The 55394-nt window shown below is 70.3% G+C and carries 55 protein-coding genes, 2 tRNA genes and 1 riboswitch (1 of these 58 running past the window's edge); of the genes, 35 read left to right on the top strand and 22 right to left on the bottom strand.

The genetic code is table 11. From position 1 onward, the window contains the following. The 4 genes from AB0K36_RS15030 to AB0K36_RS15015 all read left to right on the top strand — a co-directional run. Positions 1-226, top strand: the final stretch of a protein-coding gene (locus tag AB0K36_RS15030) for a beta-N-acetylhexosaminidase (protein WP_364593440.1). The gene continues 1400 nt to the left of window position 1, outside the view; 226 of the gene's 1626 nt are visible here — the last part of the coding sequence; its start codon lies beyond the left edge, outside the window; it ends in the stop codon at positions 224-226. Positions 227-520: 294 nt separating this feature from the next. Next, positions 521-1417 (top strand): FAD binding domain-containing protein, encoded by an 897-nt coding sequence (locus AB0K36_RS15025; RefSeq protein ID WP_189467389.1) that lies wholly within the window; start codon positions 521-523, stop codon positions 1415-1417. Then, positions 1414-3381, top strand: a complete 1968-nt coding sequence (locus AB0K36_RS15020) for a 2Fe-2S iron-sulfur cluster-binding protein (RefSeq protein ID WP_364593437.1) — start codon at positions 1414-1416, stop codon at positions 3379-3381. Before AB0K36_RS15025 ends, AB0K36_RS15020 begins: the two co-directional genes overlap by 4 nt. Beyond that, entirely contained in the window at positions 3378-5693 is a 2316-nt protein-coding gene (locus tag AB0K36_RS15015; RefSeq protein WP_435877864.1) for a xanthine dehydrogenase family protein molybdopterin-binding subunit, read from the top strand. The genes AB0K36_RS15020 and AB0K36_RS15015 overlap by 4 nt, the downstream gene beginning before the upstream one ends. 247 nt (positions 5694-5940) lie before the next feature. Here the strand turns inward: AB0K36_RS15015 and AB0K36_RS15010 are convergent. Then, positions 5941-6012: transfer RNA gene (locus tag AB0K36_RS15010), tRNA-Cys, on the bottom strand. A gap of 170 nt (positions 6013-6182) precedes the next feature. Here AB0K36_RS15010 and AB0K36_RS15005 point away from each other — a divergent pair. Continuing rightward, positions 6183-7862: an MFS transporter gene (locus AB0K36_RS15005; RefSeq protein WP_364593434.1), complete on the top strand. Its 1680-nt coding sequence runs from the start codon at positions 6183-6185 to the stop codon at positions 7860-7862. A 167-nt stretch (positions 7863-8029) separates the two neighbouring features. On the opposite strand, the gene AB0K36_RS15000 is transcribed toward AB0K36_RS15005, so the two are convergent. From AB0K36_RS15000 to AB0K36_RS14985, 4 genes are all read right to left on the bottom strand, one after another. Beyond that, positions 8030-8575: a hypothetical protein gene (locus tag AB0K36_RS15000; RefSeq protein ID WP_364593431.1), complete on the bottom strand. Its 546-nt coding sequence runs from the start codon at positions 8573-8575 to the stop codon at positions 8030-8032. A gap of 193 nt (positions 8576-8768) precedes the next feature. Continuing rightward, positions 8769-9317 (bottom strand): hypothetical protein, encoded by a 549-nt coding sequence (locus AB0K36_RS14995; protein WP_364593428.1) that lies wholly within the window; start codon positions 9315-9317, stop codon positions 8769-8771. Then, positions 9318-11621, bottom strand: coding sequence for a hypothetical protein (locus tag AB0K36_RS14990; RefSeq protein ID WP_364593425.1), 2304 nt, complete (start codon positions 11619-11621; stop codon positions 9318-9320). A 17-nt stretch (positions 11622-11638) separates the two neighbouring features. Continuing rightward, positions 11639-11998, bottom strand: coding sequence for a hypothetical protein (locus AB0K36_RS14985; RefSeq protein ID WP_364593422.1), 360 nt, complete (start codon positions 11996-11998; stop codon positions 11639-11641). Positions 11999-12299: 301 nt separating this feature from the next. Between AB0K36_RS14985 and AB0K36_RS14980 the strand changes: the two genes are divergently transcribed. From AB0K36_RS14980 to AB0K36_RS14960, 5 genes are all read left to right on the top strand, one after another. After that, positions 12300-12506: a hypothetical protein gene (locus AB0K36_RS14980; protein ID WP_364593419.1), complete on the top strand. Its 207-nt coding sequence runs from the start codon at positions 12300-12302 to the stop codon at positions 12504-12506. Further along, the gene (locus tag AB0K36_RS14975) at positions 12503-12877 is read left to right on the top strand and encodes a type II toxin-antitoxin system death-on-curing family toxin (protein ID WP_364593416.1); all 375 of its coding nucleotides are present in this window, start codon (positions 12503-12505) and stop codon (positions 12875-12877) included. The genes AB0K36_RS14980 and AB0K36_RS14975 overlap by 4 nt, the downstream gene beginning before the upstream one ends. A gap of 127 nt (positions 12878-13004) precedes the next feature. Beyond that, positions 13005-14789, top strand: coding sequence for a DEAD/DEAH box helicase (locus AB0K36_RS14970; RefSeq protein ID WP_364593413.1), 1785 nt, complete (start codon positions 13005-13007; stop codon positions 14787-14789). Between the two features lie 428 nt (positions 14790-15217). Beyond that, positions 15218-15859 (top strand): IclR family transcriptional regulator, encoded by a 642-nt coding sequence (locus AB0K36_RS14965; RefSeq protein WP_189467418.1) that lies wholly within the window; start codon positions 15218-15220, stop codon positions 15857-15859. Between the two features lie 85 nt (positions 15860-15944). Next, complete coding sequence (locus tag AB0K36_RS14960; RefSeq protein WP_364593410.1) at positions 15945-16733, top strand: YlbL family protein; 789 nt, start codon at positions 15945-15947, stop codon at positions 16731-16733. On the opposite strand, the gene AB0K36_RS14955 is transcribed toward AB0K36_RS14960, so the two are convergent. The 4 genes from AB0K36_RS14955 to AB0K36_RS14940 form a co-directional block, all read right to left on the bottom strand. Beyond that, positions 16672-18021, bottom strand: coding sequence for an MFS transporter (locus AB0K36_RS14955; RefSeq protein ID WP_364593407.1), 1350 nt, complete (start codon positions 18019-18021; stop codon positions 16672-16674). The genes AB0K36_RS14960 and AB0K36_RS14955 overlap by 62 nt on opposite strands. A gap of 26 nt (positions 18022-18047) precedes the next feature. Continuing rightward, the gene (locus tag AB0K36_RS14950) at positions 18048-18230 is read right to left on the bottom strand and encodes a hypothetical protein (protein ID WP_364593404.1); all 183 of its coding nucleotides are present in this window, start codon (positions 18228-18230) and stop codon (positions 18048-18050) included. A 105-nt stretch (positions 18231-18335) separates the two neighbouring features. Continuing rightward, positions 18336-18950: an ArsR/SmtB family transcription factor gene (locus AB0K36_RS14945; protein WP_364593401.1), complete on the bottom strand. Its 615-nt coding sequence runs from the start codon at positions 18948-18950 to the stop codon at positions 18336-18338. Between the two features lie 88 nt (positions 18951-19038). Further along, a complete protein-coding gene (locus AB0K36_RS14940) occupies positions 19039-19518 on the bottom strand; it encodes an Lrp/AsnC family transcriptional regulator (protein WP_159691619.1) in 480 nt (159 codons plus the stop codon). Between the two features lie 121 nt (positions 19519-19639). On the opposite strand from AB0K36_RS14940, the gene hppD reads away from it, so the two are divergent. Then, the gene (gene hppD, locus AB0K36_RS14935) at positions 19640-20785 is read left to right on the top strand and encodes a 4-hydroxyphenylpyruvate dioxygenase (RefSeq protein WP_364593398.1); all 1146 of its coding nucleotides are present in this window, start codon (positions 19640-19642) and stop codon (positions 20783-20785) included. Between the two features lie 105 nt (positions 20786-20890). Here the strand turns inward: hppD and AB0K36_RS14930 are convergent, their stop codons facing one another. Beyond that, positions 20891-22561 carry a tetratricopeptide repeat protein gene (locus AB0K36_RS14930; protein ID WP_364593395.1) on the bottom strand — a complete coding sequence of 557 codons (1671 nt, stop codon included), beginning with the start codon at positions 22559-22561 and terminating at the stop codon, positions 20891-20893. Between the two features lie 109 nt (positions 22562-22670). Here AB0K36_RS14930 and AB0K36_RS14925 point away from each other — a divergent pair, with 109 nt between their 5' ends. Continuing rightward, positions 22671-24038, top strand: a complete 1368-nt coding sequence (locus tag AB0K36_RS14925; RefSeq protein WP_364593392.1) for an FAD-binding oxidoreductase — start codon at positions 22671-22673, stop codon at positions 24036-24038. A gap of 10 nt (positions 24039-24048) precedes the next feature. Here AB0K36_RS14925 and AB0K36_RS14920 read toward each other — a convergent pair whose 3' ends face one another. Continuing rightward, positions 24049-24519, bottom strand: coding sequence for an SsgA family sporulation/cell division regulator (locus AB0K36_RS14920; RefSeq protein WP_364593390.1), 471 nt, complete (start codon positions 24517-24519; stop codon positions 24049-24051). A 224-nt stretch (positions 24520-24743) separates the two neighbouring features. Between AB0K36_RS14920 and AB0K36_RS14915 the strand changes: the two genes are divergently transcribed. Beyond that, on the top strand, positions 24744-26333 hold the full coding sequence (locus AB0K36_RS14915) for an RDD family protein (protein ID WP_364593388.1): 1590 nt from the start codon (positions 24744-24746) through the stop codon (positions 26331-26333). Between the two features lie 85 nt (positions 26334-26418). Continuing rightward, complete coding sequence (locus tag AB0K36_RS14910) at positions 26419-27156, top strand: RDD family protein (RefSeq protein ID WP_364593386.1); 738 nt, start codon at positions 26419-26421, stop codon at positions 27154-27156. Here the strand turns inward: AB0K36_RS14910 and AB0K36_RS14905 are convergent. Next, positions 27142-27447 (bottom strand): hypothetical protein, encoded by a 306-nt coding sequence (locus AB0K36_RS14905; protein WP_364593383.1) that lies wholly within the window; start codon positions 27445-27447, stop codon positions 27142-27144. The two genes, AB0K36_RS14910 and AB0K36_RS14905, sit on opposite strands and share 15 nt — an antisense overlap. Before the next feature lie 380 nt (positions 27448-27827). On the opposite strand from AB0K36_RS14905, the gene AB0K36_RS14900 reads away from it, so the two are divergent. Together AB0K36_RS14900 and AB0K36_RS14895 are read left to right on the top strand one after the other, a co-directional pair. Then, positions 27828-30245, top strand: a complete 2418-nt coding sequence (locus AB0K36_RS14900; protein ID WP_364593380.1) for an immune inhibitor A domain-containing protein — start codon at positions 27828-27830, stop codon at positions 30243-30245. A 122-nt stretch (positions 30246-30367) separates the two neighbouring features. Continuing rightward, positions 30368-30682, top strand: a complete 315-nt coding sequence (locus AB0K36_RS14895; RefSeq protein WP_364593377.1) for a hypothetical protein — start codon at positions 30368-30370, stop codon at positions 30680-30682. Positions 30683-30751: 69 nt separating this feature from the next. Here AB0K36_RS14895 and AB0K36_RS14890 read toward each other — a convergent pair whose 3' ends face one another. Continuing rightward, entirely contained in the window at positions 30752-31336 is a 585-nt protein-coding gene (locus AB0K36_RS14890; protein ID WP_364593374.1) for an isochorismatase family protein, read from the bottom strand. A gap of 206 nt (positions 31337-31542) precedes the next feature. Then, complete coding sequence (locus AB0K36_RS14885; RefSeq protein ID WP_364593371.1) at positions 31543-32871, bottom strand: nicotinate phosphoribosyltransferase; 1329 nt, start codon at positions 32869-32871, stop codon at positions 31543-31545. Between the two features lie 92 nt (positions 32872-32963). Between AB0K36_RS14885 and clpS the strand changes: the two genes are divergently transcribed. From clpS to AB0K36_RS14845, 8 genes are all read left to right on the top strand, one after another. Beyond that, positions 32964-33275, top strand: a complete 312-nt coding sequence (gene clpS, locus AB0K36_RS14880; RefSeq protein WP_364593368.1) for an ATP-dependent Clp protease adapter ClpS — start codon at positions 32964-32966, stop codon at positions 33273-33275. Then, entirely contained in the window at positions 33275-33868 is a 594-nt protein-coding gene (locus AB0K36_RS14875; protein ID WP_364593365.1) for a DUF2017 domain-containing protein, read from the top strand. The genes clpS and AB0K36_RS14875 overlap by 1 nt, the downstream gene beginning before the upstream one ends. A 308-nt stretch (positions 33869-34176) precedes the next feature. After that, complete coding sequence (locus AB0K36_RS14870) at positions 34177-35625, top strand: amino acid permease (protein WP_364593362.1); 1449 nt, start codon at positions 34177-34179, stop codon at positions 35623-35625. An 80-nt stretch (positions 35626-35705) separates the two neighbouring features. Continuing rightward, the gene (locus tag AB0K36_RS14865; RefSeq protein WP_005317009.1) at positions 35706-36128 is read left to right on the top strand and encodes a M67 family metallopeptidase; all 423 of its coding nucleotides are present in this window, start codon (positions 35706-35708) and stop codon (positions 36126-36128) included. 167 nt (positions 36129-36295) lie between these two features. Beyond that, positions 36296-36427 (top strand): putative leader peptide, encoded by a 132-nt coding sequence (locus tag AB0K36_RS14860; protein WP_268247309.1) that lies wholly within the window; start codon positions 36296-36298, stop codon positions 36425-36427. A gap of 87 nt (positions 36428-36514) precedes the next feature. Next, positions 36515-36793 carry a MoaD/ThiS family protein gene (locus tag AB0K36_RS14855; RefSeq protein WP_189467471.1) on the top strand — a complete coding sequence of 93 codons (279 nt, stop codon included), beginning with the start codon at positions 36515-36517 and terminating at the stop codon, positions 36791-36793. 6 nt (positions 36794-36799) lie between these two features. Next, complete coding sequence (locus tag AB0K36_RS14850; RefSeq protein WP_364593357.1) at positions 36800-37750, top strand: PLP-dependent cysteine synthase family protein; 951 nt, start codon at positions 36800-36802, stop codon at positions 37748-37750. 229 nt (positions 37751-37979) lie between these two features. Beyond that, a complete protein-coding gene (locus AB0K36_RS14845; protein WP_189467475.1) occupies positions 37980-38732 on the top strand; it encodes an MBL fold metallo-hydrolase in 753 nt (250 codons plus the stop codon). Positions 38733-38829: 97 nt separating this feature from the next. Here AB0K36_RS14845 and AB0K36_RS14840 read toward each other — a convergent pair whose 3' ends face one another. Both AB0K36_RS14840 and AB0K36_RS14835 read right to left on the bottom strand, forming a co-directional pair. Further along, positions 38830-40098 (bottom strand): PTS transporter subunit EIIC, encoded by a 1269-nt coding sequence (locus AB0K36_RS14840; protein WP_364593354.1) that lies wholly within the window; start codon positions 40096-40098, stop codon positions 38830-38832. Between the two features lie 253 nt (positions 40099-40351). Beyond that, positions 40352-41611, bottom strand: a complete 1260-nt coding sequence (locus tag AB0K36_RS14835) for a PTS transporter subunit EIIC (RefSeq protein WP_364593351.1) — start codon at positions 41609-41611, stop codon at positions 40352-40354. Positions 41612-41794: 183 nt separating this feature from the next. Between AB0K36_RS14835 and AB0K36_RS14830 the strand changes: the two genes are divergently transcribed. The 4 genes from AB0K36_RS14830 to rdgB all read left to right on the top strand — a co-directional run bounded on the left by AB0K36_RS14830 (position 41795) and on the right by rdgB (position 44065). After that, a complete protein-coding gene (locus AB0K36_RS14830) occupies positions 41795-42082 on the top strand; it encodes a PTS sugar transporter subunit IIB (RefSeq protein ID WP_268247311.1) in 288 nt (95 codons plus the stop codon). An 83-nt stretch (positions 42083-42165) separates the two neighbouring features. Continuing rightward, positions 42166-42900, top strand: a complete 735-nt coding sequence (rph, locus tag AB0K36_RS14825) for a ribonuclease PH (RefSeq protein ID WP_364593348.1) — start codon at positions 42166-42168, stop codon at positions 42898-42900. Positions 42901-43059: 159 nt separating this feature from the next. After that, positions 43060-43446 carry a DUF8711 family protein gene (locus tag AB0K36_RS14820; protein WP_364593345.1) on the top strand — a complete coding sequence of 129 codons (387 nt, stop codon included), beginning with the start codon at positions 43060-43062 and terminating at the stop codon, positions 43444-43446. A 16-nt stretch (positions 43447-43462) separates the two neighbouring features. Beyond that, entirely contained in the window at positions 43463-44065 is a 603-nt protein-coding gene (gene rdgB / locus AB0K36_RS14815) for an RdgB/HAM1 family non-canonical purine NTP pyrophosphatase (RefSeq protein WP_364593342.1), read from the top strand. A 52-nt stretch (positions 44066-44117) separates the two neighbouring features. Here the strand turns inward: rdgB and AB0K36_RS14810 are convergent. The 5 genes from AB0K36_RS14810 to bcp all read right to left on the bottom strand — a co-directional run bounded on the left by AB0K36_RS14810 (position 44118) and on the right by bcp (position 47817). Continuing rightward, a tRNA-Leu gene (locus tag AB0K36_RS14810) sits at positions 44118-44201 on the bottom strand. Between the two features lie 15 nt (positions 44202-44216). Beyond that, positions 44217-44909 carry an HNH endonuclease gene (locus tag AB0K36_RS14805; protein WP_364593339.1) on the bottom strand — a complete coding sequence of 231 codons (693 nt, stop codon included), beginning with the start codon at positions 44907-44909 and terminating at the stop codon, positions 44217-44219. Further along, complete coding sequence (locus AB0K36_RS14800; protein WP_364593336.1) at positions 44906-45577, bottom strand: HNH endonuclease signature motif containing protein; 672 nt, start codon at positions 45575-45577, stop codon at positions 44906-44908. Before AB0K36_RS14800 ends, AB0K36_RS14805 begins: the two co-directional genes overlap by 4 nt. 128 nt (positions 45578-45705) lie before the next feature. Continuing rightward, the gene (gene proP, locus AB0K36_RS14795; RefSeq protein ID WP_364593333.1) at positions 45706-47202 is read right to left on the bottom strand and encodes a glycine betaine/L-proline transporter ProP; all 1497 of its coding nucleotides are present in this window, start codon (positions 47200-47202) and stop codon (positions 45706-45708) included. Between the two features lie 147 nt (positions 47203-47349). Beyond that, positions 47350-47817 (bottom strand): thioredoxin-dependent thiol peroxidase, encoded by a 468-nt coding sequence (gene bcp, locus AB0K36_RS14790; RefSeq protein WP_364593330.1) that lies wholly within the window; start codon positions 47815-47817, stop codon positions 47350-47352. Positions 47818-47943: 126 nt separating this feature from the next. On the opposite strand from bcp, the gene AB0K36_RS14785 reads away from it, so the two are divergent. The 3 genes from AB0K36_RS14785 (at position 47944) to AB0K36_RS14775 (ending at position 49171) form a co-directional block, all read left to right on the top strand. Then, positions 47944-48264 carry a DUF3618 domain-containing protein gene (locus AB0K36_RS14785; RefSeq protein WP_189467490.1) on the top strand — a complete coding sequence of 107 codons (321 nt, stop codon included), beginning with the start codon at positions 47944-47946 and terminating at the stop codon, positions 48262-48264. 43 nt (positions 48265-48307) lie between these two features. After that, positions 48308-48664 carry a GroES family chaperonin gene (locus AB0K36_RS14780; RefSeq protein WP_005317038.1) on the top strand — a complete coding sequence of 119 codons (357 nt, stop codon included), beginning with the start codon at positions 48308-48310 and terminating at the stop codon, positions 48662-48664. Between the two features lie 81 nt (positions 48665-48745). Continuing rightward, positions 48746-48809, top strand: a riboswitch (guanidine-III (ykkC-III) riboswitch). A gap of 41 nt (positions 48810-48850) precedes the next feature. Beyond that, positions 48851-49171 carry a DMT family transporter gene (locus AB0K36_RS14775; protein ID WP_159691667.1) on the top strand — a complete coding sequence of 107 codons (321 nt, stop codon included), beginning with the start codon at positions 48851-48853 and terminating at the stop codon, positions 49169-49171. Between the two features lie 64 nt (positions 49172-49235). Here AB0K36_RS14775 and AB0K36_RS14770 read toward each other — a convergent pair whose 3' ends face one another. After that, the gene (locus AB0K36_RS14770; protein WP_364593325.1) at positions 49236-51857 is read right to left on the bottom strand and encodes a transglycosylase domain-containing protein; all 2622 of its coding nucleotides are present in this window, start codon (positions 51855-51857) and stop codon (positions 49236-49238) included. A gap of 143 nt (positions 51858-52000) precedes the next feature. Here AB0K36_RS14770 and AB0K36_RS14765 point away from each other — a divergent pair, with 143 nt between their 5' ends. From AB0K36_RS14765 to AB0K36_RS14750, 4 genes are read left to right on the top strand one after another with little or no spacing between them, the layout of a single operon-like run. Beyond that, positions 52001-52801, top strand: a complete 801-nt coding sequence (locus AB0K36_RS14765; RefSeq protein ID WP_364593322.1) for an ABC transporter permease — start codon at positions 52001-52003, stop codon at positions 52799-52801. Next, the gene (locus AB0K36_RS14760; protein WP_364593319.1) at positions 52794-53597 is read left to right on the top strand and encodes an ABC transporter permease; all 804 of its coding nucleotides are present in this window, start codon (positions 52794-52796) and stop codon (positions 53595-53597) included. Before AB0K36_RS14765 ends, AB0K36_RS14760 begins: the two co-directional genes overlap by 8 nt. A gap of 7 nt (positions 53598-53604) precedes the next feature. Further along, positions 53605-54573, top strand: coding sequence for an ABC transporter ATP-binding protein (locus tag AB0K36_RS14755; RefSeq protein WP_364593316.1), 969 nt, complete (start codon positions 53605-53607; stop codon positions 54571-54573). 13 nt (positions 54574-54586) lie between these two features. Beyond that, a complete protein-coding gene (locus tag AB0K36_RS14750) occupies positions 54587-55294 on the top strand; it encodes a DUF1707 SHOCT-like domain-containing protein (RefSeq protein WP_364593314.1) in 708 nt (235 codons plus the stop codon). Positions 55295-55394 lie beyond the last annotated feature (100 nt).

Below are 55394 nucleotides of genomic sequence, written 5' to 3'. Positions count from 1 at the left end.
CTACCAGGTCTTCCCGCGGCTCGCCGCGTTCGCCGAGGTCGCCTGGTCCACGCTGCCCCCGTCGACGGAGCGCGACTTCGCCGATTTCGAGCGCCGAATGACCGTCCACTACGCCCGCCTTGACGCGCTCGGCGTCCACTACCGGCCCCCCGGCGGCCCGTTGCCGTGGCAGCGGCGCCCCGGCGTCGCCGGACGTCCGATCGACGGTGTGCCCCCGAACGTGTGAGCCCGGCCGGAGGCCGCCTCCCGGCGGTCCCGGCCCTGAGACGGTAGGAGGGTGGCACGGCAAGGAGAAAGGCGTACAAGCGCCGCTGAAGAACGGCATTCCGCCCGTGGCGGTACGGGAGTACGAAACCGGACGATTGTCGCGGGCCCGCACTTGTGGGGGCGGATGCACCCTTCGCGGACCCTCCCGTCGGTCCGCCCGGAAGATGTGCCAGAGTTGCCACGTCCGGCCTGTGAGCACGTACGGTACGGCAACACAGGCGGGACAGCCGGGACACCGGGAAGGGGCAGCTTGGTGACCACGCACGCACCGCGAACGGCACAGTCGGTGACGCTGCCGGCCTCGCTCGACGAGGCCGTGGCGGCGCTCAGCGCCATGCCCGCCGCCGTCCCCGTCGCGGGCGGCACCGACCTCATGGCCGCGGTCAACAAGGGCCAGCTCCGCCCCGCGGGCCTCGTCGGCCTCGGCCGCATCAGCGAGATCCGCGGCTGGCGCTACCAGGACGGGCACGCCCTGCTCGGCGCCGGCCTCACCCACGCCCGGATGGGCCGGCCCGACTTCGCCGCCCTCATCCCCGCGCTCGCCGCGTCCGCGCGTGCGGCCGGGCCGCCCCAGATCCGCAACGCGGGCACGCTCGGCGGCAACATCGCCAGCTCCGCGCCCACCGGCGACAGCCTGCCGGTGCTGGCCGCGCTCGAGGCCGACCTCGTGATCGCGGGCCCGGGCGGTGCCCGCCGCGAGATCCCCGTGTCGCACCTGCTGGCCGGCCGGGAGATGCTCGGCCCGGCCGAGCTGATCGGCTTCGTACGCGTACCCCTCCTGCACGCCCCGCAGGTCTTCCTGAAGGCGACCGGCCGCACCGGCCCCGGCCGCGCCACGGCCTCCGTGGCCCTCGTCCTCGACCCGGCCCGGCGCGGTGTGCGCTGCGCGGTGGGCGCCATCGCGCCCATGCCGCTGCGGCCGCTCGAGGCCGAGCGGTGGATCGGTTCGCTCATCGACTGGGACGGCGAGCGGGGCCTCGAGGGTGAGGCGCTGACCGCGTTCGGTGAGTACGTCGCCGCGGCGTGCATCCCCGACCCGGCGCCGGCGCCCGAGGGCGAGGAGCAACCGGTGCTGTCGCCGGCCGTACTGCATCTGCGGCGCACCGTCGCCGCGCTGGCCCGACGGGCACTGGGGAGGGCGCTGTCGTGAGCAACGAGAACAACCCGCACGGCCTTCCGCCGGAGTTCCAGGAGCTCCCGGAGGGCTTCGAGCCGGATCGCCGCGGCGACCGGTACGAGGGTCAGGACCAGCAGGACCCCTACGGCCGGCAGCAGGGCCAGGGGGGACCGTACGGGCAGCACGGTGACGGCGAGCCGTACGGGCAGCACGGTGACGCGGAGCCGTACGAGCAGTACGAACAAGGCGAGTCGTACGGGCAGTACGAGCAGCAGCCCTACGGGCAGCACGAGCACGGGGAGGCGTACGGCCGGCACGAGCCGCCGCAGGGTTCCTACGGTGATTCGTACGGCTCGTACGAGGACCAGGGCGGCGGCTGGCGGCCCACGCCGCAGGGCGGCGAGTACGACGCCGAGGCCACGGCCTTCTTCCAGCTGCCCCAGGAGTTCACCACCTCCGACGCCGCCCCGCTCGAGGCGCCGGGGCACGGCTACGTACCGCCGATGATCAGGCCGCTGACGCCCCTCGCGGGGACGGACCCGACGGCGCCCGGCGGCTGGGCGACGCCGTGGCCGGAGCCTGCCGGGCAGGGGGCGGGCGGCGAGTCCGACGCGAACACGAACGTGAATGTGAACGAGACGGGGCAGTGGGCCTTCCGCGAGTCCCAGGACGTTCACGAGGCGCACAACGCCCATGACGCCCACGACGCCCACGGGTTCCGGGATGCGCACGATGCGCAGGATGCCCCGAATGTGCGTGATATGCGTGATGCGCGCGAGGCCTATGAGGTGCGTGAGTCCGCGGAGTTCGGGGAGTCCCGGGCGCTGCAGGGGTCCCCGTCGGCCCAAGGGCCCCAGGGGGCCCCGCACTTCCCGGAGTTCCCACAGTTCTCGGAGTTCGCGGAGGCGCACGAGGCGGAGCCCGCCGCGGCGTCCGACTCCGACTCCGACTCCGACTCCGGCGAGTTCCCGCTTCCGCCCGGTGCCGACGCTCCCTGGGCGGGTACGACCCCGTCCGCGACGCTCCCCGGAGGTGCGCCCGCGCCTTGGGCGACGCTGCCGGGCGGCGCCTCCGCGCCGTGGGCGGCGGACGAGTCGCAGCGTCCGGAGGAGCCTGCCGGGTCCGTGCCGGAGCCGGTAATCTCCGAGCCGGCCGCCGAAGGGGACGCGGCGGCGGCCGAGCGTGCCGAGCCCGCCGCCATGGTGCGGGAACCCGCCGAGAGGTCTGCCGGTCCTGAATCCCGGCCCGAGCCCGGATCCCGGTCCGAATCCGGGCCCGAGCCCGAGCCGGCGGCCGGACCCCAGGCCGAAGCGAAGCCCGAGGCCCACACCGACACCGAGGGCGAGGCCGTGCCGGCCGACCCCGCCCCTGCCGCCGCGGCCGTGCCGCCCGCCGGGACCGAGGAGCACCCGCCCACCTCGTACGTCCTGCGCGTCAACGGCACCGACCGCCCGGTCAGCGACGCCTGGATAGGCGAGTCCCTGCTCTACGTCCTGCGCGAGCGCCTCGGCCTCGCCGGCGCCAAGGACGGCTGCTCCCAGGGCGAGTGCGGCGCCTGCAACGTGCAGGTCGACGGCCGGCTCGTCGCCTCCTGCCTGGTCCCCGCGGCGACCGCCGCGGGCTCCGAGGTGCGTACGGTCGAAGGCCTCGCCGCCGACGGCGAACCCTCCGACGTCCAGCGGGCGCTGGCGGCGTGCGGCGCCGTCCAGTGCGGCTTCTGCATCCCCGGCATGGCGATGACCGTCCACGACCTCCTCGAGGGCAACCACGCCCCCACGGAACTGGAGACCCGCCAGGCCCTGTGCGGCAACCTCTGCCGCTGCTCCGGCTACCGCGGTGTCCTCGACGCCGTGCGCGAGGTGGTCGCCGAACGCGCGGCGAGCGCCACCGCCGCCGCCGAGGAGGCGGAGGCCGGTGACGAAGCCCGCATCCCCCACCAGGCGGCGCCCGGCGCAGGTAGTGTGCAGATTCACCCGCACGACGGAGGCATGGCGTGAGCAACGACGCGGCCACCACTGCGATGCCGCAGCCGGTCGACAGTCCCCGGCCGGAGGCTCCTGCCCACGGCCTCGGCGCGTCGCTCCCCGCCGCCGACACCCGTGCCAAGAGCGAGGGCACGTTCCCCTACGCCTCCGACCTGTGGGCGGAGGGCCTGCTGTGGGCCGCGCTGCTGCGCTCGCCGCACCCGCACGCCCGCATCGTGTCCGTGGACACGTCCGCGGCCGTCGAGATGCCGGGCGTACACGCGGTGATCACCCACCAGGACATCCCCGGGGACGGCGCGTACGGCAGGCGCATCGCCGACCGGCCCGTCTTCGCGTCGGAGATCGTCCGCCACCACGGCGAGGCGATCGCCGCGGTCGCCGCCGACCACCCCGACACGGCCCGTCTCGCCGCGGCGGCCATCGCGGTGGAGTACGAGGTCCTCGATCCGGTCACCGACCCCGAGAAGGCCTTCGCCGCCGAACCGCTGCACCCCGACGGCAACCTCATCCGCCACATCCCGCTCCGCTACGGAGACCCGGACGTGACGGGCGAGGTGATCGTCGAGGGCCTGTACCGCATCGGCCGCCAGGACCCGGCCCCCATCGGCGCCGAGGCCGGCCTCGCGGTGCCCCGCCCCGACGGCGGCGTCGAGCTCTACGTGGCCTCCACCGACCCGCACACGGACCGCGACCTCGCCGCGTCCTGCTTCGGCCTCGAACCGGAACGCGTCAAGGTCGTCGTCACCGGCGTACCGGGTGCGACGGGCGACCGCGAGGACCCGGGCTTCCAGCTCCCCCTCGGCCTGCTCGCACTTCGTACCGGCTGCCCGGTCAAACTCGCCGCCACCCGCGAGGAGTCCTTCCTCGGCCACGCCCACCGCCACCCGACGCTGCTGCGCTACCGGCACCACGCGGACGCGGAGGGCCACCTCGTCAAGGTCGAGGCGCAGCTGCTGCTCGACGCCGGCGCGTACGCCGACGCCTCCTCCGAGTCGCTGGCCGCCGCCGTCGCGTTCGCCTGCGGTCCGTACGTCGTCCCGCACGCCCACATCGAGGGCTGGGCGGTGCGCACGAACAACCCGCCCTCCGGACATGTACGGGGCGAGGGAGCGATGCAGGTCTGCGCCGCGTACGAGGCGCAGATGGACAAGCTCGCCGCGAAACTCGGCCTGGACCAGACCGAGATCCGCCTGCGCAACGTCCTCGCCACCGGTGACATCCTGCCCACCGGACAGACCGTCACCTGCCCGGCCCCGGTCGCCGAACTGCTCGAGGCCGTACGTGACTTCCCGCTGCCGCCCCTCCCCAAGGACTCCCCGGAGGACGACTGGCTCCTCCCGGGTGGGCCCGAAGGAGCCGGCGAACCGGGCGCGGTACGCCGCGGCGTCGGTTACGCCCTCGGCATGGTCCACATGCTCGGCGCGGAAGGCACCGACGAGGTCTCCACGGCCACGGTCAAGGTCCACGACGGAGTCGCCACGGTCATCTGCGCGGCGGTCGAGACCGGCTCCGGATTCACGACGCTCGCCCGCCAGATCGTCCAGGAGACCCTGGGCCTCGACGACGTCCGCGTCGCCTCCGTCGACACCGACCAGCCCCCGGCCGGGCCGGCCGCCCACGGCCGTCACACCTGGGTGTCGGGCGGCGCGGTCGAACGCGCCGCGAAGATGGTCCGCACGCAGCTCCTCCAGCCGCTGGCCCACAAGTTCGGCATGTCCACCGAACTGCTCCAGATCACCGACGGCAAGATCACGTCGTACGACGGTGTCCTGTCGACGACGGTCACCGAGGCGATGGACGGCAAGGAACTCTGGGCCACGGCCCAGTGCCGCCCCCACCCCACAGAGCCGCTCGACGAGTCGGGCCAGGGCGACGCCTTCGTCGGCCTGGCGTTCTGCGCGATCCGCGCGGTGGTGGACGTCGACATCGAACTGGGCTCGGTCCGCGTGGTCGAGATGGCGGTGGCCCAGGACGTCGGCCGCGTCCTCAACCCCGCGCAACTGGCCACCCGGATAGAGGCGGGCGTCACCCAGGGCGTCGGCGCGGCACTCACGGAGAACCTCCGTACGGCCCGCGGCGTGATCCGCCACCCCGACCTCACCGGCTACACCCTCCCGACAGCCCTGGACGCGCCGGACATCCGCATCGTGAAACTCGTCGAGGAACGCGACGTCGTGGCCCCCTTCGGCGCCAAGCCCGCGAGCGCCGCACCGGTGGTCACGTCCCCGGCCGCGGTCGCTTCCGCGGTCCGGGCGGCCACGGGCCGCCCGATCAACCGCCTGCCGATCCGGCCGCAGGCGGCGGTGGCTGTTCCGAACTCCTAGGCACGTGCTTGTGGAAGAAGTCCGACGTCGCTCTACCTGAGTTCGTAGCCGGCGACCGAGTCCTCACTCAGCGCGATGATCCTCGCGGGGGAACCGCGGAACGGGAGGAATCGTCCGGCCGGTGGGCACGGTGGGCACCGTGGGCACCTGTGCCGCGACCCGTCGACCACCCGCCGACCGGCCGGTCCCTCGACGCGGCGCGGCCGCCCCTCACGTCGAGGGGCGGCCGCGCGCAATGCCTCCGCAAAGGCCGTGACCGGATTCGAACCGGTGTAACTCGAGTTGCAGTCGAGCCCCTGAGCCACTCGGGCACACGGCCGTGTGTTCCAACTCCTCGACCGTACGGGGCCGGTGCGGCGGACCTCAACGGTCAGGTCCGCGCCGCAACACGACTGCCATACGCCGTTCATGGTCGTACGACGAAGGGACCAGTCCGGTCCCGCCGAACGACAGGGCCCAATGGCACTCTTGCCCCTTACTCTTGAGCGCATGACCGTCCCCCTCGAGCCGAGTGACGCCGATGTCGCTCCCCGCCCCGCGACAGCAGCCGGAGCCTTTGCCGACGACACGCGTGACCAGCGTGACCACAAGCGTGACCAGCGTGACGACGAGCGCGGCGGCCGGCACGACGATCCGCAGGCCGCCGAGCCGGCGGCCGAGCAGGTCGCCGCACAGGTCGCGGAGCAGGTCACCGCGCGGGGCGCCGAGCAGGACGGCAGCCATCACGGCTCGCACGACGACCGGCCGGACCTCAGGCACCAGCACCACGGCAAGCAAAGCGGTGTTCTCGGTCGTGAGCACCGGGCGCTCAGCATCGGCATCGTCGCCGTCGTCTTCCTGATCGCCTTCGAGGCCACCGCCGTCGGTACGGCCATGCCGGTCGCCGCCCGCGAACTGCACGGCATCCCGCTGTACGCCTTCGCCTTCTCCGCGTACTTCACCACCAGCCTCTTCGGCATGGTCGTCAGCGGGCAGTGGGCGGACCGCAAGGGCCCGCTCGGCGCGCTCGCGGGCGGGATGAGCGCCTTCGCGGCGGGGCTGATGCTGTCGGGCACCGCCGGCGTCATGTGGGTGTTCGTGCTCGGACGGGCCGTGCAGGGCCTGGGCGGCGGACTGGTCATCGTCGCGCTGTACGTCGTGGTCAGCCGCGCCTATCCCCGGCGGCTCCAGCCCGCGATCATGGCGGCGTTCGCGGCGAGCTGGGTGATCCCGTCCGTCGTCGGGCCGCTCGCCGCCGGGACGGTCACCGAGCAGCTCGGCTGGCGCTGGGTGTTCATCGGCATCCCCGCCCTGGTCGTCGTGCCGCTCGCGCTCGCGCTGCCCGCGATCCGGCGCACGGCCGCTGGGCCCGCCGACCCGTCCGCCCCCGTGGCGGCCTTCGACCGGCGCAGGATCCGGCTGGCCCTCGGCATCTCGATCGGCGCCGGTTTCCTCCAGTACGCCGGCCAGGACCTGCGCTGGCTCTCCCTGCTGCCCGCGGCCCTCGGCGCGGCGCTGCTCGTACCTTCCGCGCTCGGTCTGCTGCCGCGCGGGACGTACCGGGCGGCGCGCGGCCTGCCGTCCGTGGTCCTGCTGCGGGGCGTCGCGGCCGGGTCGTTCATCGCGGCCGAGTCCTTCGTCCCGCTGATGCTCGTCACCCAGCGTGGCCTCTCCCCGACCATGGCCGGCCTGTCGCTGGCGGTCGGCGGCGCGACCTGGGCGCTGGGCTCCTACGTCCAGTCCCGGCCGCAGACCGAGCCGTACCGGGAACGGCTGGTCGTGCTCGGCATGCTGCTGGTCGCGGCGGCCATCGCCACCGCGCCGAGCGTGCTGATCGAAGCGGTTCCGGTGTGGACCGTCGGGGTCGCCTGGGGCTTCGGGTGCTTCGGCATGGGGCTGGTGATCGGCTCGACCAGTGTGCTGCTGCTGAAGCTGTCCGCGCCCGAGGAGGCCGGCGCCAACTCGGCCGCGCTGCAGATCTCCGACGCCCTGTCGAACGTGCTGCTCCTCGCGGCGGGCGGCGCGGCGTTCGCCGCCCTCGGCGGCGGCGCGGTGGGCGCGGGCCACGCCGCGACCGACGGCGCCTCCGGCACCCACCCGGCGGCCTTCGCGGCGGTGTTCCTGCCGATGGCGGGGGTGGCGCTGGCGGGGGCGTGGGTGGCGACGCGGCTCAAGACGAAAACCGGGTGAACCATCCCGTACCGGGTTCGTGTGCTCGCGTACACCGTCCGGCTCGCCGACCCCGAGCGTCGGGCGCTCCACGATCCGGCTGGCGCGCGGGAGGCGACTCCCGAGGCACTGACGGGCGGTCAGCGCACCGGCAGCACCCGCTTGGTGTTGCTGTAACGGGCCAACCGTCAGGGGCAGTTCAACTCGCGTTGGGTGAAGGTGACCATTTTCTGCAGCAGGCCAGGCAGTGCGGCGCGCAACTCTTCCTTGTCCGGTGAACGGTCCGTGCTGACATATAGCTGGACGTACTTTCCGGGGTCGGAGGGTGACTTGGAGGGCTCACACACGATGTGTGTGCCGGCGCCGCTTGACCAGATGATGCCTCTCTCGCCGACACCGATGGGCTTGGGCTTGGCCACGTCCCAGGAAGACCAGTCGACCTGACGTTCGAAGTCGAGTCGGGTGGCCCGGACGCCCATTCCGTTGCGGCCGTCAATATCCACATTGCATGTGGCCGAGTCCGTTCTGTCGTCGTCGAAGATGAAGGGGTCCGAGAACATTGCGGCCTTCTTGCCCGTGGGCATGAGGGGGGTGATGTCACCGGCCGTGAATACGCCCCAGCAGATCCGCTCAGGGAGCTCCGGAACTGCCGCGCTGTCACCGTCCGAACAGGCGGCCGCCGTGAGCACGAGGGCGCTGATCAATGCGGCCGCACGTGTGCTGTTTCGGTGCATTCAGCTTCCCTTCGGGGCCGAACTGGCGACCAGATCACGGCCGATGGAGTGTGCAGCAGCAGTCTGAGTAGAGGCTGCTCCCCTGTACTCATCGATTTGGTCCCGTGTCAGGCCGGAGCCACGGGCGGCAGTCTCCACGGCGGATGCCGCCGTAGTCAGCGCACGCTTTGTGACGTCGGACTGTGGCTGTCCGTCACGGGCAATTCAGCTCTCGCTTGGCGAAGGTGACAAGCTGCCGAAGCAGACCCGGCAGTGCGGCCTGTAGCTTCTCTTTGTCCGGCGAACGGTCCGTGCTGATATGCATCTGGATGTATTTGCCGGGCTCAGGGGACTTGGGCTCTTCGCACGCAAGGTGAGTGCCGGCGCCACCTCGCCAGATGAGGCCCTTCTTGCCGACATCGATGGGCTGGGGCTTGGCCACGTCCCAGGAGGACCAGTCGACCTCATCCTCGAAGTCGAGGATCACTGCGTTGACCAGCATTCCGTGCCTACCGTCGATGTACAGGCTGCATGTGGCGGAGTCGCGTCTGTCCTCGTCGAAGACGAAGGCATCTGCATGCATTTCGGCCTTCTTGCCGACCGGCATGAGGGGGGCGATCTCATTTTCGGTGAACACGCCCCAGCAGATGCGCTCAGGGAGCTCCGGTACCGCCTCGGGTTCGCTGTTTGAACAACCTGTCATTGCCGCGAAAAGGAGAGCGCTGATGAGTGCGGCCAGTTCGCGGGTGCCGATTTGGGGCATCTAGCTTCCCTTCGGGGCCGAGCTGTCGACCAAGTCGCGACCGATGGAGTGTGCATTCGCCGTCTCTGAGGAGGCGACCCCCCGGTACTCCTTGATTTCTTCCGATGTGAGGCCGGACCCGCGGGCACCGGCGTCGACTGCGGACGCCGCTGCCCGCTTCGCCGCCGCTTCTGCGTCGACGTAGCCCCTGGCCGACTCGTGCCGAGACTCTTCGGCGTTGTCCTTCTTGGCGTTCTCCACGACGGACGCCGTGACGTCCTCCTTGATCCACGTCACCACGTCACCCGCTACCGGGAACATCTCCAGGTACTTGCCACCCAGGGCGTCGATGGTGCGATTCACCCATTTCGCGTTCTCCTCCAGGCCCTTGTCGTATTCCTCGGCCTCATGCGCCTTGGTGTCGTGGACGGCCTGTGCCCTGGCCTCGGTCATGATGCCCGCGATCTCGCCGCCGGGGTGGACGGCGTTCTGGATGGCGGCCTGGGTGTCGCCGTGGTCGTCCGGGTTGTGGAAGACGTCGGAAACGAGGGCCGTGGTGTACGCCTGCTGGGCGTTGGTGATCGCGCCGTAGGCCTGGGGGTCCTGGCCGACCGCGCCGAGGAACAGGGCCATCTCGTCCTTGCGGAATTCGGCCATGACCCCGAGCGGCTTCGCCTGGTTCGCGCCGTTCTCGGCGGTGGCCTGCAGGTCGGGCATGTACTCGGCTGCCATGTTGCCGAATTGCGGGGCCAGGCCGCTGAGCGGGCCCGGCATGTCGCCCGGCTTTGCTGCGACCAGCGTCGGGTCCGCGCCGATCTTCGACACGACCTGTTCCATCACATTGCCCATGGCTTCGGTGTGGTACACGGACGGCGCGTTCTCGTCGCCGGGTACACGTCCCGTGACCGCCGCCTCCAGGGCGTTGCCGATGGCGGTCTGGCCAGGGGTGGCCTCTCCGCCGACGATCGTGTCGTAGTAGTCGGCGGTCGGCTTCTTGTCGAGCATGTAGTCGACGAGGCCCTGCGCGTCCTTGCCCTCGATCGCGCCGTCCGACAGGGTGACGATGCCGTCCTTGTTGGTGTCCTCCCGGAGCGGCTCGTTGAAGAAGGCCGTCGACGCTTCCGGGTTGTGGCTCATGGCTTCCATGAGCCCGGTGAGTGGGTTGAAGCCCCGGCCGCCCTCATTGTCCAGATTGATGGACATGGATCGGTCGAGGGGCATGCTGTGGTCCCAGATTTCCGGGTTCTTCTTGTCCATGGCCACCATGTCGCGGCCCACCGAGGTGAGGAACTCCTTGTCGTACGTCCCTTCTCGCAGGAGAGCCCCCAACGCCTGGTAGCCGTACACCTTGATGCCCAGCCCGGTATTGCGCGACACGTCGATTTCCTCGCGGCCCGCCTTCATGAGCTGGGTCGTCCATGTGGCGTCGAGGTGGTTGGGAGTGGACGTCTGGGTGGCGAGACCGAGTATCGCGCCCATGTCGTTCTGAATGTTGCGCACCATCTTCACGCGGTCCTGGGCCTCTGCGGACGGGCCGAGTGACGTGGCGTTCAACGACATGTTCGCGTACGCCTCGAGGGTCCCTTCCGCACCGAGCTTCCGGAAGAAGGAGGCGGAGAACTCGGGATCGTTGCGGTTGTCGTCCAGAAGGTCTTCGAGATCCTTGAGGGCGGCCACGTTGCGCGCGGTGCCGCCGTCACCGGTGACCTTCTTCATGAGTTCCGCTGCCCGGTCGACCTGTTCCGCGTCGAGGCTCTTGTACTTGGGGGCGGTGAAGTTGTGGGCGTCCTTGACGTTGGCGGCGAGAGCGCGCTTCAGGGACTCGTCGGCGTCGGAGCAGTCCTCGACGATCCTGTCCACTTTCCGCTGCCAGGAAGCCACGGCTTCCTCCTGCTTCCGTACCGCTGCCTCGTACGCGGCGCGGTCGGTGTCGTGGCGTGCCGTCGCGTCGGTCTTCAGGTCCTGGCGGGGTCTGACCTTGCCGTTGGCGTCCACGTGGATGCCGGCGGCCGGCCCCTCCTCGTCCCGGATCCTCAACAGCGCGTCCCTGGCGGCCTTGAACGATGCGTGCGCATCCGCGAGCAGCAGCTTGATGCCCTTGGCCTGGGCCTCCGCGTCGTCGAACTCCTTGGCCGTCTTGGTGATGAACGGCTTCGTGACACCCGCGTTCAGGCCCCGCCAGTCGGCCTTGTCGGACTTGGCCTTCATGCCGTGCCGGGCTTCGTCCGCCAGCTTCTCCAGCTTGGTGAGCATCTCCGACCAGTCGTCGGCGGCTTCCTTGAACTTGGTGACGGGCGCGTCGACGACGTCCTCGTACTTCAGCACTGCGCTTCCCCCGGTGACTACTTGAAGTATTCGCTGATCTTGGAGACTGCGGTCAGGTTGCCGCCGATGTCGGCGTCGTCCTTCGCGTGCGCGGCCTTCGAATAGTCGAGGTGGTTGGAGATCTGCGCGCAGGCGTCGAGCAGGGTCCGCAGTTGGGAGTTCCAGCGGTCGTGGACCTTCAGCAGTTCCGCGCCGCTGGTGAAGTTCCCGTTCGTCAGCGCGATGGCCGCGTCGAACGTCGAGGCCCGGGCGTGGTCGCCGTCCCGTGCCAGCCGCCCGTGGAGGACGTATGCGTCGTGCCCGACCGCTCCGAGCTCGTCGGTGTTCACCTTCAGGTCCGCGGCGCCGTGGTGGGCACCGGCCTCCGGGTCGGCCATTTCGAGATCCTCCACTCCCCGTCGCCCCGGCCTCTTCGGCGATCGGGGTGTGACCGCAGCGTAACGGTGCGCTACAGGGTGATCGGCGTGTTCCGGTCGCCTCGCGAACCGCCTCGCGCGCCGCCTTGGCGGCGGAGGAGGGGCACGGTAAGGCGACGGCTGCGCACCCCGTCGCGGTTCGCCGCGGTGCTCCTGCCGATGGCGGTAGTCGCGCCGGCAGGGGGCGTGGGTAGCGACGCGGCTCAAGACGAAACACGAAAGCCGGGTGAATCAACCCGTGCAGCGTCCGTAGGCTCACGCCATGACCACGCACGAGTACGTCGTCCGGCTCGCCGACCCCGAGCGCCGGGCACTCCAGGACCTCGCGGACGCGCGTGGGACGACTCCCGAGGCGCTGCTGCAAGAGGCCGCCCGGCGCTTCCTGCGGGCCGAGGGCGAGCTCGTCCGCACCGTGGCCGCCCGCTACGCGGCGGACCACGCCGAACTGCTGAGGAGGCTGGGGGAGTGACGCGCCATCTCACCGTGGCCGACGTGACGGCCGTCGCGGCGCTCGCGTTCGGCGGCGCCCCGCCCGAGCTGCGCACCCCCGGGCTGCTCGAGTCCGCCGTGCACCGGCCGCGGGCCCGGATGTTCGGGGTGTCCGCCTACGAGGACGTGTACGAACAGGCCGGCGCGCTGCTGCACGCCCTCGCGGCGAACCATCCGTTCGTCGACGGGAACAAACGCACCGCCTGGCTCTGCGCGGTCGTCTTCCTCGCGCTCAACGGGGTCGACCTCGCGGACGTCGACCAGGACCGGGCCTACGACCTGGTGGTCTCCGTCGCCGCCGGACAGGTCGCGGACCCCGCTGTGATCGGCGGCGTACTGCGCGCGTTGTGACCCCGGTCGCATACCGCGTCGGCGGGCCCGTCGGGCCCGGACGACAACCGGGACCCCGGTAGGGTGGCCCGGTTGTCGTACGTAACGACCCGCGCCCACGTCAGCCGAGAGCACCGAACCGGAGACCGTGACTACTACCGCCTCCCACCACCTCTCACCCGCCTTCCCCGGCCGTGCCCCCTGGGGTACGGCGAACAAGCTGCGTGCCTGGCAGCAGGGCGCCATGGAGAAGTACCTCCAGGAGCAGCCGCGTGACTTCCTCGCCGTCGCCACGCCCGGCGCCGGCAAGACGACGTTCGCGCTCACCCTCGCGTCCTGGCTGCTGCACCACCATGTCGTGCAGCAGGTGACCGTCGTCGCGCCGACCGAGCACCTGAAGAAGCAGTGGGCGGCCGCGGCGGCGCGGATAGGGATCAAGCTGGACCCGGAGTACAGCGCGGGACCGCTGAGCAAGGAGTACCACGGGGTCGCCGTCACCTACGCCGGTGTCGGGGTGCGCCCCATGCTGCACCGCAACCGCTGCGAGCAGCGCAAGACGCTCGTCATCCTCGACGAGATCCACCACGCCGGTGACTCCAAGTCATGGGGCGAGGCGTGTCTCGAGGCGTTCGAGCCGGCGACCCGTCGCCTCGCCCTCACCGGCACGCCCTTCCGCTCGGACACCAACCCGATCCCGTTCGTCACGTACGAGGAGGGCAACGACGGCATCCGCCGTTCCGCCGCTGACTACACCTACGGTTACGGGAACGCGCTCGGCGACGGCGTCGTCCGGCCGGTCATCTTCCTCTCCTACAGCGGCAACATGCGCTGGCGCACCAAGGCCGGTGACGAGGTCGCCGCGCGGCTCGGCGAGCCGATGACCAAGGACGCGATCTCGCAGGCCTGGCGCACCGCGCTCGACCCGCGCGGCGACTGGATGCCGAACGTCCTGCGCGCCGCCGACCAGCGGCTGACCGAGGTCAGGAAGGGCATCCCGGACGCGGGCGGCCTCGTCATCGCCTCCGACCAGGACTCGGCCCGCTCGTACGCCAAACTGATCCGCGAGATCACGGGGACCAAGGCCACCGTCGTGCTCTCCGACGAGGCGGCGGCGTCCAAGCGGATCGAGGAGTTCAGCGAGGACGGGTCCCGCTGGATGGTCGCCGTACGCATGGTGTCGGAGGGCGTCGACGTACCGCGCCTCGCGGTCGGTGTGTACGCGACGACGATCTCGACGCCGCTGTTCTTCGCGCAGGCCGTGGGCCGCTTCGTGCGGTCACGCCGGCGCGGTGAGACGGCCTCGGTCTTCCTCCCCACCATCCCGAACCTGCTCGGCTTCGCCTCCGAGATGGAGGTCGAGCGCGACCACGCCCTCGACAAGCCGAAGAAGGACGGCGACGAGGACCCGTACGCCGAGTCCGAGAAGGAGATGGCGGAGGCCGAGAAGCAGCAGGACGAGGACACGGGCGAGCAGGACATGCTGCCTTTCGAGGCGCTGGAGTCCGACGCCGTCTTCGACCGTGTGCTGTACGACGGGGCCGAGTTCGGCATGCAGGCGCACCCCGGCAGCGAGGAGGAGCGGGACTACCTGGGTATTCCCGGGCTCCTCGAACCGGACCAGGTGCAGTTGCTGCTCCAGAAGCGGCAGGCACGGCAGATCGCGCACAGCCGCAAGAAGCCCGACGAGGAGGCCGACCTCCTCGAGCTGCCGGCCGAGCGCCGCCCGGTCGTCTCCCACAAGGAACTGCTGGAACTGCGCAAGCAGCTGAACACGATGGTCGGCGCGTACGTACACCAGAGCGGCAAGCCCCACGGGGTGATCCACACCGAGCTGCGCAGGGTGTGCGGCGGTCCGCCGAGCGCGGAGGCGACGGCCGGTCAGATCCGGGAGCGGATCAAGAAGGTCCAGGAGTGGGCCACGCGGATGCGCTGACACGGCGCCGCCCGCGCCGCAGGCCACCGGACGGCGGTCGTCCGGTGGCCTGCGCCCGCACCGCACCGGACAGCGTCACGGCACGCAGTGGCCGACGGTCCGCCGTCACGGCACCGCACCGCACGACGGTCCGCCGTCACCGCACTCGCGGCCGGCGGCGGTCGTCCCGGACGCCCGCTCACATGACCCGTACGGGGATCAATAACCCGTCGTCGAAGGAAGATCGCCCGGATTCTGGACGAGGGCTTCCGCTGAGCGGTGCCGGTCGCTACTGTCCCCGCAATGCAAACGCCCCGTGGCAGCGCCGCCGCGGAGCGCAGTCGGTGTGCCATGGCCTGCCGGCGGCCTCTGGGTGCGTCGCCGATGGGACCGGTGCCGCGACATCCCTTGTGAGGATCGCCGTCACTCACTCCGAAGGAGAGGGCGTCGTGACCGCGGAGACCTCCCAGACGCTCGACAGGGGACTACGTGTCCTCAAGCTGCTCGCCGATACCGACCACGGGCTGACCGTCACCGAGTTGTCCACCAAACTCGGCGTCAACCGCACCGTCGTCTACCGGCTGCTCGCCACCCTCGAGCAGCACGCCCTCGTCCGACGCGACCTCGGCGGCCGCGCCAGGGTCGGCCTCGGCGTGCTGCGCCTCGGCCGCCAGGTCCATCCGCTGGTGCGGGAGGCCGCGATGCCGGCCCTGCGCTCCCTCGCGGAGGACATAGGGGCGACGGCCCACCTGACCCTGGTCGACGGGGCGGAGGCCCTCGCGGTCGCCGTCGTCGAACCGACGTGGACGGACTACCACGTGGCCTACCGGGCCGGCTTCCGCCACCCGTTGGACCGCGGCGCGGCCGGCAAGGCGATCCTCGCCGCCCGCCAGAGCAAGAGCACCGAGCCCGGATACACGCTCACCCACGGGGAGCTGGAGGCGGGCGCGAGCGGCGCCGCCGCCGCGCTGGTGGGGGTGACGGGCATAGAGGGCAGCGTCGGTGTGGTGATGCTGGCCGACGCCGTACCGGAGCGGGTGGGGCCCCGCGTCGTGGACGCGGCACGCGAGGTCGCGGACGCGCTGCGGTAGCGCCGGCGGCCGCGGTCGGCGGGCCGCGGCACCGGACCCGGCCGCCCGCCGACCGCGACCTGTCCGCGCCGGATAGATTGACGCCGTGCTCTCCAGTCTCACGCGCCCCCGCGCCCTCGCCCTCTGCGCCCTGCCCGTCGTCGCGCTGTTCGCCGTCGCCGGCCTTGCGCCCCTGCCGTTCGTCGTCGCCCAGCCAGGGATGACCGCGGACGTGCTCGGCGAGGACCAGGGGACGCCCGTCATCACCATCTCCGGCGCGCCGACCCGCAGGACCGAAGGGTCGCTGCGCATGACGACGATCGTCGCGACGGGGCCGGCCACCGACGTCGACCTCGGTGACGTGGCCGACGGCTGGTTCCGCGCCGACCGTGCCGTACTGCCGCGCGACGCCGTCTATCCGGCGGGCAAGTCGGACAAGGAGATCGAGCGGCGCAACGTCGCGGACATGGAGAAGTCGCAGGACGTCGCCGCCCGCGCGGCCCTCTCGTACCTCGGTGAGGACCCCGCCAAGGTGAAGGTGTCGCTGCACCTCGCCGACGTGGGCGGGCCGAGCGCCGGACTGCTGTTCTCGCTCGGCATCATCGACAAGCTGGCGGGCGACGGAGCCGGGGGCGACCTCACCGGTGGCCGCAGCATCGCGGGTACGGGGACGATCAGCGCCGACGGAGAGGTCGGCGCGGTCGGCGGGGTGTCGCTGAAGACCCAGGCGGCGCGGCGTGACGGGGCGACCGTCTTCCTGGTGCCGAAGGACGAGTGCGACGACGCGCAGGCGGAACTGCCCGAGGGGATGCGCCTGATCCCGGTCACGACGCTCAAGGGCGCGGTGGAGTCGCTGCGTTCGCTGGAGAAGGGCGGGAACGTCCCGAGCTGCTGAGGTCCGGACCGTCGGCCTTCGGGCCCGGACCTCCGTCGACGACGCCGCCGTCCGCCGGCGCCGCGTCCATCTCGCGCCAGCTCGGGAACACCGCCGGGGCCAGGGTCGCCAGGAAGTACAGCCCGCCCAAGGTCGACAACGCCGCTGCCAGGCCCACCTGTTCGATGAGGTAGCCGGCCGCGAGTCCGCCGAGCGGCGTGGTCATCAGCACCCCGGCCGTGGTGGCGCTCGCGACCCGGCTGCGCAGCCGCTCGGGCACGCGCTCGTACATCACCGTGGTCAGGATCGGGTTGAGCATCCCGGCCGCGAGCCCGCCCGCCGCCATGGTGACCGCCAGCGGCACCGTGCCGTCGACCAGTGCCGCCACGACGAACCGCGGCAGGCCGCAGATCAGAAACGCCCAGGTGAAGAGCGTCCGTCGTCGGAAGCGGTGCCCGACGGCCGCGTAGAGCAGGGCGCCGAGCAGGGCGCAGCCGCCGAAGACGGCGGCGAGCAGGCCCAGGTCCCGTGCGCCGCCCAGGTTGTCCTTGGCGTGTACGGGCAGCAGGACCGAACTCCAGCCCTGGTCGAGGCCGTTGGTGACCATCACCATCAGGACGACGCCCAGCAGCAGCCGGGTGCGCAGCAGGAACGCGTACCCCTCGCGCAGTTCGCCGCGGTAGGTGGCGAGGGACACCGGTGCCGCCTCCCGCTGCGGCTCGGCCGCCTTCACCCGCCGCAGGCCGAAGAGGATCAGCAGGGCGGAGCCGCAGAACGTCGCCGCGTCGAGCAGCAGGACCGCCTCCGCGCCGATGAGCGCGATGAGGACGCCGGCGAGGGCCGCGCCGGACATCCGAGCACCGCGCGAGACGGCGTCGAAGAGACTCGCGGCCCTCGACAGGCTGGTCCCCGCGGTCCTGGCGAGGTCGGGCACGAGCACATAGCGGGCGGTCTCGCCCGGCGCGTGGAAGAGGCCCGTGACAGCCATCAGCGCACACAGCATCCAGAAGCGGAGCGCTCCCGCGTAATGGAGCAGCGGGATCGCGGCGAGGGCGACGGCGCAGACGAGGTCCGTGACGATGCTGACCCGCCGCCGTCCGATCCGGTCGATGACGGGTCCGCCGACGACGGCGGACACGACGACGGGCAGGGTGGCGCAGAAGGCGACCAGGCCGGCCTTGGTGGGGCTGCCCGTGGTCTGGAGCGCGAACCACGGGACGCCGATGAGCGTCAGTGAATTGCCGGTGATGGACACGGCGTTGGCCGCCAGTACGGTGGCGAGCGGCCCCCGCCGTCCCTGCGCCGCCACGGTTGCGGCGCTTCCCCCCTCCCCGCTCACGCGAGACGGGTCGTGCACCGCGCCGGCGCGGACGGCTGCCGCAGCAGCCGTAGCCCCCACTCGACGAGTGCCCGGCCCAGTTGTATGCGCAGCGATTCACCCGGCAGCTGGCCGGCGGCCGCCGTACGCAGTTCCCCGGCGCGCATTTCGTGCAGCGTCAGATGTATGTCGGAGTGCATGGCCCTCGGTTCCCCTCGGTCGGTGGTGCGGCTCGCGGTTCGCGGCGCCGCCGGTCCTTCGCCGCCCGTACCGCGCCGCTCGGTCGTCGGGCGCTCGGCGGTGCGTCAATCGGTGGAGCGCGGGAAGGCGTGCGTGTGCAGGCGGACCTGGGCGGCGCCTTCGGTACCGGGCGCGGGCTCGAGGGCGCGGTAACTCTCGATGAGCGCGTGGATCTTCTCGTTGAGCTCGTAGGCCTGCGCCGCGGTAAGACGCAGGGTGAAGTCGCTGAGGTCGGAGCTGCGCCGCCACTCCTCGGGCCAGTCCCGCTGGTTGCCCAGCCAGGTGGCGACCTCCTGGGTGTGCATGGTCGCGTGCTCGTGGAGGTAGAGGTCGGCCGCTCCGCGCACCGCCGGATCGGGGTCGCTGTAGAGGGATTCGTCGAAGAGCATGCCGTCCATGGATGCCTTCCACCACCGCTCCCGGCCCTTGCCGCGCTCCGGGTCGTCCTCGACGAAGCCGTGCGCCGCGAGCTGGCGCAGGTGGTAGCTGGTGGCGCCGCTGGACTCGCCGAGCTTCTCCGCGAGCCGGGAGGCCGTCGCGGGGCCGTCCTGCCGAAGCACCGTCAGCAGGCGCATCCGCAGGGGATGGGCGATGCCGCGCAGTGATCGCGGGTCCAGCTTGTGGAGCTTGCGCGCGCCGGGCCCTGCCTCGGCCGCACTTTCTTCCTCGTGCTCGCTCATGCATGCAAAGGTAGCGTTGCAAAGAAATCCTTGCAACGCTTTTTATGCAACCACTTCTTTGCAACTACCCCCGGGAGTCTCGTGAGCCTCAGGAGTCCCGGGAGTCCTCCGCCGCCTGCTCCACCAGCGGGATGATCCGCAGCGGCACCGGGTTCTCCATCACGATCGCCGTCGACGCGCGCACGATGCCCTCGAAGCCGACGACCCGGTCGATCACCCGCTGAAGATCGGCGTTGGAGCGGGCGACCAGCCGGCAGAGCATGTCCCCGTGACCGGTGGTGGTGTGCAGTTCGAGCACCTCCGGGACGGTCGTGAGGTGCGCCCGCACGTCCGCCCCCTGCCCCTGCTTGATCTCCAGCGTCGCGAACGCCGTCACCGGATAGCCCAGCGCCGCCGGATCGACGTCCGGTCCGAAGCCCCGCACCACCCCCTGCGACTGCAGCCGGTCCATCCGTGCCTGCACCGTCCCGCGCGCCACCCCCAGCCGCCGTGACGCCTCCAGCACGCCGATCCTCGGTTCCCGTGCCAGCAGCACGATGAGCCGCCCGTCCAGATGATCGATCGCCACGACGCCCTCCCGATGGTCATCCTGTACACAACGTCCGGCGTATCCGGACCTCGACTGGGCAGATTGCCCAGTCGACACACAAACTATTGCGCACCTTGTGGATCGGCGGGAGCCTTCTTCCATGACTGAGACCATCGATCACACCCCCGACACCGCGCGGCAGGCCGACCCCTTCCCGGTGAAGGGAATGGACGCGGTCGTCTTCGCCGTGGGCAACGCCAAGCAGGCCGCGCACTACTACTCCACGGCCTTCGGCATGAAGCTCGTCGCCTACTCCGGACCGGAGAACGGCAGCCGCGAGACCGCGAGTTACGTCCTCACCAACGGCGCCGCCCGCTTCGTGCTCACCTCCGTGATCAAGGCGTCCACCGACTGGGGCCACTTCCTCGCCGAGCACGTCGCCGCCCACGGCGACGGCGTCGTCGACCTGGCCATCGAGGTACCGGACGCTCGCAAGGCGTACGCGTACGCCGTCGAGCACGGCGCCACCGGCATCACCGAGCCGTACGAGGTCAAGGACGAGCACGGCACCGTCGTGATGGCCGCCATCGCCACCTACGGCAAGACCCGTCACACCCTCGTCGAGCGCGGCGGCTACGACGGCCCGTACCTGCCCGGCTTCGTCGCCGCCGACCCGATCGTCGAGCCGCCGGCCAAGCGCACCTTCCAGGCCATCGACCACTGCGTGGGCAACGTCGAGCTCGGCAGGATGAACGAGTGGGTCGGCTTCTACAACAAGGTCATGGGCTTCACCAACATGAAGGAGTTCGTGGGCGACGACATCGCCACCGAGTACTCCGCGCTCATGTCGAAGGTCGTCGCCGACGGCACCCTCAAGGTGAAGTTCCCGATCAACGAGCCGGCGATCGCGAAGAAGAAGTCGCAGATCGACGAGTACCTCGAGTTCTACGGCGGCGCCGGCGTCCAGCACATCGCGCTCGCCACCAACGACATCGTCGCCACCGTCCGTTCGATGCGCGCCGCGGGTGTCCAGTTCCTCGACACCCCCGACTCGTACTACGACACCCTCGGCGAGTGGGCCGGTGAGACCCGGGTGCCCGTGGAGACGCTGCGCGAGCTGAAGATCCTCGTCGACCGTGACGAGGACGGCTACCTGCTGCAGATCTTCACCAAGCCGGTCCAGGACCGCCCCACGGTCTTCTTCGAGATGATCGAGCGGCACGGTTCGATGGGCTTCGGCAAGGGCAACTTCAAGGCGCTCTTCGAGGCGATCGAGCGCGAGCAGGAGAAGCGCGGCAACCTGTAGGGCCTGCCCCTGCCCACGACTGCGGCCCCACGGTCCTGACCCGTGGGGCCGCATCGTCGTTCCACCCGCCAGTCAGCCGGTCGTTCCGCCGGCCGGCCCGGCCGGTCAGCCGTTCCCCGGCGCCACCGTCACCGGCGCCGGGGTCGTCGAGCGCTGCACCGGCCGAAGCTGCGGAGCGGGCCGTGCGGCGGGCGGCGCGGGCGCCGGTGAGACGGCCGTAAGCCCGGAAGCACCCGGAACCGAAGCGTCCGAGGGGGACGCGGGAAGCGGAGCGGCCACTGATGCCGCCGGCTCGGGAGAAGCCACGGCGGACGGTGACGGCGACGACGCCGACGGCGAAGGCGAGGGGCTGCCGGACGACGCGTCGGCCGGCGGATCCAGCGGCCAGTACCCGTCACCCTCCACGTCCGCGGGCCCGCCCGGCGCGGGCTCGCCGAGCGCGTCCTGCGCCTCACGCGCCTTCGGCGCGAGGAGCGGCGAGAAGTGCGGGTTCGTCCGCAGCGCCTCGTCGATGTGGCGCCGCGCGGGGCCGTGGTCGCCGAGAGCGCGCTCGATCTCGCCGAGGTGGTAGGAGAACAGCGCGCTGCGCAGCCCCTGACCGGTGGCCAGCTTCGCGAACGGCAGCCCGTCCTCCGGCCGGCCCGCCCTGTACAGCGCCCACCCCATCGTGTCGGCCACGTGCACATTGCGGTGGCCGCGCCGCCACTCGCCCTGGAGTCGGCGCACCGCGGCGGCCGGGTCCCCGTGGTCGGCCTCGTAACGCGCCAGCACCAGGTCTCCGTCGACGCCGTGCTCCCCGGCACGGGTGACCTGCTTGCGCAGGAACTCGTAGAGGGTCGCGGCGTCCCCGTTCAGCCCCATCGACTCGTACAGCTCCCCGGCCTCCAGGGCGTACTCGGGCAGCGGCAGCTTCGCCAGCGCCGACCGGTAGTCGTCCAGCGCCTCGTCCGTGCGGCCCAGCGCCGCCAGGGCACGCGCACGGCCCGCCAGCGAACGGTGGCTCTCGGGAACGGCCTTCAGCGCGTCGGTGTAGTGCTCCACGGCCTCCTCGGCCTCGCCCCGCTCCCAGGCCAGCTCACCCTCGCGGTGCAGGGCGACGGCCTTCTCCGTGGGGGTGCGTGAGTTCGCGGTAGCGCCGTACGCCAGTGCCGCGGCGTCCTCGCGCCAGCCCTTGTTCCAGTAGACCCGCGCCTCCCGCCCCTGCACCTGCGGGCCGGTCTGCAGCTCCAGCAGCTTGTCCATGGCCTTGCCGGCGGCCGCGTACCTGCCGAGCCCGTTGTACGCGTCGATCAGCGCCGGATACACCGCCCAGCGCTCCGGCTTCTGCTTCCTGGCGCTCTCCGCGTAACCGCGCGCACCGGCGAAGTCGTGCCGGGCGTTCGCCAGCTCGGCCATGCCCACCAGCGCGTCGACGTTGCCCTTGGCGGCCGGTACCGCCTTCAGCGAGCGCTTCAGCGCCCGCTCGGCCTTCGGGTAGTACGCCGTGTCCCCGAGCCGCGTGCCCCGCTCCACGTACGCGGCCCCCAGCACCGCCCAGGACTCCTCGTCACCCGGATGGTCGCGGACGAAGCGCTCACGGTCGCGGATCAGCGCGTCCAGGTCGGAGAGCGAGGCGGGTGCGCCCGATCCCGCCGCGGTCATCGCCCTGGCCACCGGCCCGGCCGCGGGCGGCGGTGCGTCCTTCCCCCAACCGGGCGCGAGCACGATCACCCCGGTGACCAGTGTCGCGCCGACCAGCGTGCTGACAGCGGCGTTCTTCAGGGTTTCGCTCTTCATGGCGCTCACTGTGCGGCAGCACGCAGCCAATACGAAGAACACACTCTGACCCGCGGAGCGGAACGCAGACGGGTTCACACCGATGGCCCCCGGTGCGACGCTTGGGATCATGGACGATCTCCTCGAGCGGCTGCGCGCCGGACTTCCCGCGGAAGCCCTCATCACCGATCCCGACGTCACCGCGTCGTACGGCAACGACATGGCGAGCTTCTGCGCGGCGGGCACCCCCGCCGTCGTGGTCCTGCCGCGCTCCGTGGAACAGGTCCGGCACGTCATGCGCACCGCCACTGAACTGCGGGTGCCGGTCGTGCCGCAGGGCGCCCGTACGGGCCTGTCGGGCGCGGCCAACGCCTCCGACGGCTGCATCGTGCTGTCGCTGACGAAGATGGACCGGATCCTCGAGATCAGCCCGGTCGACCGGATCGCCGTCGTCGAACCGGGCGTCGTCAACGCCGTACTGTCCCGCGCTGTCGGCGAGCACGGCCTGTACTACCCGCCGGACCCCTCCAGCTGGGAGATGTGCACCATCGGCGGCAACATCGGCACCGCGTCCGGCGGCCTGTGCTGCGTCAAGTACGGGGTGACGGCCGAGTACGTCCTCGGCCTGACCGTGGTCCTCGCCGACGGGCGACTGCTGAAGACCGGCCGGCGCACCGCCAAGGGCGTCGCCGGATACGACCTCACCCGGCTGTTCGTCGGCTCCGAGGGCAGCCTCGGCATCGTCGTCGAAGCGGTCCTGGCGCTACGGCCCCAGCCGCCCGCGCAGCTCGTACTGGCCGCAGAGTTCCCCTCCGCGGCCACCGCCTGCGACGCCGTCTGCGCGATCATGGAACGCGGCCACACCCCCTCGCTCCTCGAGATCATGGACCGCACCACCGTCCGGGCGGTCAACGAACTGGCCAACATGGGCCTCCCGGAGACGACGGAGGCCCTGCTCCTCGCCGCCTTCGACACCCCGGACCCCGCGGCCGACCTTGCCGCCGTCGGGGCCCTGTGCGAGGCCGCGGGCGCGACCGAGGTGGTGCCCGCGGACACCGTCGCCGAGTCCGAACTGCTGCTCCAGGCCCGCCGGATGTCGCTGACCGCCCTGGAGAAGGTCAAGTCGGCCACGATGATCGACGACGTCTGCGTACCGCGCTCCAAGCTCGGGGCGATGATCGAGGGCACGGCCGCCGTCGCGGAGAAGTACGACCTCACCATCGGCGTCTGCGCACACGCCGGCGACGGCAACACCCACCCCGTCGTCTGCTTCGACCACCTCGACCCCGACGAGTCGCGGCGGGCCCGGGAGTCCTTCGACGAGATCATGGCGCTCGGTCTGGAACTGGGCGGCACCATCACCGGCGAACACGGCGTCGGCGTGCTCAAGAAGGAATGGCTGGCGCGGGAACTGGGTCCGGTCAGCCTCGAGTTGCAGCGCGGCATCAAGCAGACCTTCGACCCGCTCGGCATCCTCAACCCGGGCAAGCTCTTCTGAACCGCGCCGCTCAGGCATCGCCGTCCTGCGGGTCGCCGGAGGAGCCGTGCGCCCGCAGTTCGTCGGTCCTGGTCGGCGCGAGGAGCGCGGCCAGGGCCTCGTCGATGCCGAGCGCCGCCGTCTCGGTCCCGGGCGGCACGATCCGCAGCGTCCGCTCCAGCCAGGCCGACACCGCCGGGGACGGCGCCTCCAGCAGGGCGTCACCGTCGGGTGAACTCAACGCCATGAGGATGACGCTGCGGCCGTCTGTCTTCGACGGCCAGACCCGCACGTCGCCGGTGCCGCACGGCCGGAACACCCCTTCCACGAGCAGCTCACGGGCGAACGTCCAGCTGACGGGGTGGCTCGAGCCGATGTGGAAGACGATGTGCACGGCATAGGGGTCGTCCGGGCGGTAGGACAGCCGGGCGGGGACGGGGATGCTGCGCTCGGGCGACAGCACCAGGTTCAACTCGAGTTCGCGTTCCACCACCGTGTGCATGATCTCTTCCTTCCTGTACGCCTTCTGGGGCGGCCCGGTGAGCGGGCCTCACGGGAAGAGAGCGGCTACCCCCGCCGGCATTACGCGACTTCCGCACATAACTTTCCGTGACATTCCCGTGACCTGAAAGTGGTCGTTACGGCAGGACCGGCCCAGGGGTGCACGAGGGTCTGATAGATGTGGTCCCTCGAATTGAGGCATCGAAGAGATACGGGACCACGGTGATGAGCGCCCCAACCCCGGCAACCGGCGACGGCAGCCCCACACCCGGCTACTACCCGGACCCGTCCATTCCCGGATATGTCCGGTACTGGAACGGCGCGGCATGGGTGCCCGGCACGAGCCGGCCCGCCCCGAAGTCGGGCGAGGCGATGCCCGGCCCGCCCGGGTCGGCCGCCGCTTCCGGGCCCGCCGTCCCTGCCGCGCCCGCCCCTTCCACGGAAGAGACCGGTCCGGTCTTCCTCGACGAGGAGCCGTCGGACGAGCCGGCCCGCCCGGAGCCCGCCACGGCATGGCAGGCCGACACCTCTCGCCAGGCCGGCTTCGGCGGCGACCTCGACAACCGCGTCTCCTGGGGTGGGGACCCCCGTACGCCCGACCGGCCCGCCGCCGCTGACGCGCCGTCCGATCCACGCCGTCCCGCCCGGGCGTCCGAGCCGTCGGCCGACCCGACCGGCGGCAGGCTGCCCGGCATGCGCTCGGCGGCGCCCCAGGCGGGTCCCGCGGCCGACGAGGTCCCCGGCGGTGTCCGCCCCCTCGGCCCGTCCGCCACGGGCGAGCCGCCGGCGGACGGTACGGTCGCGATCCGCGCGCTGCGCCCCGGCGGCGCCGCGGGCTCCGCCGACCCGGCCCGTCCGGCGGCGGACGAGACACCGGTCCGCCGTACCCCGGGCCCCCAGCAGCCCGCGGAGAACACCGTCACCATCCGGGCCCAGCGGCCGGGTCAGGCCGACGGCACGATGACGATGCGGGCGGTCGGCAGGCCGGCGGAGGCGGACCCGACCCGACAGGACCCCACCCGACAGGACCCGTCCCGCCCCACCCCGCAGTCCGCCGCCACCGCCCCGCCGCCCGCACAGCCCCGGCCGCAGACACCCGCACAGCCCCAGCCCCAGCCCGGCCCCCAGCCCCAGGCACCGGCGCAGCCTCAGCCGCAGGGGCCCGTGCAGTCCCAGCCGCCGGTCACCAGCAGCGCCGGCGGCGGCGCCGCCTCCTGGCCGCAGCAGGTGCACCAGCTGGCGCAGACGTCGGCCTCCGCCGAGGGCGAGCCGGTCCTTCCGTGGAAGCCCCCCGTCAACGACCCGTTCCTCGCGGCCGCTCAGGCCCAGGCCGCCGCCCGGCCCGCCGGCCTCGGCAGGCGCCTGGCCGCCCGCCTGATCGACACGGTGCTGCTCGGCGCGCTCGTCGGCGCCGTGGCCGTCCCCGTCGCCGCGCAGGCACGCGCCCACATCGACGAGAAGATCGAGGCGGCGAAGCTGTCCGGGAAGACGGTGACCGTCTGGCTCCTCGACGGCACCACGGCGGGCCACCTCGGCATCGTCCTCGGCGCCCTGCTCGTCCTCGGCGTGCTGTACGAGTCGCTGCCGACCGCCAAGTGGGGCCGGACACTGGGCAAGAAGCTCTGCGGCCTCCAGGTCCTGGACATCGAGACCCACGAGCCGCCGACGTTCGGCGCCGCGCTGCGCCGCTGGCTCCTCTACAGCGTGCTCGGCGTCCTCGTCGTCGGGGTTCTCAATGTGCTGTGGTGCCTGTTCGACCGCCCGTGGCGGCAGTGCTGGCACGACAAGACGGCGCACACGTTCGTGACCGGCTGACCCGTCCGGCCGTACGGCTCACGGCGGGTCCCCCGAACGCCTGTGAGCCGTTGCGGGCCTCAGGGGCCCGGGGTGCACTGCCCCCATGAGCAACGACCAGCCGCCGCCCGGACAGTCGCCCGACGACGATCCGTTCCGCAAGAAGCCGCAGGAGCCGCAGGGGCCCCAGGAACCGGGCGGGCCGACCCCGCCGCCCGGCGGTGCTCCCGGCTCCGGCGGCAGTTCGCCCTACGACTCTCCCCTCGGAGGGGCGGGCGGGACGGGCGGTCCGTACGGCGGTGAGCGGCCGCCTCCGTACGACGCGGGAGCCTACGGCGGCCCGTACGGAGGCGCGGATCCCCTTGCGGGCATGCCGCCGTTGGCGAGTTTCGGCAAACGGGTGCTGGCCCGGCTCATCGACATGATCATTGTTTTCGTGCCGCTGTTCCTCATCTCGCTGGCCTTCGGCGGCGTCGAGGTGGCCACCGGCGGTGAGGACTGGGACGAGGTCACCGACCGGATGAACTCCGGGGAGCAGTGGCTGTGGTCGCTGATCTCCATTGTGGCGTACGTCGGTTACGACACACTCATGACGTCGAAGTACAACGGGCGGACCCTCGGCAAGAAGATCATGAAGCTGCGGGTCGCGATGCTCAACGACGGCCGGGTGCCGGACATCGGCTCCTCACTTCTGCGCGCCCTCGTACTGTGGGTGCCCGCGCTGGTGTGCTGCTACTGCCTCTGGTGGCTCCTCATCATCATCACGGTGCTCGCCGACAAGCCCTACCGGCAGGGACTGCACGACAAGGCGGGCAAGACGGTCGTGGTGTCAGCGGCGCAGTGAGTGCTGGCCGACCCTGGTCTCCGCCCCGGCATGCGCACGGGCCGCGGACGTGCGGGCCGTGGGGGCGTCGGAGGCGGTGGCCGTGGGCGGCGCGGCGGCCGTCGGCGGCCGGGTGGCCCGGTGGTGCAGAGGCGGCGTGAGCGCGACCAGAAGTCCCAGTCCCAGCGAGGCGATACCGATCGCGGCGACGGCGACGCCGTCGGTGGCGCGGGTCAGCAGCAGGAGGGCGACCGTCGAGAGGACGACGGTGGCCGAACCGTAGGCGAGCTGTGCGGCAGTCGGACGCGGCATGACGGTATCCGTCCTATGGACAGGGGCAGGGCCGGAGCCTTGGGGACAGTTCGCACTGACAACAGACTCTACGACGGTGGATGCCCCTGCGGAACGGGCAGTAAGCGTGACCTAACCCACGGTGCCGGTGCATGGGGGGCGCACAGGGTCATTCACCCCGCCAAGTGGCGGAAAATGTGCGCCGCTTGTCCTGATTTCCCCTCGTCCGGATACCGGGGCCTCGCACCCGCATAGTGTAGTTGGCCTGTCCAAGTCAAGGACTGTCTTTTCTTCCTCAACTCCGGTCGAATGTCGTCACTTGAGACGCGTATACCGCGCACGCGGACGACCCCACAACCCTGTCCGCAGCAGCGACGGAACGCGGGGGAGGACACCATCAAGTGACCAGCAAGCGACGGACGTTCAGAGCGTCCGCGGTGCTCGTGGCCCTTGCCGCGACGACCGCGACCGCATCGGCGTTCACCAGTGCGCAGGCCGACGGCCAGAAGCCGGCGGACCCTGCGGGCATCGAGCGGCACGACCCGGCACCGCACAAGGGCCATGTCGAGCACGACCTCGAGGGTCCCTTCAGCAAGCAGCAGGAGGAGCAGCGCCAGGCCGCCCTCGAGCAGGTCATATCCGGCGACGCCACCGTGCAGCAGCGCGGCGGCTCCAAGGTCGTCAAGCTCGACGACAAGAAGTACGTCGAGCTCGCCCGGGAGAAGACCGAGAAGATCTTCACCATCCTCGTGGAGTTCGGCGACAAGGTCGACGACACGACGATGTTCGACCCGGACGGCGCCGACGGCCCCAAGCCGCCGGTGAAGAAGTACGGCGGCACGCCCGGTCCGCTGCACAACCAGATCGCGGAGCCGGACCGGTCGAAGGACAACTCGACCGCCTGGCAGGCCGATTACAACCAGGAGCACTTCCAGGACCTGTACTTCGGTACCGGCAAGGACGAGAACGGGCAGCCGAAGCAGTCGCTGAAGACCTACTACGAGAAGACCTCGTCCGGCCGTTACTCGGTCGACGGCGCCGTCTCCGACTGGGTCAAGGTCGACTACAACGAGGCCCGCTACGGCTCCAACTACTGCGGCCAGAGCAACTGCGCCAACGTCTGGGACACGGTCAAGGACGGCGTGACCGCCTGGGCCGCCGACCAGAAGGCCAAGGGCAAGACCGACGCGGAGATCAAGGCGCAGCTGGCCGAGTACGACCAGTGGGACCGCTACGACTTCGACGCCGACGGCAACTTCAACGAGTCCGACGGCTACATCGACCACTTCCAGATCGTCCACGCGGGCGAGGACGAGTCGGCCGGCGGCGGCGCGGAGGGCACCAACGCCCTGTGGGCCCACCGCTGGTACGCCTACGGCACCGACGCCGGCAAGACCGGCCCGGAGAACAACAAGTCCGGCGGCACCCAGATCGGCAACACCGGCATCTGGGTCGGCGACTACACCATGCAGCCCGAGAACGGCGGCCTCGGTGTCTTCGCCCACGAGTACGGTCACGACCTCGGTCTGCCGGACCACTACGACACCTCCGGCGGCGGCGAGAACTCGACCGGCTACTGGACCCTGATGTCGGCCGGCTCCTGGCTCGGCACCGGCAAGGACTCCATCGGCGACCTCCCCGGCGACATGACCGCCTGGGACAAGCTCCAGCTGGGCTGGCTCAACTACGAGACGGCCAAGGCCGCCACGAAGTCGACCCACACCCTCGGCGTGTCGGCGTACAACACCGACAAGCCGCAGGCGCTCGTTGTCGAGCTTCCGAAGAAGCCCGTCACCACGACTGTCGTGAAGCCCTCCGAGGGCTCCAAGCAGTGGTGGAGCGACATGGGTGACGACCTCAAGAACACGCTGTCCCGCTCGGTGGACCTCACCGGCAAGTCGTCGGCCTCCCTCGAGCTCGACGGCTGGTGGGACATCGAGGCCGACTACGACTACCTCTACGCGGAGGTCTCGACGGACGGCGGCGCCAACTGGACGCCGGTGGACGGCACGGCCGACGGCAAGGCGATCACCCGTGACGCGGGCGACAAGCCGGCGCTGACCGGCCCGTCCGAGGGCCACAAGAAGCTCGTCTACGCGCTGGACGCCTACGCGGGCCAGAAGGTCGACGTCCGCTTCCGGTACCAGACGGACGGCGGCGTGGCGGGCAAGGGCTTCACGGCCGACGCCATCACGATCAAGGCCGACGGCGCCCCCGTCTTCTCGGACAACGCCGAGGGCGAGGTCGACGGCTGGACCGCGAAGGGCTTCAACCGCATCGGTGAGTCCTTCACGCTCGAGTACGAGCAGTACTACATCGCCGAGAACCGCCAGTACGTGTCGTACGACAAGACCCTCGAGGTCGGCCCGTACAACTTCGGCTTCAAGGCGCCGCGCGACAACTGGGTCGAGCACTACCCCTACCAGAACGGTCTGATGATCTGGCAGTGGGACACCTCCCAGAAGGACAACAACACCAGCGCCCACCACGGCCAGGGTCTGATCCTTCCGGTGGACGCGCACGCCAAGCCGCTGAAGTGGTCCGACGGCACGGTGCTGCGCAACAAGATCCAGACGTTCGACTCGACGTTCAGCCGGTACCGCACGGACAGCTTCTGGCTGCACAACGCGGACAAGCCGCACTGGATCGCGTCCCAGCGGGGCAACCCGGTCTTCGACGACCGCAAGGGCGTCTACTGGTACCCGGAGAACCCGACCGGCAGCGTCAAGGTAACTGACACCAACACCAAGATCTCGATCGTCAAGGAGCCGCTGAGCGGCAGGACGATCACCATCAATGTTGGTCCGTCGACCAAGTAATCCGTAACACCCCAGGTCACAGCATGATCGGCCGTCGCCCTCTAGCGGGCGGCGGCCGATCGTGTTTAGGTGCGTCTGACCGAGGTTCTTATTGACAGTGACTCACGGGGGAGTGGTTCCGCATGCCCGGCGGAGGTTATTGCAAGTTGCCAGGCGGCAGCGTCGTCGTCGCGATCAGCCTGCCCAGCCCGGCCGGGGGCGGCGCCACGGTCCGCTTCCTGGTCCACGCGGCGAACCGGGCGAGGGCGCTGACGCGGCTGCGGAACCTCGGGTTCAGGGCGGTGTACCTGCGGGGGAACGCGGAGCCGCCGACACCGGACGAGATCACCGCGGTGCTGCACCACCCGGACGGCCTGCTGTGGCGTCCCGACCAGACCGCGGGCGCGGAGCTCTGGCACCCGGCCCGAGCCCTCCTGCGCCCCGCCCGGCCCGCATAGCCGCACAGCGATACGGCCGGAAGCGGTGCGGTGGGGGAGCGGGCCCCGTACAGGGGGCGCTGCCCGGCGTCACACCACCGGCTTGCCCGACAGTTCGACGCCCGCCTCGCGCATCTCCTCCACCGCCCGCGCCGTCGAGTCCGCCGCCACCCCCGCCGTCAGCCCCAGCAGCACATTCGTGCGGAAGCCCTCCCGCGCGGCGTCGAGCGCGGTCGCGCGCACGCAGTGGTCGGTCGCGATGCCGACGACGTCCACCTCGCTGACGTCGCGGGCGCGCAGCCACTCCGCCAGGGTCGTGCCGTTCTCGTCGGTCCCCTCGAAGCCGCTGTACGCCGCCGCGTACGCGCCCTTGTCGAAGACCGCGGAGATCGCGCCGGAGGCGACGGCCGGTGCGAAGTTCGGGTGGAAGCCGACACCCTCCGTGCCGGCCACGCAGTGCGGCGGCCAGGAGCGGGCGAAGTCAGGGTGGTCGGAGAAGTGGTCGCCCGGTTCGACGTGGTGGTCGCGGGTGGCGACGACATGGCGGTAGCCGGGCTGGGCATGGCCGATCAGGTCGGTGATGGCGGCCGCGACATCGGCACCTCCCGCCACCGCGAGGCTGCCGCCCTCGCAGAAGTCGTTCTGAACGTCGACGACGATCAAGGCGCGGTGCATGGCGGGTGTCCTTCGGTGGGATGGCGGAGGGCGGACAGCGGATGGAAGGGGGCGGACGAGCCGCCCACGACCGCCGTTGCACGGAACCGGCGGCGAACAGAACTCCTGAGCCTAGACACTCGCCACGCCGTACGGGAGAGGGCTGCGGTCCGTCCGGCGGGTCGTGGTGCTCCTTGCCCCTTTACGGGTGGTTCATTCCGGACGGCTCACACGTACTCGGTCGGGATGACCGCCTCGCCGCGCGACAGCTGGAGCGCCGACATCGGCAGGCCCTCCCGCGCCGCGGCGTGCCGGGCGCGGGCCGCGTCCAGCGGCTCGCGGGCGACGACGTCGCCGCCCTTGACCAGCTCCACCAGCAGCTGCCGCTCCGCCAGCTCCGCGGGCACCTCCCCGACGCCGACGACCTCGGCCTCCGCGATCCCCTCGGCGTCGAGACGGCGCGCGGCCCACTTGCGGCCGCCGACCGACGTCTTGCCGCCCAGGGACTTCTTGGCGACCGGTTCGAGCGGCGCGGCGGCGTCGGTCGACCTGGCGCGGGCGACGAGCTTGTAGACCATCGAGCACGTGGGGTGGCCGCTGCCGGTGACCAGCTGGGTGCCGACGCCGTAGGCGTCGACCGGTGCGGCGGCCAGCGAGGCGATCGCGTACTCGTCGAGGTCGGAGGTGACCACGATCTTGGTGTTGACCGCCCCGAGCTCGTCCAGCTGCTGGCGCACCCGGTGCGCGACGAGCAGCAGGTCGCCGGAGTCGATGCGGACGGCGCCGAGCTCGGGACCGGCGATGTCGACGGCCGTGCGGACGGCCTCGGCCACGTCGTAGGTGTCGACGAGCAGCGTCGTCCCCCGTCCGAGTGAGTCGACCTGAGCCTGGAACGCGCCGCGCTCACTGTCGTGCAGCAGGGTGAAGGCGTGCGCGCTGGTGCCGACGGTGGGGATGGCGTAGCGGAAGCCGGCCGCGAGGTCGGACGTGGAGTCGAAGCCGCCGACGTACGCGGCGCGGGCCGCGGCGACCGCCGACAGTTCGTGGGTGCGGCGTGCGCCCATCTCGATGAGCCGGCGTCCGCCCGCGGCGGCCGACATCCGGGAGGCGGCGGCCGCGATCGCGGAGTCGTGGTTGAGGATCGAGAGGATCACCGTCTCCAGCAGCACGCATTCGGCGAAGGTGCCCTCGACCCGGACGATCGGCGAGCCGGGGAAGTACACCTCGCCCTCGGGGTAGCCCCAGATGTCGCCGCTGAAGCGGTAGCGGGCGAGCCACTCGAGCGTGGGCTCGTCGACGATGCGCTGTTCCCGCAGGAAGCTGAGGACACCCGGGTCGAAGCGGAAGTTCTCCACGGCGTCCAGGACGCGGCCGGTCCCGGCCACCACGCCGTAGCGGCGGCCCTCGGGCAGGCGTCGGGTGAAGACCTCGAAGACGGAACGCCGCTCGGCCGTGCCCGCCTTCAGCGCCGCCTGCAGCATCGTGAACTCGTACTGATCGGTGAAGAGCGCGGTCGACGGCACGTCCACCGGCAGCCCAAGGTCTGCTGTGTTCATGACGGTGATGCTAGCGCACATCTCGTCAATCTGACGAGATGTGCTCCCGACGGGCCGGGGCGTTTGTGCGATACGGCCTCCCGGGTGGCAGCATGGGTGGAGTGACGATGCCCGTAGAGATCGAACGACCCGAGTCGGCGGAGGAGGCGCACGCCGTCCCCGAGCCCGATGTGCCCTGGGTGACGCTGGTGCACAACGACCCGGTCAATCTGATGAGCTACGTCACCTACGTCTTCCAGGCCTATTTCGGCTACTCGAAGGACAAGGCGCACAAGCTGATGCTCGACGTCCATCACAAGGGGCGCGCCGTCGTCTCCAGCGGTACCCGCGAGGAGATGGAGCGTGACGTGCAGGCGATGCACGGATACGGACTGTGGGCCACGCTCACCCAGGACCGCGGCTGATGAGCTCTCACTTCGAGCCGCTCGACGGCGGCGGGGCCGCGGTCGCCCTGGACGAGGTCGAGATCGCGATCCTGCGCTCCCTCGCCGTACAGCTCCTCGAGCTCATCGGGCCGGGCGACGAGCCGGCCGAGGGGGCGGACCCGCTGGCGGCCCTCTTCGCGGAGGGGCCGAGCGAGCCCCCGTCCGATCCCGCGCTCGCGCGCCTGTTCCCGGAGGCGTACGCCGATCCGGAGGCGGGGACGCCCGACGACGAGCTGAGGGCCGCCTCGTCCGAGTTCAGGCGGTTCACCGAGAACGACCTGCGCACCCGCAAGCGGGAGGACGCCCTCGCCGTCGTGCGCAGCCTCGACGCCCTCACCCCGGCGGGTGACGGCGGGGCCGTCCTGGAGCTGCCGGCCGACGACTGCCTGCACTGGCTCGGCGCCCTCAACGACCTGCGGCTGACCATCGGAACCCGTCTCGACGTGGGCGACGAGGACGAGAACGAGGACCTCTACCGGCTCCCGGACTCCGACCCGCGCAAGCCGATGGTCATGGCGTACCTGTGGCTCGGCGCCCTCCAGGAGACGCTCGTCGAGACCCTGATGCCCTGAGCGTTCCGTTCGCTCAACGGAGTCTCAAATCCGGATAACGATCCCGTCAATGGATCGTCACCGTTCCTCACGCCGCGCGCCGTCTGTCCGTATTTGCGTGTGGTGTGCGCCACTCTCCAGCTGGTGGATCACTGCCGCCGTCGTGATAGATCTTCACGACCGCTCGGGGAACGCCACCCCTGTCTCCCGAGTGCGCCCCGTCCGGCCGACCGCCGGAGGCACTCCATCCATATCCGGGGGGATCAGGACCTGATCCGCGGCCGCTCGACGCAGCGGGAGCGGATCGGCATGGAGAAAGGCGCATCACCATGACCTCGGTGCAGGTCGACAATCACACCGGCGACGAGGCCGGGGGCAACACGTCACAAGAGGGCTACGAGCGCGGACTCGGCAGCCGTCAGGTCCAGATGATCGCCATCGGCGGTGCCATCGGCGTGGGCCTGTTCATGGGAGCCGGCGCGAACATCGCCAAGGCCGGACCCAGCATCATCCTGATGTACGCCCTCGCGGGCGTCGTCATCTTCTTCATCATGCGAGCGCTCGGCGAGCTGCTCCTGTACCGGCCCGTCTCCGGCTCCTTCGCCGAGTACGCGCGGGAGTTCCTCGGCCCGTTCTTCGGCTATGTCACGGGCTGGACCTACTGGCTGATGTGGATCGTCACCGGCATGGCCGAGCTCACCGCGGCCGCCATCTACATCCACTTCTGGTTCCCGGAGATCCCGCAATGGGTCAGCGCGCTGGTCTTCCTGGTGGTGCTCTTCGGCGTCAACCTGATCTCGGTGAAGATCTTCGGCGAGGTCGAGTTCTGGTTCTCGATGGTCAAGGTCACCGCGATCATCGGCATGATCGTGATCGGTCTCGGTGTCCTCACCCTTGGCTTCTCCGACGCCGGTGACACCGCCTCCGTCTCCAACCTCTGGTCCTACGACGGGATCTTCCCCAACGGCATCGGCTCCAGCCTGATGACCTTGCAGGGCGTCATGTTCGCCTACCTCGCCGTCGAGCTCGTCGGCGTGACGGCCGGCGAGTCGGAGGACCCGGAGAAGACCCTCCCCAAGGCGATCAACACGCTGCCCTGGCGCATCATCATCTTCTACGTCGGCGCCCTGCTCGTGATCCTCTCCGTGGTCAAGTGGACAGAGTTCTCCGCCGGCCAGAGCCCCTTCGTGCACGCCTTCGAGAAGATCGGCATCCCGCTCGCCGCGGGCATCGTCAACTTCGTCGTGCTCACCGCGGCCCTGTCGTCCTGCAACTCCGGCATGTACTCCACCGGCCGGATGCTGCGCGACCTCGCCTCCAACGGCGAGGCCCCCAAGGCGCTCGGCAAGCTCAACAGCCGCCGCACGCCGGCGGTCGGCATCGCGCTCTCCGTCACCCTCATGGGCATCGGTGTGGTCCTCAACTACATCGTCCCGGAGAAGGCCTTCGGCTACGTGGTGTCCGTCGCCACCGCGGCCGGCATCTGGACCTGGATGATGATCCTCGTCAGCCACATCCGCTACCGCTCCGCGGTGGACGCCGGACGGCTGCGCGCCTCGTCCTTCCCGGCTCCGGGCGGCGCCGTCTTCAGCTGGGTCGCCCTGCTCTTCCTGATCGGCGTGACCGGCATGGTCGCCTTCGACGAGGCCGGCCGGATCTCCCTGTACGTCGCCGCCGTCTGGGCCCTGGGCCTCGCCGTCGGCTGGCAGGTGCTGAAGCGGAACAACCCGCGGATCGCCGAGCGGGCGCAGCGGGAGTACGCGGCGAAGTCCCACTGACGACCGCGCTGTCCACCGACCGTCTCACCTGATGGCCTCCGGATCTCGGATCCGGAGGCCGTCCGCCTATCCTGTGGCCCATGCTGACCATCACCCAGGCCCTCTTCGACCAGATCGTCGCCCACGCCCGCGAGGACCACCCGGACGAGGCCTGCGGCGTCGTCGCCGGACCGGAGGGCTCCGGCCGCCCCGAGCGCTTCATCCCGATGCTCAACGCGGCCCGTTCGCCCACGTTCTACGAGTTCGACTCGGGCGATCTGCTCAAGCTCTACCGCGAGCTGGACGACCGGGACGAGGAGCCCGTGATCATCTACCACTCGCACACCGCGACCGAGGCGTACCCCTCCCGCACCGACGTCAGCTACGCCAACGAGCCCGGCGCCCACTACGTCCTGGTCTCCACGGCGGACACCGACGACGCGGGGCCCTTCCAGTTCCGCTCGTTCCGCATCGTGGACGGCGAGATCACCGAAGAGGACGTGAAGGTCGTGGAGGCGTACTGAGCCGCCGCCGCGGGCGCCTGACGAGCAGGTCCCGCCACGCCGAGCACACCCGGCGCAGAGCGGGACGAACCCCCTCCGAACGCCCCAGGTCCGCATCCTGAGCGCATAACGTCCACCATGCGAGATCACACTCCGGGAGACGGCCCGGGAATCGATACGATGAGCGCATGGTTCCCCCTGACGTGAGCGACAAGACGCCGAGCACTCTGCTGCTCGTGGCGCGGCTGCACGTCGACCTGTGCCGCCTCGCCAGCGCGATGTGTACGGCCGCGCCCTGTCGTTCCCACGGCACAGCCTGACGGAACAGCGCACTCCAGCCACACCCCCTCGCGCGGGGGCCACAGCCGCGCGCCCCTACGCCACCTTCCACAACAGGAGCCCACGTCATGGCCATCGAGGTCCGCATCCCGACCATCCTCCGCACCTACACCGGCGGCGCCAAGGCCGTCGAGGGCAACGGGGACACCCTCGCCGAGCTCTTCGCCGACCTCGAGTCCCGCCACAACGGCATCCAGGAGCGCATCGTCGAGGGCGAGCAGCTGCGCCGCTTCGTGAACGTCTACCTGAATGACGAGGACGTCCGCTTCCTCGACGGCATCTCCACCAAGCTCGCCGACGGCGACAGCGTCACGATCCTGCCGGCCGTCGCCGGCGGCATGGTCTGATCGCTGATGCGATACGACTCCCCGCTCGCGGCCGTAGGCAACACGCCGCTGGTCCGGCTCCCGCGGCTGTCGCCCTCCGACGACGTCCGCATCTGGGCCAAGCTCGAGGACCGCAACCCCACCGGCTCGATCAAGGACCGCCCCGCGCTCCACATGGTCGAGCAGGCGGAGAAGGACGGCCGCCTCACCCCGGGCTGCACCATCCTCGAGCCCACCAGCGGCAACACCGGCATCTCGCTGGCGATGGCGGCCAAGCTCAAGGGCTACAGCATCGTCTGCGTCATGCCCGAGAACACCTCGCAGGAACGGCGTGACCTGCTGAAGATGTGGGGCGCCGAGATCATCCCGTCGCCCGCGGCCGGCGGCTCCAACACGGCCGTACGCGTGGCCAAGGAGCTCGCCGAGCAGAACCCGTCCTGGGTGATGCTCTACCAGTACGGAAACCCGGACAACGCCGGCGCCCACTACGCCACCACCGGCCCGGAGATCCTCGCCGACCTGCCGTCCGTCACGCACTTCGTCGCGGGCCTCGGCACCACGGGCACCCTCATGGGCGTCGGACGTTACCTGCGCGAGAACAAGCCCGACGTGAAGATCGTGGCCGCCGAACCGCGCTACGACGACCTCGTCTACGGCCTGCGCAACCTCGACGAGGGCTTCGTCCCCGAGCTGTACGACGCGTCCGTGCTGACCACCCGCTTCTCGGTCGGCTCGGCGGACGCGGTCACCCGCACCCGCGAACTCCTCCAGCAGGAGGGCATCTTCGCGGGCGTCTCCACCGGCGCCGCCCTGCACGCCGCGATCGGCGTCGGGAAGAAGGCCGTCAAGGCCGGAGAGCCCGCGGACATCGTGTTCGTGGTGGCCGACGGCGGATGGAAGTACCTGTCGACGGGCGTCTACACCGCGGAGACGACGGAGGCGGCGATCGAGACACTGCAGGGCCAGCTCTGGGCCTGACCCCGGTCATGATCGGCCAGAGGCGCGGAGGGCCGGACACCCGAAGACCGTGAGCGGTCACAACTTCATACGAACCAGGCGATGTCACCCCTCGTTCCCGACCCGGGACGGGGGGTGACGTTACCCACAACACGGGGCGGCTGAGGAGCGACCGGCCGTTTCGCGCCTTACGCTCGACGCACCGCACGACCTTCCCCCAGCCCTCCCCGTCAACGGAGGTTCCAGCTCCATGAAGCTCACCGTCGTCGGCTGCTCCGGGTCGTTCCCGTCCGCGGAATCGGCCTGCTCGAGCTACCTCGTAGAGGCCGACGGCTTCCGGCTGCTCCTCGACATGGGCAACGGCGCCCTCGGAGAGTTGCAGCGCCACTGTGGTCTCTACGATCTCGACGCCATCTTCCTCAGCCACCTTCACGCGGACCACTGCATCGACATGTGCGGGTACTTCGTGGCCCGCTACTACCGCCACGACGGCGGCCGCTGCGCCCCCATCCCGGTCCACGGACCAGAGGGCACCGAACAGCGTCTGACCACGGCCTACGCCGACACGCCTTCCGCCTCCTCCATGAGCGAGGTGTTCGACTTCCACACTTTGAAGCCGGGGCACTTCGAGATCGGCCCCTTCTCCGTCTTCACGGAGAGGCTGGCGCATCCCGTCGAGGCGTACGGAATCCGGCTGGAGCACGGCGGCAGGACGCTGACGTACTCGGGCGACACCGGTGTGTGCGACGCGCTCGACGACCTCGCCGCAGGCGCGGACCTCTTCCTGTGCGAGGCGTCCTTCACGCACGGCAAGGAGGACATCCCGGACCTCCACCTCAACGGCCGGGAGGCCGGGGCCTACGCCCGGCGCGCGAACGCGGGCCGGCTCGTCCTGACCCACATCCCGCCGTGGACGGACCCCGGGCAGACGCTGCGCGACGCCCGGGCCGTGTACGACGGCCCGACGGAGGTCGCGCGTCCCGGCGCGGTCTACGAGATCTGACGGCCGACCGGCCCGCCGGCCCCGGCCGCACAGGCAACGGCCAAGGCCCCTGCCCTCCCGACGGAGGACAGGGGCCTTGGCCGTGGTGACGCGAGGGCTACTTCGCCTCGGCCTTCTGCAGCTCTGCGAGCTCCTCGTCGGACTCGCGGCCCGGCGTGGGGAGGTTGAACTTGGTGATCGCGAAGCGGAACACCACGTAGTAGACCGCCGCGAAGCAGAGGCCGACCAGGGCCAGGCCCCACGGGTTGGACGCGATACCCAGGTTGAGCAGGAAGTCGATCGCGCCGGCGGAGAAGCCGAAGCCGTCCTTCATCCCGAGCGCCCAGGTCAGCGCCATGGAGACACCGGTCAGCACGGCGTGGATCGCGTACAGCACCGGCGCGATGAACATGAAGGTGAACTCGATCGGCTCGGTCACACCGGTGACGAACGAGGTCAGCGCGAGGGAGAACATCATGCCGCCGACGACCTTGCGGCGCTCGGGGCGGGCACAGTGCACGATCGCGAGGCAGGCCGCCGGGAGGGCGAACATCATGATCGGGAAGAAGCCGGTCATGAACTGTCCGGCCGTCGGGTCGCCGGCGAGGAAGCGCGCGATGTCGCCGCTCTTGCCCTCGTAGGAGCCGGCCTGGAGCCACGGGAACGAGTTCAGCAGGTGGTGCATGCCGACGGGGATCAGGGCCCGGTTGGCGACACCGAAGATGCCCGCGCCGACCGCGCCGGAACCGACCAGCCACTCACCGAGGTTGTGCAGACCGGCGCCGAGCCAGGGCCAGATCAGACCGAAGACGACACCGATGACCAGACCCGCGAAGGCGGAGAGGATCGGGACCAGGCGCCGGCCGCCGAAGAAGCCCGCCCAGTCGGGCAGCTTGGTGCGGTAGAAGCGCTGGTACAGCAGGGCGACGACGATGCCCATGACCACACCGCCGAGGACACCGGCGTTCACCGGGGCCTCGTTCATGACGATCTTGCCGTCCGCGACGGCGGCGACCTTCGGCAGGTTGCTGTCCGTGAACTGGGCCAGCACGCTCTTGAAGACCAGGTAGCCGGTCACGGCCGCGAGCGCGGTCGAACCGTCGGACTTCTTCGCGAAGCCGATGGCGATGCCGACGGCGAACAGCAGCGGCATGTTGTCGAGCAGAGCGCCACCACCGGCCGCCATGTAACCGGCGATCTTGGTGATGAACCCGGGGAACGACTCCTTGCCGAGCATGTCCGCCTGGCCGAAGCGCACCAGGAGCGCGGCGGCGGGCAGCACGGCGACGGGCAGCATCAGGCTGCGGCCGATGCGCTGCATGACAGCCATCACGCCTGCGCCCGTCTTCTTCTTGTCCGCCTCTGGGGCGGCGCTGGCCGTGGACATCAACTTCCTCCAGTGGGCAAGGCGCCGCCAGAGGACACAACTACGGGGGAGGGCGGCGTCTCAAAAAGGGGAATGCGGCCTGTGGTCTGGACCGCATGGTCTACACCATTGAGTGGTGTAGACCTGTTGTAGCACGGTGAGGGTTAGATAAGGAACCTGCGAATTTTCCGGACCCGATAACGATCCGGTCAATGCGTGCAAAAGACCTCCGGGACCCGAGGTCCCGGAGGCCTTCCCTGCCTGGTCGGCGGCTCTACTTGGTCGCTTCCCGGTCCAACTCCTCCTGGACCTCCTCCGGCTCCCGCCCAGGTGTAGGGATGTTGAACAAAGTGATCGCCAGCCGGAAGACGACGTAGTAGACCACCGCGAACCCGGCTCCGATCGGCAGGATCAGCCACGGCTTCGTATCCAGGTGCCAGTTGACGACGTAGTCGATCAGACCCGCGGAGAAGCTGAAGCCCGCGTGCACCCCCAGCGCCCAGGTGATCGCCATCGACGCCCCCGTCAGCAGGGCGTGCAGCCCGTACAGCAGCGGCGCCACGAACATGAAGGAGAACTCGATCGGCTCCGTCACACCCGTCACGAACGACGTCAGGCCGACCGAGAACATCAGGCCGGCCACGCGCTTGCGGTGCTCCGGGCGCGCGCAGTGGGTGATCGCCAGGGCGGCCGCGGGAAGCCCGAACATCATGATCGGGAAGAAGCCCGACATGAACAGACCCGCGTCGGGGTCCCCCGCGAAGAAGCGGGTCAGGTCCCCCTGCACCACCGCGTCGTCCTCGCCCTGGTACTCACCCGCCTGGAACCAGAAGAACGTGTTCAGGAACTGGTGCATGCCGATCGGGATCAGCAGCCGGTTCGCGACACCGAAGATGCCCGCGCCCCAGGCCCCGAGGTCGATCAGCCGCTTCGAGAACGCCGTCAGCGCGTCGCCGACCGGGTCCCACAGCAGGCCGAACAGCACACCCAGCACACAGCAGAGGAACGCCATGATGATCGGGACGAGCCGGCGCCCGTTGAAGAAGCCCAGCCAGTCCACCAGCCGGGTGCGGTGGTAGCGCTGCCAGATCACGGCCGTCAGCAGGCCGATCAGGATGCCGCCGAGCACGCCCGGATTCTGCGGCGTGCCGTCCGGCATCGCCTCCGTCACCGTGCCGTCGACCGGGAACGCCTTGAGGACGTTGAAGTAGACGAGGAAGCCCGCCACCGCCGCGAGAGCGGTCGAACCGTCGGCCTTCTTCGCGAAACCGATCGCGACGCCGATGCAGAACAGCAGGGGCAGGCCCAGGCTGCCGTCGAGGATGCCGCCCCCGCCCTTGATCAGGACCTCCGAGGTCCGCTCCCAGAACGGGCCGTCCAACGAGGCGCCGAACAGGTTGCCGAGGCTGACCAGCAGGCCCGCCGCGGGCAGCACCGCGACCGGCAGCTGCAGGCTGCGGCCGATCTTCTGCAGTCCCTGGAAGAGTCCGTTCCACCACTTCCGCCGCGGCGCTGCCGCGCTCTCGGTGCTCATCGGCGTCCTCCCGGAACAGGCCTGGTTTGGCTGCTGTTGCAGACTGGTGTAGACCAGTCGCGATACGGTCCTGGGGCCCGGTCGCGAGACAGGGCACCGGTGATCGTCATCTTTCGATACAAGACGGTTACTCGCCCGTGAAGATGGGCCAACCGTGCGTTACCGTGACAACCCGGACCTACGGTGGGCCGAGGCGGTGGGCCGGACGCTCAACGCTCCGAACGCAGGGAGAAAGACATGGCCAGCAAGGCTGAGAAGATCGTCGCCGGGCTCGGCGGCATCGACAACATCGAGGAGATCGAAGGCTGCATCACCCGCCTCCGTACCGAGGTCGCGGACCCCAGCCTTGTCGACGAAGCCGCCCTCAAGGCCGCCGGCGCCCACGGCGTCGTCAAGATGGGCACCGCCGTCCAGGTCGTCATCGGCACCGACGCCGACCCGATCGCCGCCGACATCGAAGACATGATGTGACCTGAGCGGACACCGACGCACGAGGGGCCTGATCCGGCCGAGCGGAACAGGCCCCTCACCCATCTGCCGATAGGCTCGGCGCCATGTCTCGAATCGACGGCCGCACCCCCGAACAGCTCCGCCCCGTCACCATCGAACGCGGATGGAGCAAGCACGCCGAGGGCTCCGTCCTCATCTCCTTCGGAGACACCAAGGTCTTCTGCACCGCCTCCTTCACCGAAGGCGTCCCCCGCTGGCGCAAGGGCAGCGGCGAAGGCTGGGTCACCTCCGAATACTCGATGCTCCCCCGCTCCACCAACACCCGCGGCGACCGCGAATCCGTACGCGGCAAGATCGGCGGCCGCACCCACGAGATCAGCCGCCTCATCGGCCGCTCCCTCCGCGCCGTCATCGACTACAAGGCACTCGGCGAGAACACCGTCGTCCTCGACTGCGACGTCCTCCAGGCCGACGGCGGAACCCGCACCGCCGCCATCACCGGCGCCTACGTGGCCCTCGCCGACGCCATCGCCTGGGCCCAGACCAAAAAGATCGTCAAGCCCGGCCGCAAGCCCCTCACCGGCACCGTCGCCGCCGTCAGCGTCGGCATCGTCGACGGCACCCCCCTCCTCGACCTCTGCTACGAGGAGGACGTCCGCGCCGAGACCGACATGAACGTCGTCTGCACCGGCGACGGCCGCTTCGTCGAGGTCCAGGGCACCGCGGAGGCCGAGCCCTTCGACCGCAAGGAGCTCAACGCACTCCTCGACCTCGCCACCGGAGGCTGCGCCGACCTCGCCGCCCTCCAGGCCGAGGCCCTCGGGCAGAACCCCCGATAACCGCCGGCGGCAGACACACTCCGTCCGCCGCCAAGAGCAGCCGACGGACAGAAACCGCCAGGTAAAGAAGCAACCAAGAAGCCCCCACGGGGCGTCGTATCCGATACGGGCGCACGGGCCGAACCGTGCGCCCGTCCGTATCCGGGGAGGACCGTCAGAATGTCTGCGCGCCGCCGCATCGCACTCACCATCGCCGCCGCTGCCCTCATCGTGCCCGCAGCCGCCGGCTGCAGCGCCCTCGACAAGGCACTCGACTGCGTCGAGACGGCCGACGCCATCGCCACCAGCGTCAACAAGCTCCAAGAGGCCGTCGCCAGCGCCACCGATGACCCCACCAAGGCCCGCGAGGCACTCGACGACATAGACCGCGAACTCGCCGGCCTCGGCGACAAGACCGACAACGCCGACCTCACCAAGGCCGTCGACGACCTCGGCACCGGCGTCGACAACGTCCGCAAGTCCATCGAGAACGGCGACGCCACCCCCGACATCACCCCCGTCACCGACGCGGCCACCGAGATCGGCAAGGTCTGCACCCCCGGGTGACCCCGATAATCGGGACATGACCCGACTGATCCTCGCCACACGCAACGCCGGAAAGATCACCGAACTCAAGGCCATCCTCGCCGACGCGGGCGTCACCCACGAACTCGTCGGCGCGGACGCCTACCCGGAGATCCCGGACGTCAAGGAGACCGGCGTCACCTTCGCCGAGAACGCCCTCCTCAAGGCGCACGCCCTCGCCAAGGCCACCGGCCTGCCCGCCGTCGCCGACGACTCCGGCCTCTGCGTCGACGTCCTCGGCGGCGCGCCCGGCATCTTCTCCGCGAGGTGGTCCGGCCGCCACGGCGACGATCAGGCGAACCTCGAACTGCTCCTCGCGCAACTCCTCGACATCGACACCCCCCACCGCGGCGCCCACTTCGCCTGCGCGGCCGCCCTCGCCCTCCCCGACGGCACGGAACGCGTCGTGGAAGGCCGCCTCCGCGGCACCCTCCGCCGCTCCCCGCACGGCACGAACGGCTTCGGCTACGACCCGATCCTCCAGCCGGAGGGCGACAGTCGTACCTGCGCGGAACTCACCCCGGACGAGAAGAACGCGATCAGCCACCGGGGCAAGGCGTTCCGGGCACTGGTGCCGGTGGTGAAGGAACTGCTGGGCTGAACTCAAGAGAAACGGCCTGCGAATCGATCCATCGATTCGCAGGCCGTTCACGTGCGGCGGAAGGGATTCGAACCCTCAAGCCCGGTCAGGGGCCACAGATCCTAAGTCTGCTGTGTCACCATTGCACCACCGCCGCTAGCTGCCTGTCATGCTACCGGGATGGGTCCGGGACTCGTGAAGGTGGCCCGTGATGAGTCGGGCGTCGGCCTCCGCCCCGACACCATGTGCCGGTGATCGCATGGCAGTTGGGACACAGCAGCCGAAGGTTCTCCCGTCTGTCGTCCCCGGGAACGCCGTTGATGTGATCGACCTCGAGCGTCATCGGCTTGCCACGCCAGACCGGTCCCGTGCCACAGCGGGCGCACCGTTCCGGAATTCCGATGTCCAGGAGTGCGCGGCGCAGAATGACCGTTCGGGTGCGACCGTTCTGTTCGCGCTTGACCAGGACCTCGTCGGCATGGAGGCGGGCGGTCGGGCCGGGCTTCCCACGTTGATGAGCCTGTCCCAGGAAGTGGTCAATGGAGATGCCCTCTTCCTTGATCCAACGGCGCAGCAGGGCGCGCTGGCCGCCATTGTCCCGTCGGCCCAGAAGACGTAGTGCCTCTGCGAGGGATATTGAGGAGCTGACCGCATGTCGCAACTCATCGGTGGCAGGGCGTGGTCGACGTTGCCGCGTCGAGAAGTGCGAGACATCGATCCCGAAGTGGGCGAAGCGCTTCATGAGGTATCGGTCGAGCTTCGCGTACGGTGACGTGCCGAGGAAGGCGATGACTTCGTCGATGTTGCTGCAGCGCAGTGCCGCATCGCTCAACAGCTCGCGGGTGTATGCCGTTCGTGAGGTCATCGTGGTTGCCTGTCGATCGTGTGCAATCTGCGTTTCCGCCCCCTGTATGTGTCGGTGGACGAGTGGCAGTTCGGGCAGAGCAGTCGAAGATTGTCCAGACAGTTGTTCCGCCAGTCCCCATCGATGTGGTCCACCTCGAGTGGCAGAGGACAGCCCTGCCAGGCTGCGTCCAGGCCGCACAGTGCACACGACTGCGCCACCCCCGACTCTGCCAGCGCACGCTTTAGCAACTGGTTCGATGTGCGCGTGGTGTCGTCCGTAGGCTTCCTGACCAGAATTTCGGCAGCGGACCGGCGGCGGCTGTTGGTTCGCATGCGCTCCGTGCGCGCCCGTGATTCGAAGTGCGATGTGTCGATGCCCAATGCCCGGATGCGGCGACTGATGTGGGTGTGCTGACCTCCCAGAACGTCAAGGCCGAGGTTGCGCAGCACCTGACACATGTTGGTCGACTCTCTGACAGCGGCATCGAGGAGTTCGCGGCTCCATCGATGCCCTTCGCGCTCGAAGTGCGATGTGGAGACACCAAGGCGGCGGAGTCGGTCACGCAAGTAAGCCCGGCGTGCCTTGTTCTTCGGATCCACCCCCAGTTTCTCCAGCGTCTCGCTCAGCGTCCGCGACGATTCCGCCGCCTCCGCGAGGCGTTGTCGTGTATACGGGCTAGCTGGCATCGTCCCCTCCGTCCCCGGCCGCGTGTTCGCGGTCTCGTACGGAGTAACGAACCGTTTATCGGACGGTTACTGCCGATAAACGGAACGGCCCGCCCCGGTTGCCGGGCGGGCCGGCCGTCGTGAAGCGGTCAGAACTTCGGCTCCGGGGCCGCCGCCAGGACCATGTCCGCGGCCTCCTCCTTTGTGCTCACCGACGGGGGCGAGCCCTCCAGGGGCTTCTGGGCGGTCTCCTTCATGCACGCCACCGCGATCACGCCGACCAGCGCCGCCGCCATCGAGTAGTAGGCCGGCATCAGGTTGCTGCCGGTGAGGCTGATCAGGGCCGTGATCACCAGGGGGGTGGTGCCGCCGAAGAGGGAGGCGGAGAGGTTGTAGCCGACGGAGAGGGAGCCGTACCTGACGTGGGTGGGGAACAGCGCCGGCAGGGCAGCGGACATGGTGCCGAGCAGGCAGACCAGGGACAGGCCCAGCATCAGCATGCCCGCGGAGATCGCCAGGATGCTCCCCTGGCCGATCAGCAGGAACGCGGGTGCCGACAGGAAGAGGAAGCCGAGCATGCCCGCCATGAGCAGGGGTTTGCGGCCGTAGCGGTCGTTCAGGCGGCCCACCTGGTTGATGATCGCCATGAGGCAGACCATGACGCCGATCAGGATGAGCAGGCCGTGCGTCTCGCTGTAGCCGAGCTCGTCGGACAGGTACGTCGGCATGTACGACAGCAGCATGTAGTCGGTGATGTTGTACGCGCCGACGAGGGCGATGCACAGGATCAGCGTCGGCCAGTACCTGCGGAAGATGTCGGCGAGGTCGCCCGTGGCCGTCGTCTCGACGGTCTCCGCCGTATCGGGGGCGTGCGCGGACTCCGCTTCGAGCCTCTGGAAGGCCGGGGTCTCGTCGAGCTTCAGTCGCAGGTAGACGCCGACGAGGCCCAGTGGCGCGGCGACGAGGAAGGGCAGCCGCCAGCCCCAGGCCTCCATGGCGTCGCTGCCGAGCCATGCGGTGAGGAGGGTGACCAGCCCGGCCGCGCCGACGTAGCCGGCGAGTGTGCCGAGTTCGAGGAAGCTGCCGAAGAAGCCGCGTCGTTTGTCGGGGGCGTATTCGGCGATGAAGGTGGACGCGCCGCCGTATTCGCCGCCGGTGGAGAAGCCTTGTACGAGGCGGAAGAGGATCAGCAGGGCGGGCGCCCAGAATCCGATGGTGGCGTACGAGGGGATCAGGCCGATGGCGCCGGTGCCGATCGCCATCATGATCATGGTCGCGGCCAGCACCTTCTTGCGGCCGATCTTGTCACCCAGCGGGCCGAAGACCATGCCGCCGAGCGGGCGAACGAGGAAGGCGACGGCGAAGGTCGCGAAGGAGGAGAGCAGCTGGACCGTGTCGTTCCCGGAGGGGAAGAAGACGTGGCCGATGGTGACGGCCAGGTAGCTGTAGATCCCGAAGTCGAACCACTCCATGGCGTTGCCGAGCGAGGCGGCTTTCACCGCGCGCCGTACTGCCGCTTCGTCGGTGACCGTGATGTCGGTCCGCCGGAGTCTGGGGTTCCTCCGCTGTTTGATCGTGCGGAAGAGTACGGGGTGTCGCTTGATCGCTGCGGGATCGGCCGTCGGTTCCTGGCCGCTTTCCGCCATGACCTGTTCCTTTCCTGGACTCCTCTTCCAAGAGAATCGTCTGCTTCCGCGCGCCAACCGCAAACCGAAGTCCCATGCGAATGGGACTTCGGTCACGCAGTGTGCGAACGGCCGGGAAGGGTGTGGAAAGGGGGGAGGGGGTGCGGCTCAGATGCCGAGGTCCTTGATGATTTTCGCGACATGCCCGGTGGCCTTGACGTTGTACAGGGCGCGCTCGACCTTGCCCTCCTCGTCGACGACGACCGTGGAGCGGATCACGCCGGTCACCGTCTTGCCGTAGAGCTTCTTCTCGCCGAATGCGCCGTATGCCTCAAGGACCTCCTTGGAGGGGTCGCCGACGAGCGTGACCTTGAGGTCCTCCTTCTCGCGGAACTTCGCCAGCTTCTCGGGCTTGTCCGGCGACACGCCGATGACGTCGTAGCCGGCTCCGGCCAGCAGTTCGAGGTTGTCCGTGAAGTCGCAGGCCTGCTTGGTGCAGCCGGGGGTGAGTGCGGCGGGGTAGAAGTACACGATCACCTTGCGGCCCTTGTGGTCCGCGAGCGAGACCTCGTTGCCGTCGGCGTCGGGAAGGGTGAAGGCGGGGGCGGTGTCGCCGGGCTGGAGTCGCTCGCTCATGGTTCTCCTCGGTGTGCTTCGGGGCGTACGGCGTCGAGCGTAATGGGGGTGCCGTCGGGTGCGGTGGCGGGTGAGCTGACAGACTGTCGACGAAGGACTACCGGACACGACCACGGAGGCAGCGCGGTGTCGGATGCCAGGACCCCTGCGCAGATCGAGGCGGACATCGTCCGCAGGCGCGAGCGGCTCGCCGAGACGCTCGACGAGATCGGTGTGCGTGTGCACCCCAAGACGGTCATCGGTGACGCGAAGGCCAAGGTCGCCTCGACGGTGGACCGGACGGCCGGGCGTGCTTTCGTCGCGGTGAACCGGTCCGTCTCGGACGTGAAGGCGCAGTTCGTGTCGGAGGACGGGTCGCCGAGGCTGGAGCGGCTGGTGCCGGTGGCGCTGGTGGCGGTCGGTCTGGTGGGTCTGCTCGCCGTGTCGGCGCGCAGGCGGCGTTTGTGACCCTGAGGCCCATGGGGGTGTCCGTGGCAGGTAGGTTCGTCGCGTGAGCGCCAAGAGCCATGAGCACAGCCCCCAGCACGACAAGCTGCCCATCCGGATGCTGCACGACCGTGTGCTGGTGAGGACCGACATCCCGGAGGGTGAGCGGCGTTCCACCGGCGGCATCGTCATCCCGGCGACCGCGGCGGTGGGCCGGCGTCTGTCCTGGGCCGAGGTGGTCGCGGTCGGGCAGAGCGTGCGGACGGTGGAGCCCGGGGACCGGGTGCTGTACGACCCGGAGGACCGGGCGGAGGTCGAGGTGCGGGGCGTCGCGTACGCGTTGATGCGGGAGCGGGATCTGCACGCGGTGGCGGCCGACCGTTTCCAGGGCTCGGAGGATTCGACGGGGCTGTATCTGTAGGGCCTGTACGCGGGCTTTCTCGAGGCGGCAGGCAGGGCCGGTGGCGGAGGTCACCGGCCCTTTCGTCTGCTCCGGGGGCGCGTTTTGCTACGTTGGAGGGACCCCGACGAGACGCGCCGTACCGGGTAGGAAAAGACGACGCACCCCGTTGTTGTTCGCGTTGTTCCGCGTCTCGGAGGTGCCGTCATGGCCTGGGTCCTGCTTGTTGTCGCCGGTCTGCTCGAGGTGGGCTGGTCGATCGGTATGAAGTTCACCGAGGGTTTCACCAGGCTGTGGCCGAGTGTGTTCACCGGTGCGGGGATCGTCGCGAGCATGCTGCTGCTGTCGTATGCGGCGAAGTCCCTGCCGATCGGCACGGCCTACGGCGTGTGGGTCGGGATCGGTGCGGCCGGTGCGGCCGTGGTCGGCATGCTGGTGCTGGACGAGCCGGTGACCGCCGCCCGGATCTTCTTCGTGTGTCTGCTGCTGGTGGCGGTGGTCGGTCTCAAGGCGACCTCGGGGCACTGAGCCGCTACGGGCTGCCGGGTGCTCCGAGGCCGCCGGGTTCCGTCGGGGCCGGTGGGTTCGGTGGTCAGTGGGGCCGGGCGGCCGGGCCGGTGGGGCCGGTCGGGGGCGTCGCCGGGGCGGGTGCGGCCGGTGTGAGGGGTGCGGCGGGGCTGCCGGCCCCGGTCGGTGTGCGGGGGGTCCGTCCGGACGGGCCCGCGGGGCCGGTGCCGGTTGCCTGGCCCGCGCCGGGCCGGCTGCCCGCGCCGCCGACTCCGTAGGGGCCTCCGTCGCGTCCGTTGCCGGCCTGCTCGCCGGGGTCGCGGGGCCGGTAGGGGTCCTCGGGGTTGCCGGACTCCTGGTTCTCGGGGTCCCGCTGTCCCGGCGGCGGTTCGTTCGAGCCGGGCGCGAGTCGCAGGTCGAAGCCCTGGACGGGGGTGCCTTCGAGGGCGGCGGCCGTGTACTGGCCCCAGATCTGGGCGGGGGCGCCGCCGCCGTTGATGCGTCCCATGCCCAGTGCCCCGTACAGCGGTGTCTGGGCGCCGGTCTTCGGGTTCTGGCCCATGACGGCGACGACGGTGGCCAGTTCGGGGGTGTAGCCGGCGAACCAGGCGGCCCGGTCCTCCTCCGCGGTGCCGGTCTTGCCGGCGGCGGGGCGGCCGGCGGACTGGGCGGCGGAGCCGGTGCCGCCGTCGACGACGCCGCGCAGGACGGCGGTGGTGGTGTCGGCGGCCTCGCGGCTGACGGCCTGTTCGGTGCTCGGTTCGGGGAGCGGCACTTCGGTGCCGTTCTTGGTGATGCTCTCGACGAGTGTGTGCTCGGTGTGTTCGCCGTGGTTGGCGAGGGTGGCGTACGCGCCCGCCATGTCGAGGACGCTGGCGGTGGCCGGGCCGAGGGCGATGGAGGGGGAGGGGCTGAGGTCGGGAGTGGTCTTGGGGATGCCGAGGGCGATGGCGGTGTCCATGACGCGGGAGGGGCCGACGTCGACCGCCATCTGCGCGAAGACGGCGTTGACGGATTCGTCGGCGGCTCTGCGGACGGGGATGGGACCGTAGGAGACGTCGTCCTCGTTCTCGGGGGCGTAGCGTGCGCCGGTCCAGCCCTGGACGGGGCGTTTGCTGTCGCCGACGTAGACGGTGTTGGGGTTGATGGGGTGGCCGTCCTGGGTGGTGGAGCGGTTCTCCACGGCGGCGGCGATGACGAACGGTTTGAAGGTGGAGCCGACCTGGTAGTCGCGGCGGGTGGCGTTGTTGACGAACTGTTTGGTGTAGTCGATGCCGCCGTACATGGCGACGACCTTGCCGGTGGCCGGTTCGACGGAGACGCCGCCGACGCGGACGTTGCGGTCGGCGTCGCGTTCGCTGTCGAGTTCCGAGATCACCTGCTCGTCGACGGCGGCGGAGAGTGCGTCCTGCTTGCCGCGCTGGAGTGTGGTGGTGATCCGGTGGCCGCCGGTGGCGAGCGTCTTCTCGTCGAGGATGCCGCGTGCCGCGAGGTACTCCTTCACGGCCTGGACGATGTAGCCGCCCTGGCCGGAGAGTCCGCTGACGGGCTTGGCCCGTTCCGGCATCGGGAAGGTCAGGTCCGCCCGGTCCTCGGAGCTGAGCCACTTCTCCTTCACCATGCCGCCGAGGACGTACTTCCACCGGGCGAGCGCCGCCTGCTTGTTCTCGGGGTAGGTGGCGACGTCGTAGGCGTTGGGCGCGTTGAGGAGGGAGGCGAGGTAGGCGCCCTGTGCGATGTCGACGTCCTGGACGTCCTTGCCGTAGTAGGCGTGGGCGGCGGCCTGGATGCCGTAGGCGTTGCGGCCGAAGTAGCTGGTGTTGAGGTAGCCCTCGAGGATCTCGTCCTTGCTCTGGTTGCGGCCGAGCTTGATCGCGATGAAGAACTCCTTCACCTTGCGGGTGATGGTCTGTTCCTGGCCGAGGTAGTAGTTCTTGACGTACTGCTGGGTGATGGTGGAGCCGGACTGTTTGCCCTTGCCGGTGACGGTGTTCCAGGCTGCGCGCACCATGGCCATCGGGTCGATGGCGGGCGCGCTGTAGAAGTCGCGGTCCTCGGCGGCGAGTACGGCGCGCCGGACGGGGAGGGGGATCTTGTCCAGGGAGACGTTCTCGCGGTTGACGTCGCCGTCGCGGGCGATGTGGGTGCCGTCCTCGTAGAGGTAGACGTTGGTCTGGGCGGTGGCCGCGGCGTTGGCGGGCGGGATGTCGACGAGCAGGTAGCCGGTGACGAGGCCGCCGATGACGAGCAGTGAGGCGAAGAGCAGGGCGCCGAGTGTGACGCGCCAGGTGGGGACGGCGCGACGCCAGCCGGTGCGCTTGGGGCGGGATGCGCGGCCCTTCTTCTTGCCGGTCTTCACCGCGGCGGTCGCGGTGGCCCCGGTGTGTGCCGTGTGCGTGGAGGGGACCGGCTCGTCGGGTTCCTCGTCGCCGTCGCCGTCGGGGTCCTCGTCCGTGGGCGCCGCTTTTTCCGTGGCGGGGGCCTCGTCGTCGGCGCCTTCCTGGGCGTCGCCGCTTTCCCCGTCGTCGGCGGCGCGTGGACCGTCGTCGGCGCGTGCCTCGTCCGCCTCGGGGGTGTCGTCCTCCCCGGGGGGCCGGTCCGTGTCGTCGGGGCCGGTCTCCGTGCCGGGCCGCTTGTCCGTGTCGGGCGGGTCGGCTGCCGTCGCGTCCCGGGGTGTCCAGCCCTGCTGCTGCGGCTCGTCGCTCATGGCACACATACTGCACTTTTTGTATCGATAACCCCCGTATCCGGGCGCTTTCGGCGTCGTAAATCCCCTCGCGATGGCCAGTCGCCCTGGGCTAGGGTCGTGCGCTTTGGTGCCTGGACGGACGCGTGGAGGGGGGAGCGGCTGTGCGGCTTTACGCGGTCGTCGCAGCGGGTGGGTTCCGGCGCTATGCGACGTATCGGGTGGCGACGGCGGCAGGGGTGTTCACCAACACCGTTTTCGGGTTCATCCTGGCGTACACCTATATCGCCCTGTGGGACGAGCGTCCGCAGCTCGGCGGGTACGACCAGTCGGAAGCGCTCACCTATGTGTGGCTGGGACAGGCGCTGCTGATGACCTGCGCCATGATGGGCGGCGGTTTCGAGGACGAGCTGATCGAGCGGATCCGTACCGGCGACATCGCCATCGACCTCTACCGCCCCGCCGACCTCCAACTCTGGTGGCTGGCGGGCGACCTGGGCCGGGCCGCCTTCCATCTGCTCGGACGGGGCATCGTGCCGATGGTGCTCGGCGCCCTGGCGTTCGACCTGGCACTGCCCGCGTCGCCATGGACCTGGGCGGCGTTCCTGCTGTCCGTGGCGCTCGGCGTGGTGGTGAGCTTCGCGGTGCGGTTCCTGGTGTCGCTGTCGGCGTTCTGGCTGATGGACGGCGCCGGTGTGATGCAGATGTGCTGGCTGGCGGGGCTGTTCTTCTCGGGGATGCTGCTGCCGCTGAGCCTCTTCCCGGGCCTGCTGGGCGAGGTGGCACGGGCACTGCCCTGGTCGTCGCTGCTCCAGGTGCCCGCGGACGTGTTCCTCGGCAAGCACACCGGGTGGGACCTGCTCCAGGTGTACGCCTTCCAGGGCGGCTGGGCGCTCGCGCTGCTCGCGGCCGGCCGGATGCTGCAGACCGTGGCGACCCGCCGGGTGGTGGTCCAGGGTGGCTGACGCGCTCAGGGCGTACGGGCTGATCGTGGCGATGTGGGTGCGCTCGACGATGGCCTACCGCGCGTCGTTCGCGATGACGACGCTCGGGAACTTCGCGGCCACCGCGTTCGACTTCGTCGCGATCCTGCTCATGTTCTCGCACGTCGACGCGCTGGGCGGCTACTCGCTGCCCGAGATCGCGTTCCTGTACGGAACCACCAGCACCGCCTTCGGCCTCGCCGACCTCGTGATGGGCTCGATGGACCGGCTCGGCCGGCGGGTGCGCGACGGCACCCTGGACACCCTGCTGGTACGCCCCGTGCCGGTCCTCGCGCAGGTCGCCGCCGACCGGTTCGCGCTGCGCCGGCTCGGCCGGGTGACACAGGGGCTGCTGGTGCTCGCGTACGCGCTGTGGACGCTCGACGTCGAGTGGACGGCGGCCAAGGCGGCGATGGTGCCGCTGATGCTGCTGTGCGGCGGGGCGATCTTCGCGTCGGTGTTCGTGGCGGGCGGCGCGTTCCAGTTCTTCGCGCAGGACGCGGCCGAGGTGCAGAGCTCCTTCACCTACGGCGGGAACACGCTGCTTCAGTACCCGCCGTCGATCTTCGCGAAGGACCTGGTGCGCGGAGTGACGTTCGTCGTGCCGCTGGCCTTCGTCAACTGGATGCCGTCGCTGTACGTGCTGGGCCGCGAGGACCCGCTCGGTCTGCCCGACTGGTTCGCCCTACTGCCGCCCTTCGTCGCCGCGGGCTGCCTCGGACTCGCCGGACTGGCCTGGCGGGTCGGGCTCCGTTCGTACCGCAGTACCGGAAGCTGAGGACACAGTGGATTTCATCGAACTCGACGGCGTCGAGAAGGTCTTCGACGTACGCCGCAAGGTCGGACGGCTGCGCCGGGAGAAGTACCAGGTGCGGGCGGTGGACGGGATCAGTTTCACCGTCCCGCGCGGCGAGATGGTCGGCTACATCGGACCGAACGGCGCCGGCAAGTCCACCACGATCAAGATGCTCACCGGCATCCTCACGCCCAGCGGCGGCCGGCTCCGGGTCGCGGGCATCGACCCGTCGCGGGAGCGGACCCGGCTGGCGCAGCGGATCGGGGTGGTCTTCGGCCAGCGCACCACGCTGTGGTGGGACCTGCCGCTGCGCGACTCGTACCGCCTCATGCACCGCATGTACCGCATCCCCGACGCCACCTTCCGGCAGAACCTGGACCGCTGCGTCGAACTGCTGGACCTGGCGGAGCTGTTGGACGTGCCGGTGCGTCAGCTCTCGCTGGGGCAGCGGATGCGGGGCGACATCGCCGCGGCGCTGCTGCACGACCCTGAAGTGCTGTACCTGGACGAGCCGACGATCGGCCTCGACGTGATCTCCAAGGCCAAGGTGCGGGGGTTCCTGCGGGACCTGAACGCGGAACGCGGCACGACGGTCCTGCTCACCACACACGATCTGACCGACATCGAGCAACTGTGCAAGCGGGTCATGGTCATCGACCACGGGCGGCTCATGTACGACGGACCTCTGGCCGGGTTGCACGAGGTGGGGGAGAGCGAGCGCACCCTGGTCGTGGACCTGGAGCGGGAACTGCCGCCGATCGAGATCGGGTCGGCGCGGACGCTGAAGGTCGAGGGGCCGCGGCAGTGGCTGGCCTTCCCGGCGTCCGTCTCGGCGGCGCCGCTGGTCGCGGCGCTGGCCGAACGGTATCCGCTGATGGACCTGTCGGTGCGGGAGCCGGACATCGAAGCGGTGATCGCGAAGATGTACGCGGAACGTTCTGCCGGACCGCTTGCTTGACTAGTCTGGCGGTATGACGAGCGAACTCCCTGAGATGCGTGCCTCCGATGCCGAGAGGGAGCGGGTCGCCGAGCGGTTGCGGGACGCCGTGGCCGAGGGCCGCCTCGACATGGAGGAGTTCGACCAGCGCCTGGACGCGGCCTACCGTGCGCGTACGCACGGCGAGCTGGAGCCGCTGGTACGGGACCTGCCGGCGCCGGGCACGCCGTCGGGCGCGGCGTCCACCACGACACCGGCGCGTGCCTCCTGGGCGGGGCGCGTCGGGGGGCCCGCGACGTCGAGCGGCGCGTTCTCGTTCTGGGGCGGCTTCTCCCGCCGGGGGACATGGACGGTCGGCCGCAGGTTCACGGCGTTCACGCTGATGGGCGGCGGCGAGCTGGACCTGCGGGAGGCCCGGTTCGAGGACCGCGAGACCGTGATCGACTGCGTCGCGGTCATGGGCGGCATCCAGGTCGTCGTCCCGCCCGGCCTGAACGTGGAGGTCAGGGGCATCGGCCTGATGGGCGGCTTCGACGAGCACGGCAGCGTCGAGGCGGACCCGGACCCGGGCGCACCCCGCGTGATCATCAGGGGACTGGCGCTGATGGGCGGCGTGGGCGTGGAGCGCAAGCTCACCCGGGCGGAGAAGCAGCGGCTCAAGGCGGAGCGGGCGGAGCGGGAACGCGAGCGGAAGCTCGGCAAGGGGGACGACGGGCGGAAGGAACTGGGCGGCGGGATGTGACGGGCGGGGGCGTCTCGCCTTTCCCCTCCCCGCCCCTTCCCGAACCGGGGGCTCCGCCCCCGGACCCCCGCGCCTCAAACGCCGGCGGGGCTGACAAAGT

The organism is Streptomyces kurssanovii, from assembly GCF_040677245.1.
Lineage (GTDB): Bacteria > Actinomycetota > Actinomycetes > Streptomycetales > Streptomycetaceae > Streptomyces > Streptomyces kurssanovii.
Note: the sequence above shows the minus strand (reverse complement) of the source record. Positions and strands in the feature narration are given on the sequence as shown.

What these genes read in the sequence shown, in the direction of transcription:
- rph (WP_364593348.1), top strand. Translation starts at nt 42,166, where the DNA reads ATGTCTCGAATCGACGGCCGCACCCCCGAACAGCTCCGCCCCGTCACC.
- AB0K36_RS14945 (WP_364593401.1), bottom strand. Translation starts at nt 18,950, where the DNA reads ATGAGCGAGCACGAGGAAGAAAGTGCGGCCGAGGCAGGGCCCGGCGCG.
- AB0K36_RS14905 (WP_364593383.1), bottom strand. Translation starts at nt 27,447, where the DNA reads ATGCCGCGTCCGACTGCCGCACAGCTCGCCTACGGTTCGGCCACCGTC.
- AB0K36_RS14995 (WP_364593428.1), bottom strand. Translation starts at nt 9,317, where the DNA reads ATGCCCCAAATCGGCACCCGCGAACTGGCCGCACTCATCAGCGCTCTC.
- AB0K36_RS14985 (WP_364593422.1), bottom strand. Translation starts at nt 11,998, where the DNA reads ATGGCCGACCCGGAGGCCGGTGCCCACCACGGCGCCGCGGACCTGAAG.
- AB0K36_RS14845 (WP_189467475.1), top strand. Translation starts at nt 37,980, where the DNA reads ATGAAGCTCACCGTCGTCGGCTGCTCCGGGTCGTTCCCGTCCGCGGAA.
- AB0K36_RS14870 (WP_364593362.1), top strand. Translation starts at nt 34,177, where the DNA reads ATGACCTCGGTGCAGGTCGACAATCACACCGGCGACGAGGCCGGGGGC.
- AB0K36_RS14850 (WP_364593357.1), top strand. Translation starts at nt 36,800, where the DNA reads ATGCGATACGACTCCCCGCTCGCGGCCGTAGGCAACACGCCGCTGGTC.
- AB0K36_RS14840 (WP_364593354.1), bottom strand. Translation starts at nt 40,098, where the DNA reads ATGTCCACGGCCAGCGCCGCCCCAGAGGCGGACAAGAAGAAGACGGGC.
- AB0K36_RS15005 (WP_364593434.1), top strand. Translation starts at nt 6,183, where the DNA reads ATGACCGTCCCCCTCGAGCCGAGTGACGCCGATGTCGCTCCCCGCCCC.
- proP (WP_364593333.1), bottom strand. Translation starts at nt 47,202, where the DNA reads ATGGCGGAAAGCGGCCAGGAACCGACGGCCGATCCCGCAGCGATCAAG.
- AB0K36_RS14910 (WP_364593386.1), top strand. Translation starts at nt 26,419, where the DNA reads ATGAGCAACGACCAGCCGCCGCCCGGACAGTCGCCCGACGACGATCCG.
- rdgB (WP_364593342.1), top strand. Translation starts at nt 43,463, where the DNA reads ATGACCCGACTGATCCTCGCCACACGCAACGCCGGAAAGATCACCGAA.
- AB0K36_RS14915 (WP_364593388.1), top strand. Translation starts at nt 24,744, where the DNA reads ATGAGCGCCCCAACCCCGGCAACCGGCGACGGCAGCCCCACACCCGGC.
- AB0K36_RS14805 (WP_364593339.1), bottom strand. Translation starts at nt 44,909, where the DNA reads ATGACCTCACGAACGGCATACACCCGCGAGCTGTTGAGCGATGCGGCA.
- AB0K36_RS14860 (WP_268247309.1), top strand. Translation starts at nt 36,296, where the DNA reads ATGGTTCCCCCTGACGTGAGCGACAAGACGCCGAGCACTCTGCTGCTC.
- AB0K36_RS14855 (WP_189467471.1), top strand. Translation starts at nt 36,515, where the DNA reads ATGGCCATCGAGGTCCGCATCCCGACCATCCTCCGCACCTACACCGGC.
- AB0K36_RS14770 (WP_364593325.1), bottom strand. Translation starts at nt 51,857, where the DNA reads ATGAGCGACGAGCCGCAGCAGCAGGGCTGGACACCCCGGGACGCGACG.
- AB0K36_RS14750 (WP_364593314.1), top strand. Translation starts at nt 54,587, where the DNA reads ATGACGAGCGAACTCCCTGAGATGCGTGCCTCCGATGCCGAGAGGGAG.
- clpS (WP_364593368.1), top strand. Translation starts at nt 32,964, where the DNA reads ATGGGTGGAGTGACGATGCCCGTAGAGATCGAACGACCCGAGTCGGCG.
- AB0K36_RS14890 (WP_364593374.1), bottom strand. Translation starts at nt 31,336, where the DNA reads ATGCACCGCGCCTTGATCGTCGTCGACGTTCAGAACGACTTCTGCGAG.
- AB0K36_RS14875 (WP_364593365.1), top strand. Translation starts at nt 33,275, where the DNA reads ATGAGCTCTCACTTCGAGCCGCTCGACGGCGGCGGGGCCGCGGTCGCC.
- AB0K36_RS14950 (WP_364593404.1), bottom strand. Translation starts at nt 18,230, where the DNA reads ATGCACTCCGACATACATCTGACGCTGCACGAAATGCGCGCCGGGGAA.
- hppD (WP_364593398.1), top strand. Translation starts at nt 19,640, where the DNA reads ATGACTGAGACCATCGATCACACCCCCGACACCGCGCGGCAGGCCGAC.
- AB0K36_RS14930 (WP_364593395.1), bottom strand. Translation starts at nt 22,561, where the DNA reads ATGAAGAGCGAAACCCTGAAGAACGCCGCTGTCAGCACGCTGGTCGGC.
- AB0K36_RS14980 (WP_364593419.1), top strand. Translation starts at nt 12,300, where the DNA reads ATGACCACGCACGAGTACGTCGTCCGGCTCGCCGACCCCGAGCGCCGG.
- bcp (WP_364593330.1), bottom strand. Translation starts at nt 47,817, where the DNA reads ATGAGCGAGCGACTCCAGCCCGGCGACACCGCCCCCGCCTTCACCCTT.
- AB0K36_RS14925 (WP_364593392.1), top strand. Translation starts at nt 22,671, where the DNA reads ATGGACGATCTCCTCGAGCGGCTGCGCGCCGGACTTCCCGCGGAAGCC.
- AB0K36_RS14775 (WP_159691667.1), top strand. Translation starts at nt 48,851, where the DNA reads ATGGCCTGGGTCCTGCTTGTTGTCGCCGGTCTGCTCGAGGTGGGCTGG.
- AB0K36_RS14835 (WP_364593351.1), bottom strand. Translation starts at nt 41,611, where the DNA reads ATGAGCACCGAGAGCGCGGCAGCGCCGCGGCGGAAGTGGTGGAACGGA.
- AB0K36_RS14885 (WP_364593371.1), bottom strand. Translation starts at nt 32,871, where the DNA reads ATGAACACAGCAGACCTTGGGCTGCCGGTGGACGTGCCGTCGACCGCG.
- AB0K36_RS14820 (WP_364593345.1), top strand. Translation starts at nt 43,060, where the DNA reads ATGTCTGCGCGCCGCCGCATCGCACTCACCATCGCCGCCGCTGCCCTC.
- AB0K36_RS14895 (WP_364593377.1), top strand. Translation starts at nt 30,368, where the DNA reads ATGCCCGGCGGAGGTTATTGCAAGTTGCCAGGCGGCAGCGTCGTCGTC.
- AB0K36_RS15000 (WP_364593431.1), bottom strand. Translation starts at nt 8,575, where the DNA reads ATGCACCGAAACAGCACACGTGCGGCCGCATTGATCAGCGCCCTCGTG.
- AB0K36_RS14865 (WP_005317009.1), top strand. Translation starts at nt 35,706, where the DNA reads ATGCTGACCATCACCCAGGCCCTCTTCGACCAGATCGTCGCCCACGCC.
- AB0K36_RS14920 (WP_364593390.1), bottom strand. Translation starts at nt 24,519, where the DNA reads ATGCACACGGTGGTGGAACGCGAACTCGAGTTGAACCTGGTGCTGTCG.
- AB0K36_RS14800 (WP_364593336.1), bottom strand. Translation starts at nt 45,577, where the DNA reads ATGCCAGCTAGCCCGTATACACGACAACGCCTCGCGGAGGCGGCGGAA.